Below are 57,069 nucleotides of genomic sequence, written 5' to 3' on the forward strand. Positions count from 1 at the left end.
GGCCCGCGGCCCAGCCGCGCGGTCGGCGTCCCGCGCCGCGCCGGCCGCTCACCTTCGTGGGACAAGCCCAGCTGCTCATCGCTAATAATCAGCGGATGGAGCTTTTGCCGCTGCTGTTGCCCCTGGACTGGCTGCGGCAGCCTGAATCCTTTGACATTTATACCTGGCCCCGTCTGCTGGCCGAATCGGCTCAGGCGCAGCCCGACGCTACGTTTGACGCGGTAATGGAACGGTTCGAGAGCTACCTGAACGACCAGAAATCGCGGGGCACCGCTCTCTATTATTTCATTGCCAAGTGCCTGAGTAAGTTGGTGCAGCTGCCGACCCTTGTCGAGCAGGTGCGGCTGTTCGCCTCAGAACTTATGCGGCAGTACCGGCGGCTTTCCGCGTTGCACAACGCCCTGGCCACGGCCGGATTTTCCCCCATTGAAAACGAGCTGGATACCGGCCTGCCCGTCAAAAAACGTGGCCGGCCCGCCAAAAACGCAGCTCAATGAAAGCAAAAAGAGCGTCTGGTCAGACGCTCTTTTTGCTTTCATTGGAAAACTTCGGAAAAGCTAGAAATTCCGCTCGCCCACTTCGCGTTTGCCCAGCATCACCGACCCCACCATGGCAACCAGTAGCAGGATAGAAGCTAATTCAAACGGCAGTGCGTACTGCTGAAACAGCACCAGACCCAGCTTGTCCACCATGCCAATCTGCGAGTCGAAGCTGGTGGCGTTGTAGCCTTCGGGCTGAATGTCGCGCATGGCGGCCACCAGTATTAGCAGCAGCGAGCCGCCGGCGATGGCGGCCGCAAACTTGGCCAGGGCCGGCTTGTGCGGCTCGGTTTCCTCGTTCAGGTTCAGGAACATAATCACGAACAGAAACAGCACCATGATAGCGCCGGCGTACACGATGATGTTCACCGCGGCCAGGAACTGCGCGTTCAGCAACAGATAGTGGCCCGAGAGCGTGAAGAACGTGAGGATGAGGAACAGGACGCTGTGCACCGGGTTTTTGGCCAGCACCACGCCCAATGCACTCAGCAGGGCCACGAACGAGAGAAAGAGAAAGAGGGAAGACATTGAGTAGTGAGGTAAGCTTTAGCTTGCCGTTTTAAAGGTCGGAGTTGAGTACGGCAAGCTAAAGCTTACCTCACAATTATACCAGTTGCGTGCGCAGCTTGTCGGCCTGCTCGGGCGTGAGCTGGATGCCGCGCTTCGAGCGGTTATCCGGTGTCACGGGCTCCACCAGTCGGTCCTTGCCATAGATGAACTCGTCGCGCTCGAAGCGGGGCGGGGCCATTTTGTCGGCTTGCAGGTACACGGCAGCTTTGGGACAAGCTTCCTCACACAGGCCGCAGAAAATGCAGCGCAGCATGTTGATTTCGTAACTCACGGCGTACTTCTCCTCGCGATAAAGGTTTTCCTCGCCCTTTTTGCGCTCGCCAGCCACCATGGTAATGGCTTCGGCGGGGCAGGCCACGGCGCACAGGCCGCAGGCCGTGCAGCGCTCCCGGCCTTTTTCGTCGCGCTTCAGCACGTGCAGGCCGCGGAAAACAGGGGAGAAAGGGCGCGTCTCTTCGGGGTAGCGAATGGTGACCTGCTTCTTGGTAGCAGCCCGGAAAAAGTGCTGCATCGTAATGCTCAGGCCCTGGAAAATAGCCGGCAGATAGGCCCGCTCAGCCAAAGTCATGGGCTTCTTTTCGAGAACTTTAGCGCGTTTGCTTAAGGATTCCATAGTGGTTTCTGTCATGCCAAGCTTGTGAAGCATCTTATCAGATTCGCAAAGCTCGATGGTAACTATCTCTGACGAATGGAGCAGCGGTGATACGATGCTTCCTTCGTCAGCATGACAGTTTATTTAATAATGCCAAACGTAATCAGGCCGCCCGTGAGCAGGATGTTGAATATGGCCAGGGGGATGAGGATGGTCCAGCCCAGGCGCATCAGCTGGTCGTAGCGGAAGCGTGGCAGCGTCCAGCGCACCCACATAAAGAAGAAGATGAAGCTGAAGATTTTGGCGAACAAGCCAAGCAGTCCGACGATGGTGATAATGTTAGAGGCCGTCACCAATTCCAAGCTCTGCGATGATACGAGCCAGTCACGCAGCTCGGATTGAAACGGGAAGTTGAAGCCGCCAAAGTACAGCACGCTCATCACGGCCGAAGCCACAAACACGTTGATGTACTCCGCAAACAGGTACAGGCCCATTTTCATTGAGCTGTACTCGGTGTGGTAGCCGCCAATCAGTTCCGTTTCGCACTCGGGCAGGTCGAAGGGCGTACGGTTGGTTTCGGCAAAAGCGCACACGATGAAGATAATGAAGCCCAACGGCTGCTTCATCACGTTCCAGTTGAAGATGTCCTGCCACACGAAAGGCGCATCCGAAGCCTGCTGAAAGGTGATTTCGCGTAGCGACAGCGAGCCCGACATCATCAGCACGGCAATCAGGGCGAGGCCCATGGCAATTTCGTAGCTGATGTTCTGGGACGCGGCGCGAATGGCACCGAGCAGCGAAAACTTGTTGTTCGACGCCCAGCCGCCAATCATGATGCCGTACACGCCCAGCGATACCATGCCGAACACGTAAAGCATGCCCACGTTGATTTCAATGCCCTGCAGGTGAATGGCCGTGTCGCCAAACTGCAGCACGTTGCCAAACGGAATCACCGCCGACGACATCAGCGCCGTAATCATGGCCAAACACGGCCCGAATACGAACAGCGCCCGGTTGGCCCCAGCGGGGAAAAACTCTTCCTTCGTGAAAAGCTTCACGGCATCAGCCAGCGGCTGTAATAGGCCGAAAGGCCCGGCACGGTCTGGCCCAACCCGGTCCTGCAGAAACGCGGCAATCACGCGCTCAGCATAAGTAGAGTAGGTGGCAATCAGCAGCGAAACGCCGAAAACAACTAAAACGACGACGCCTTGCCAGGCTAGGGGTGGAAAATCCATAGAGGAATTGTCATGCTGAGCGTGCGAAGCATCTTATCAAATTCGCGCCGCTCGAGTAGGTATAATTTCTGCGAAGGTAGCCGTGATAGAACGCTTTAGTTGTTCAGGCCGCCCAGGCGCAAGGGCGGGTTCTGTTCCAGCTCGCGCACAGTGCTCTCCGGAAGGTCGGCAATGACTTGCGGGTTCACTACCGGCAACTCGTAGTGGTTTTGGGCAATCACCGAGGCGCGGTTGATGTGTGCTGGACCTTCCAGCGTCCAATCGGCCGTTTCCTTTTTGTCGAAGCGGCAGGTGTTACAAATCCACTCCTTCACTTCGCCGTACTCGTCCTTGCGGGCCGTTACACGAAGCACGTCTTTGCCTTTGTACCAGAGCGTCACGTGGCCGTTGCACTTGTCGGTTTCGCAGTCGCGGTGGGCATTCACGGGTTTCGTGAACCACACCCGCTGCTTAAAGCGGAAGGTTTTATCCGTCAGCGCGCCCACCGGGCACACGTCGATAACGTTGCCGCTGAAATCGTTGTCGATGATGTTCTCAATGTAAGTACCAATCTCTGAGGCATCGCCGCGACCCAGCACGCCGTGCACGCGCTCGGGCGTGAGCTGGTCGGCTACGTACACGCAGCGGTAGCACAGAATGCAGCGCGTCATGTGCAGCTGAATGAGCGGGCCGATGTCGATTTTCTCGAAGGTGCGGCGCTCTTCCTCGTAACGGGTGGTGCTCAGACCGTGCTCAAAAGCAAAGTCCTGCAAGCTGCACTCGCCGGCCTGGTCGCACACCGGACAGTCGAGCGGGTGGTTGATGAGCAGCATTTCCACGATGCCCTTGCGCACGTCCATCACCTGCTCGTTGATGGTGTTTTCCACCACCATGCCGTCCTGCACTGTCGTGATGCACGAGGCCACCAGCTTGGGCATGGGCCGCGGGTCTTTGGCCGAACCGGCCGAAACCTTCACCAGGCAGGCGCGGCACTTGCCGCCCGAGCCCTTCAGCGGGGTGTAGTAGCACATGGCGGGCGGCACAATGCCGCCGCCAATCTGGCGGGCCGCATTCAGAATAGTGGTTCCGTCCGGGACCTCTACCTCTATGCCGTCGAAGGTTATTTTAGCCATTGGTTTGTTGCGTATTTAGGTCGTCATGCTGAGCATTCCGCGTATCAAGCGGCGACGCAGCGAAGTCGGAGCATCTCTACCGAGTAAGTAATTCAATCGACTCAACGAAGCGGTAGAGATGCTTCGGCAAGCTCAGCATGACGGGCTGTCTCTGTGCTGGTTTACGCCAGCACCGCCGCGCCGCGGTATACCGCGCCGGGAGCCGTAGCCTCTTTCGGATGGTTCACGTGCCACTCAAACTCGTGGCGGAAGTGGCGCACGGCGGCCGCTACCGGCCATGCGGCGGCTTCGCCCAGCGGGCAAATGGTATTGCCTTCAATCTGCTTGGCTACGCTCACAATCAGGTCGATGTCGTGCATCGAGCCATGGCCGTGTTCGAGGCGATGCAGTACCTTTTCCAGCCAGCCGGTGCCCTCGCGGCAGGGCGAGCACTGCCCGCACGACTCGTGGTGGTAGAAGCGCGAGTAATTCCAGGTATTCTTCACGATGCACGTCGTTTCGTCCATCGCAATGAAGCCGCCCGAACCCAGCATGGTACCGGTTACGAAGCCACCGTCGCTCAGCGACTCGTAGCTCATCAGTCGGTTTTCACCGGCGGCGGTTTTTAGAATTAACTCTTTCGGCAGAATTGGCACGGAGGAACCACCAGCCACTACAGCCTTCAACTCGCGGCCTTTCCAGATGCCACCGCAGTATTCATCAGAGTAGATGAATTCCTCCACCGGCAGGCCCAGCTCAATTTCGTAGATGCCGGGCTTGTTGAGGTGGCCACAGGCCGAAATGAGCTTGGTGCCCGTGCTTTTGCCGATGCCGATTTTGGCGTACTCGTCGCCGCCCTCGTTCACGATAACCGGCACAGCCGCAATGGTTTCCACGTTGTTGACCACTGTAGGGCGGGCATACAACCCCTGCACGGCCGGGAATGGCGGCTTATTGCGCGGGTTGCCGCGCTTGCCTTCCAACGATTCCAGCAGCGCCGTTTCCTCACCGCAGATGTAGGCACCGGCGCCGGGATGCACGTGCAAATCGAGCGAGTAGCCCGAGCCGAGAATGTTCTCGCCCAGGAAACCAGCCGCGTAGGCCTCAGCAATAGCCTTTTCCAGAATGCGCAGCACGTACAATAGCTCGCCGCGAATGTAGATATAGCTGGTGCGCGCGCCCAGGGCGTAACTACCCGTAATCATGCCTTCAATGAGCAGGTGGGGCAGTTTCGTCATCAGCTGCCGGTCCTTGAAGGTGCCGGGTTCCGATTCGTCGGCGTTGCAGACGAGGTAGCGCGGCACTCCTTCCGGCTTGGCCAGAAAGCCCCACTTCATGCCGGCGGGGAAACCCGCGCCGCCACGCCCGCGCAGGCCCGACTTTTTCACTTCCTCCGTTACCTCATCGGGCGTCATAGTCTTGAGCGCCTTTTCCACGGAGCGGTAGCCGCCGTGCTTGCGGTAGACCTCGAAGGTGTTGATGCCTTCGACGTTGATATGTTCGGTTAATAGCTTGCGGCCCATAATGGTAAGCGTTGTGCTGATGGCCAGCCGTTAGTTGTTTCTGAGGGAGTTGGGCAGGTCGTTTTCTTCCCACGACAGGATGGGGCGATGAATCTGCCCGCGCAGGTCGTTGAGCATGGCATCTACTGCTTCGGTCGTGTCGAGCTGCTCGTAGTACTGCTCGCGCACCTGCACCACGGGCGCAAAGCCGCAGGCAGCCAGGCACTCCACTTCTTTGAGCGTGAACAGGCCGTCGGGCGAGGTTTCGCCCACTTTGGCCCCGGTGATGCGCTCCAGATGTTCGGTTAGCTCGTCGGAGCCGCGCAGCATGCAGGGGCCCGTACGGCAGATTTCCAGCACGTGCTTGCCCACCAGCTTGAGGTTGTACATGGTGTAGAACGACGATACCTCGTACACTTCAATTGGCTTGATATTCAGGGTTTCAGCCACCAGGTCCTGCACCTCGGGACTCACCCAGCCGCCGAATTCAGCTTGCGCGATGTGCAGAATCGGCAGCAGAGCCGACTTACTCCGGTCATCCGGATAATGCGTGAGCAGGCGCTTAATTTCCGCCTGAGCAGCGGCAGAGAATTGCGGTTTGGCGGGCGCGGTGGTCGGCTCCATAGCAGTCAATTTCAACAAAAACTAAGCGTCCAGCTCGCCGGCGATGACGTTCATGGACGAGAGAATAACAATGGCGTCCGACAGCGTTGTGCCCACGGCCATTTCGGGATACGCCTGGTAATAAATGAAGCAGGGCCGGCGGAAATGCAGGCGGTAGGGCGTGCGGCCCCCATCCGAAACCAGGTAGAAACCCAGCTCGCCGTTGCCGCCTTCCACCGAGTGATACACCTCGCCAACAGGAGCATCAATCTCACCCATCACGATTTTGAAGTGGTAAATCAGGGCCTCCATGTTCTTGTACACGTCCGGCTTGTCGGGCAGGTAGTAGTGCGGGGCGTCGGCGTGATACGGGCCTTCGGGCAGGTTATCGAGCGCCTGGTTGATAATGCGCAGGCTCTGCCAGATTTCCTCGTTGCGCACGATGAACCGGTCGTAAGTATCGCCGTTGGTGCCCACCGGAATGTCGAACTCGAAGTCCTCGTAGGAGGAATACGGATTCATGGCGCGCACGTCGTAGTCCACGCCGGCGGCCCGCAGGTTGGGGCCAGTGAAACCGTAGTTCAGTGCCTTTTCTGCCGAAATCGGACCCACGTTCACCACGCGGTCCATGAAAATACGGTTGCGGTTGAACATCGATTCGAATTCCTTCATCACCACCGGAAAGCTTTTCAGCCAGGCCCGCAGCTTGGCGATGGCAGCCGGCGAAAGGTCGCGCTCCATGCCACCCACGCGGCCCATGTTGGTGGTAAGGCGGGCACCGCACACCTCCTCATAGATTTCATACACTTTCTCGCGCTCCTGAAACAAGTACAGGAAGCCAGTAAACGCACCCGTATCCACCCCCAGAATGGAGTTGCAGATGAGGTGGTCGGTAATACGGGCCAACTCCATCATAATCACGCGGATGTACTGCGCGCGCTTAGGTACGGTCACCCCGAGCAGCTTTTCCACCGTCATGTGCCAGCCCAGGTTATTGATGGGCGATGAACAGTAGTTCATCCGGTCAGTCAGCGTCGTGATTTGGTAGAAGGGCCGGCGCTCGGCAATCTTCTCAAAGGCCCGGTGAATGTAGCCAATGGTAGGCACGCCGGAGATAATCCGCTCGCCATCCATTTGCAGGATGTTTTGGAAAATGCCGTGCGTGGCTGGGTGCGTGGGGCCCAAGTTCAGCGTCGTCAGCTCCTGGCTGAAATCGTTGAGTAGGGGCATGAGCTGGCCGTCGCGCTGGGCAGCGGCCTCTTTGGTGATTTTGCGGGTGCCTTCCAGCGTGTCGTTTACTGCCATGATAAGGGTATCAGGGGCCTAGCGGCCAAAAAACAGGTCGGTTTTGTCTTCGCGGGTACCATCTTCCAGCGGATATTGCTTCCGCATGGGGTGGTAGTCCATGTCCTCCACGTTGAGGATGCGAATCAGATTGGGGTGGCCGGTGAAGATGACGCCGTAGAAATCGTAGGCCTCGCGCTCCATCCAGTTAGCGGCGGCGTAGAGGTTACTCAGCGTGGGCACCACCGGGTCGGCCACCGGGAAGAAGATTTTCAGGCGCAGCCGGATGTTTTGCGTCAGGCTGTGCAGGTGGTAAATCATGCCCAGCTCCTTGCCCTCGTTCTCGGGGTAGTTGATGCCGCACATGGTGGTCAGAAAGTTCAGCTTGATTTCCTGGTCCTGCTGCAAGCCGGCAATGACACCGTGGATGCGCTCCCGCGTGGTGGTCACCGACAACAGCCCATATTGCTCCTCCACGTCGGTAAACGTATCCTCGCCAAACAATTGGTGCAGCAAAGCCAGCACCCGCGCATTCTGGACCTTGATGGGGTCTTCGGCAACAGCGACTTCGGGAGCGGCGGCAGATTCTGGAGTCATTTCGTAGCTATTAGCTGAAAGCTGCTAACTGTTAGTTTGGTGTTCAGCTTTATACTGTTGGGCTCGAAAGAGGCTAACAGCTACCAGCTAATGGCTAACAGCTTACTTATTTGATGTTGTAAGATTCGAGCAAGGCCTGGTACTCGGGCGCATTGCGGCGGCGGAAGGATTCGTTGCGGGCGAGGTCCTGCACGCGCATCAGGCCGTCAATTACCTGCTCGGGGCGGGGCGGGCAGCCGGGCACGTACACGTCGACCGGGATGATGCGGTCGATGCCCTGCAGCACCGAATACGAGTCGAAAATGCCACCCGAGCAGGCGCAGGCGCCCATGGCCAGCACCCAACGGGGCTCGGCCATTTGCTCGTACACCTGCTTCACGATGGGGGCCATCTTCTTGGCAATGGTGCCCATTACCATGAGCAAGTCGGCTTGGCGGGGCGAGAAGCTGGGCCGCTCGGAGCCGAAACGCGAAATATCGTAGTGCGAGCCCATGGTGGCCATGAACTCAATGCCGCAGCAGGAAGTGGCAAAGGGCAAGGGCCAGAGCGAGTTGGCGCGGGCCATGCCCACCACCTTTTCCAGCGAAGTGGCAAAGAAGCCGGCGCCTTCAACGCCCTCGGGGGCTTCAACCGTTTTGATTTCCGGAACGCGGGTATCCATCATATAGAATTCAGATTTGGAGGCCTATCGGCTTAGTAACCAACACCAGCCTGGCAGCAAAAGTTTGGCCGAATTATGCCTCGTTCCAGCGCAGAATGCCTTTTTTGATGATGTACAGAAAGCCCGCCAGCAGAAAGAACATGAACAATATCATGGCAATGAAACCGTCGTTGCCCAAGGCCCGGAAGTTCACCGCCCACGGATACATGAAAATGACTTCGACGTCGAACAACACAAATACAATGGCCGTGAGGAAGTACTTCACCGAAATGGGGGCGCGGGCGTTGCCCACCGACTCGATGCCGCACTCAAAGGACGCGTCCTTCACGGCACTCTTGCGCTTGGGGCCCACGAGGTGGGAAACAATCATGGCAAAAGCTACGAAAGCCAGCGCCAGCCCAAACTGAATGAGAATGGGCAGGTAATCGGCAGGCTGGTAACCGTTGACGGGCAGGGCTAGATACATAGTGGTCAATTATATAGCAAACAGGCCTCACGGGCGCTGAAGGGCAAAGGTAACGCCCACGGGGTTGGGGCGCAATGTTATAAATGGCGGGCGGGTTTGCTGGCTATCTTTGGGTGTTAAGCAGGAACAAATGGAGCAGGAAAAACCCACCGCCAAGCGCTACTCTGTGGCCGAGTATATGGCCCTCGAAGTGCGGAGTGACGTCCGGCACGAATTCTTTGAGGGCGAAGTGTTTGCAATGGCGGGGGCTTCCATTCGGCACAATCTGCTGATTGGGAATTGCTTTCTGGCGCTGCGGACAGGGCTGCGGGGTTCAAAATGCCGGGTATTCACCGAAAGCGTGCAGTTAGCGGTCGAGCGCGGCCGCTACTACAACTACCCCGACGTAGCAGTTACCTGCACACCTGCCGATTTAGCGGCAGAGCGTACCATAGAATCTCCCGTTCTGCTGATTGAAGTACTGTCAAAATCCACTGCTAACCGCGACCGTAGCTGGAAATTCAACCAATACAAGCAGCTGCCGACATTACGTCATTACCTGCTGGTTTCGCAAACCACCTGCCTAGTGGAGTGGTACCGCCGCGAAGAGAGTGGGGTTTGGTCCTTCACGCCGCTGACGCTATTTACCGACTAGCTGTTCATTCCTGAACTGGGCTTGGCGTTGCGTTTGCAGGATGTCTACGAAGAAACCGGCGTTACGCAGATGTCCAATCATCCGGACCCAGAGGAATAAAAAAAACGGCCCGCATCGAATGATGCGGGCCGTTTTTTTTAGGGTTTACAAACCCTTGTCGCGGTTCAGGTCTTCGGCGGGCTCGGCACCCAGGAAGGGGTACCGGTAGTCGACGACGGGTACGAAGGTTTCCTTGATGGCGCGGGGTGATACCCAGCGAATCAGGTTGAGCGACGAGCCGGCTTTGTCGTTGGTGCCGGAGGCGCGGGCGCCACCGAAGGGCTGCTGGCCCACCACGGCGCCGGTTGGCTTGTCGTTGATGTAGAAGTTGCCGGCCGCGTGCTGCAGGCGCTTGCTGGCCAGGTCAATGGCGTATCGGTCCTGGGCAAACACGGCGCCGGTGAGGGCGTAGGGCGAGGTGCTATCCACTAGGTCCAGCGCTTCTTCAAACTTGTCGGCGTCGTACACGTGCACCGTAAGCACGGGGCCGAACAGCTCCTCGCACATGGTCACGTATTTCGGGTCTTTGGCGAGGATAATCGTGGGCTCAATGAAATAGCCCTTCGACTTGTCGTAGCCACCGCCGGCAATGATTTCAGCGTTCGGGTCGGCCTTGGCGGCGTCGATGTACTTGGCCAGCTTATCGAACGACTTCTCGTCGATTACGGCGTTGATGAAGTTGCCGAAGTCCTCCACGTCGCCCATTTTGAACGAGGCCAGGTCTTCCTTCACGTAGCCGAGGATTTCATCGGCGGTATTGGAAGGCAGGTACACGCGCGAGGCGGCCGAGCACTTCTGGCCCTGGTACTCAAATGCGCCCCGGCTCATGCCCACGGCTACGGCTTTGGGGTGGGCCGAGTGATGGGCCAGGATGAAGTCTTTGCCCCCGGTTTCGCCCACAATGCGCGGGTAAGATTTGTAGCCGGCAATGTTTTGGCCGATGGTTTTCCAGATGTTCTGGAACACGCCGGTAGAGCCGGTGAAGTGGATGCCGGCAAAGTCGCGGTGGGCGAAAATAACGTCGCCGGCCGTGGGGCCGTCCACATACACGAGGTTAATCACGCCGTCGGGCACGCCGGCTTCCTTAAACAGCTCCATCAGCACCTGGGCCGAATAGATTTGGGTGTTAGCAGGCTTCCACACAACGACGTTGCCCATCATGGCCGCCGAAGACGGCAGGTTGCCGGCAATGGACGTGAAGTTGAACGGCGTGAGGGCGAACACAAAACCCTCCAGTGGGCGGTGCTCCACGCGGTTCCACATGCCGGGCAGGCTCTCGGGCTGCTGCTTGTAGATTTCCTGCATGTAGTACACGTTGAAGCGGAAAAAGTCAATCAGCTCGCACGCGGCGTCGATTTCGGCCTGAAACGCATTCTTGCTCTGGCCCAGCATGGTGGCCGCGTTGATGCGGGCCCGGTAGGGGCCGGCCAGCAGGTCGGCGGCTTTGAGGAACACGGCGGCGCGGTGCTCCCAGGGCAACTCGGCCCAGGCGGTGCGGGCGGTCAGGGCGGCCTCAATGGCCTGCTTCACGTGGCTGGCGTCGCCGGCGTGGAAGTGGCCAATGGTGCGCTGGTGGTCGTGCGGCGGGCTGATGCGCTGGGTTTTGCCCGTGCGCACCTCTTTTCCACCGATGTACATCGGAATGTCCAGCTCCAGGTTGCGCAGGCTCTTGAGCTGCTGCTGCAACTCCAGCTTCTCTTTCGAACCGGGCGCGTAGCCTTTCACAGGTTCGTTAATGGGGATGGGGACGTTGAAAAAGGCGTTGGCCATGGGGTTCGGGTTAGGTGGTGTGGGAGTTTTGGTGCGGTAGGTCAAAGGTAAAGCGAATCTTAAAGCAGCGGCAGTAGCGCGCGCACCTGGCGCAGCAAATCGTCGCGGGAGCCGGTGTTGTGCAGGGTAGCGGCGAAGTGGGGGTAGTCGTCCATCGCCGTTTCGCTGGGGTGGTTGTCGTCGCGGGTACCGTCGCCGCGTTGGCGCAGCGGGTCGCCTTCCACGCGCAGCATCAGGCCACCGCGGGCCCGAATGGGGTTGGCCTCGTTGGGGAATCGCACGTCGGGTACCAGCACAAAGGCATCGGGCGGTAGGCCGGCAAAGAAGGCATCCACCCACACCAGCGGCTCCCATACGCGCAACGCCTGGCCCACCTGCTGGAGCATTTCGCCCCGCGTGCGCCCAAAAGTGGGCACCAGTTGGGTCTTGCCTTTTTGGGAATAATAGGGCGCCACGTCCTCGCCCGTCAGGGCTGCGCACACGGATTTAATAGAGTCGCCGAAAGAGCGAACCTGCCAGAGGCGCTCGGGCTGCAACTGTTGCAGCAGGCGGGCCACGGTGTCTTTGCCGCTGCCACGGCGTCCGGAGAGGCCAATGAGGTGTACCATGAATTGAATTTTTTCTAACACTGCATTTGTCAGAACGTCATGCTGAGCGCAGTCGAAGCACCTCTACCGCATTGGTAAATCTGATTACTTGCGCGGTAGAGATGCTTCGGCAAGCTCAGCATGACGTGCTAATCGAATGACCTGCTCCTACAAAATGCCCTTCAACTCGCTCAGACAGCTGATTTCGTGCGTTATCGTATTGAAGTGTCGGCGCTTGTCGGGGTTGAAGTATACTTGGTCGATGCCGGCGTTGTAGGCGCCCAGCACGTCGCATTCCAGGTTGTCGCCAATCATGAGGCTTTCGGCCTTGGTGGCGCCGGTGCGCTCCAGGGCGTGGGCAAACATGCGCGGGTCGGGCTTGAGGTGGCCGCTGTGCTCGGAGGTAATCACTTCCTCGAAGTAGTGCGTGAGGTTCGACGAAGCCAGCTTAATGGCCTGTATGTCGTTGAAGCCGTTGGTTATCAGGTGCAGACGGTAGTTGGGCTTGAGGTAGTCCAATACGTCGTGGGTGAAAGGAAATACCGCCGATTTATGGGGCAGAATGTCCGTGAACTCCGCCGAAATAGTGGCTGGGATTTCCGCTTCGGGCACGCCCAGCTTCGTCAGCGTCCGCACAAAACGCACGTCGCGCAGTTGCTGCTGCGAAATTTTATTGCTCTGGTACAAGCGCCACAGGGCATGGTTGACGTCGCTGTAAACCCGCACAAACTCCTCCACCCGAAAGCTGCGGTAACGCGCAAAATCGTGCCGCTCAAACAGCAGGTGCAGGGTTTCGTTGGCGTTTTTCTCGAAGTCCCACAGCGTGTGGTCGAGGTCAAAGAATATGTGACGGTATTTCACGAAATAGCGGTTAATGGTTAGTTGTTAACGGTGAGTAGTGGTCAACGGTGAGTGGGGATGTTCAATTCTCTCCTAATCATTGACCACTAACCGCTCACCACTAATTAATGCTGCCCGCCAGCGCCATGCTCAGCACCCCGGCCAGCATGATGCCCTTGCACCAGGCGCTGAGGTACTTGAAATGGTGGCGGCGGTCGGCGCGGAACAGCAGGCGCGTGAGTTGGGCCATGGGCAGCAACACCAGCAGCACGAGCCACGCGCCCAGCGGCCAGTGCCCGCTCGCCAACAACCGGCCCGTGGCGCCCAGGGTTAGCAAGGCCAGGCAGGCCAGGAAAAACCCGGCCACCCACTTGGTGCGCGCCACGCCCACCACCAGGGGCAGGGTGCGGCAGCCATGCTGGGCGTCGCCGCGCATGTCTTCCACATCTTTCACTATCTCGCGCACCACCGTGAGCAGGAACGCGGCCAGCGCGTAGGGCCACACCACGCTGTTGCTGTCGTTGCGCTGCAGTTGCAACTGCAGCTCCGGCAGCAGCACCAGCGCCGCCGTGAGCGTGGCAATGCTCACGTTGCCCACCAGCGCCACCCGCTTGAACCGGGCCGAGTAGCCCCACAGCAGCAGGGCCGTGCCCAGCGTGACGGCCCCCAGCACCGGGTGCAGCCACCCCGCCAGCAGCACGCCCACCGTGCTCAGCAGCAAGTGGGCCAGCATGGCCTTGCGCCGCCGCACCACCCGCCCAATCACCAGCCGGTCGGGCCGGTTGATGGCATCAATTTTCACGTCGTAGTAGTCGTTGATGATGTAGCCGGCCGCCGCCACCAGCAAGGCCGCCACCACCAGCAGCCCAAATCGGGGCTGGAGCAAGGCTTCCTGCACCGGCAGCTCGGGCAGGAGCAGGCCAGCCCGCACCAAGGCCAGGCACAGCAGCATGATGAGCAGGTTGGGCCAGCGCACCAGCGTGGGCAAGGCCGTGCCCAACCCTCCCGCCGGGGGCGAGGGCAACGGCGTGGCGTGCTGGGGCGGGAGGGAGGACATGAAGCGGCGGCGAAGCGCAAAGGTCGGCTTAAAGAGCGGGTCAATGGCGGCGGCGCGCGGCAACCAGGCAACAAAAAAGCTCCTCCGGAATGGGAGAAGCTTTTGGTGGGTTGCCCCAGGGGGTGTGGGGTAGCCTTAGATTTTGCGCACGTTCACGGCGTTGATGCCTTTGCGGCCTTCCTGCGTTTCGAACTCCACCTGGTCGTTTTGCTGCACCGTAGTGCCATTCAGGCCGGTTACATGGACGAAAAAGTCTTCCTTCGTCTCGTCGTCTGTTACGAAGCCATAGCCTTTGTCTTCGTTGAAAAATTTAATGATGCCGGTTTTCATGCAAAAAAACAAATGTGGAAAGATGGGAAACTGCCCGGGTAAGGGCTGCAGAAATGCCTGAAATGGGTTGTGGTCCAATTCAGTTGCAGCTTACGCGGGAACTCAGCAGTGGGTTGGCTGCTCGCTCCCATAAAGCCACCGACTATTTGTTATCGCGCCACTCATACACCCACTTAGCCTGGATTTGCTCCAGGTGGCCTTCGGTGGCCTGCTCGCGGGTACCATCAAAATTATTCAGGCTCAACACCCAATCAATTAAATCGGTGAAGCGGATGCGGTAGATTTTGGCTTCGTTGAATTCGCTGCCAAACTTCTCGTAGAGCGCCATGGCAATGTCCTCGTGGTCGGCCCAGTGCATGGGCGGCTCAAAGTGGTTCATTCTGGTTGGGGTATAAGGGTAAGGGGGTAGGAGGGTGGGAGTTGTTAGGGGAAGAGAGTAGATGTTAAAACACATTTTACCCTCCTACACCCATGCCCGCTCACCCTTCTGCCCTAAAAAACTAGTGTCCCAGAAAATGCTGGGGCGGCACGGTCACCACCAGCTGCATATCGGCTTCTACCACGCACTGGCAGGCGAGGCGGGAGTTGATGCGCGGGTTCTCGGCGCGGTCAATGAAGTCCTCTTCCTTGTCGCTGATTTCGGGCAACTCGTCGCCGCCCGCGTTGATGTAGACGTGGCAGGTGCTGCAGCCGCACACGCCGCCGCAGTTGTGCTGCAGCTGGATGCCATTGTTGAGGGCCACGTCGAGGACCGACTCGCCGGGAGCCGCCACGTGGGTCTGGGGCGGCTGGCCGTCGCTGAGCTGGAAGGTGATGGTAGTGGCGGGAACAGACAAAACGAGAAACGAAAAAGCGAAAAAAGACACGGCGTTTGCCGCCGCAAAGGTACTTCGCCCGGCTCGGGCATCAAAGTTGGGCTTGAATGCTGGCGGTGAGCTGCTCATAAAGCGCCTGCCACGCCGGATACCGGGCCAGCGCCGCCTGGTGGGCGGCCAGCGTGGGGGCATCGCGCCGCGCCGCCGGTCCCGTTTGCACCGCAAATGGCGGATTGGCCAAGGCTTTATTTACCGTTTCGCGCACCAGCGGGGCCAGCAGCTCGGCCGGCAGGTTGGCTTCGGCCAGCAGGGCATCAGCAATGCCTAACAGGTGGTTGGTGAAATTGTTGGCAAAAACTGCCGCTACGTGCAGCTTGAGCCGCTGGGCCGAGTCGAGCAGCCGCACGTGCTGGCTAAGGCTGTGGGCTAGGGCCAGCAGCAGGATTTCAGCCGCCGCATCGGCAGCTTCTATACAAAGCGGTACCGCCGGCCAGTCGATGGCACGGCCGGGGCTAAAGGTCTGGAGCGGGTAGAATACGCCGCCGCGCACCGTGGGCTTCACGGCAAATACAGATAGGGGTAGGGCGCCGGCGAGGTGTGCCACCACTGCCTCATCGGGCCAGGTAGTGCGGGCCAGTAACGGGACCACGGCGGCATCGGGCACGGCCAGCAGGTACACATCGGCAGCGGGTAGTGGCGCCGACAAGCGGGCCAGGGCGCGCGCACCGGGCAGCTGCGCGGCCAGGGTTTTGGCCGCCGGTGCGGTGCGGTTCCACACAAAAACTACTTCGTGGCCGGCTGCGGACAACGCCGGGCCGAGTTGGCTGGCCACGCGGCCGGCGCCGAGTATCCCAACGCGAAGTGAACCGGCCGGCTGATGTTGCATGCCGCAAAGCTACGGCAGGCTCTCGCTCAGGCGTCAACCCCATCCCCTAGCCCCTTCCCCTCCGGGAGAAGGGGGACTAATTACTAATTTTCTAGTCTACAAATTCTAAGCTAGAGCTAGAAACTAGTTCCCCTTCTCCCGGAGGGGAAGGGGCTAGGGGATGGGGTCAATGCCTGAACGGCCCTGATATACAACACCCGGTCGCTTTACCTCACGCCACCGGCTGGGGCTTAGCCGCCTGCGCCGGCGCGGCCGGAGCATCGGCTACCGCCGGAGAGCCGCCCTTGCGCCCGCGCTGCCACACGCTCAGCCCGAAGCCGAAGGTCATGAGCAGGGTGCCGCTCCAAAGCAGATTGATGAAGGGCTTTTCCATGGCTTTCAGAATGACGTAGTCCTTCTGGGTGGTGCTCACGGCGAAGGTGAACTTGCCGGCAACCGGGTCGATGTTGGTGAGGCTCAGGCGCACGCCCAGGTCGTCTACTTCGTCGGGCACGCGACCCACCAAGCGGTTACGCACTAAAAACACGGGGTGCACGTGGTACTGGCGCTTTTCGCCGTGCACTATCATGTCGGCCTGCAGGGCAAGGTCGCCTTTCTGCAGGTTGAGGCCGGCGGTTTCGTGGGCCGGCTCAATGGCGCGGAACACGGCAAAATAGTCGTTCAGGAAAATAGTGTCGCCAACGGCCAGCACGTGGTCTTTTTCCTCGCTCCACTGCTTTTCCTTGCGGGGGTCGAGCACGGAGCTCACGTGCGAGTAAATGTCGTGGGTCCAGAACTGCTTCACGGCGGGCGAGGCCAGCAGGCCGCCTTCGCCCATTTCGTCGTTCACCTGCGCCCGGGGGTAGAGGGAAAACTCCTTGCCCGTTTCCCGCTCCTTGTAATTGATGCGGTAGTAGGTGTTTTCGGGCAGGATGGCCACGGTGTCACCGGTCTTGTAGTAGGTTTTGTCCCCGGCTACGATGGGGGCACGGGCCAGTGCCGTGTACTCGTCATCGGTGCGGAACAGGAACTGCTTATCGACGTAGCCGGGCACACCGGGCACGTCAAAGAACTGGCCGGTGTAAGTGAGGTCGTAGTTCTGCATCTTGGTGGTTTCGTTGCGCCACAGCAGCACGTTGTCGCGGTTCAGCGACTCGTCGAACTCGCGCGAGTAGAGCAGGCCCGATACGTTGCGTGAAATAATGTTGGAATACCCTGAGGAGGCCAGAATGCCCAGCAGCATCAGCGCAATGCCCAGGTGGGCCACCGCCCCGCCCGATAAGCGCACCCCGCGCCGCAGCAAAGTGAAGATGGTGCCAAAGTTGGCCAGCACCCCAAACAGGCCCGCCAGCGTGAGTACCACGTAAGCCGGCGTAATGGTGAGGCCGTTGTAGCGCACCAGCAGCACTACGAGCGCCGTGCCCAGCAGCGTGAGCAACGTGGGCGCAGTGAGGGAGTTCACCAGCGTGGTTTTGTCGTTGCGCTGCCACCACATGATTTGGGCCACGCCCGAAAGCAGGGCCACAAATACCCCCATCCAGAGCTGGGCCTTGGAGTAGTGGGCAATCTGGTCGGCGGGCAGGGCCACGTTGGTCTTAATGCCAATCAGGCCCATAAAGGAGTTGTAAACCGGAATGCTGGTAGTGAACAATACCTGGAAAGCGCCCAGGCACAGCACCGTAGCGCCCACAAACACCCACAGCTCGGGGTTGTAAAGCGTCAGCTCTTTCTCGGAAATCGGAATTTCCTTCCACCGGTAAACCAGCAGCCCAATGGCCAGCACCGAGAACACGGCCATGTAGATAAACAGCTGCCCGGACAGGCCCAGGTCCGTAAACGAGTGCACAGAGGCGTTGCCCAGCACCCCGCTCCGGGTGAGGAACGTGGCGTAAAGAATAAGCACGAAGGTGGCAATAACCAGCGCAAACGAGGTACGCAGGCCGGTGCGGCGCTTCTGCCACAGCACCATGCCATGCAGCGAGGCCACCAGCACCAGCCAGGGAATGTACACGGCGTTTTCGACCGGGTCCCAGTTCCAGTAGCCGCCGAAGTTCAGCGTTTCGTAGGCCCAGTAGGCGCCCATTACCACGCCAATGCCCAGCACGCCGCCGCCGATGAGCGTCCAAGGCAAGGCGGGCTTCACCCAGGCGGTCAACTCGCGCTTCCAGAGGCCGGCAATGGCGAAGGCGAAGGGCACCAAGGTGAGCGCAAAGCCCAGGAACAGCGTGGGCGGGTGAATCACCATCCAGTAGTTCTGCAGCAGGGCGTTGAGGCCAGTGCCGTCCTTGGGCACGAAGTCGGGGTTCAGCTTGAACACCGGCAGGTCGGTCAGGAAGTCACGCAGCAGAATAAACGGTGACGAGCCAATCTTGACATCGCCGAGCACGATACCAAGAATCATACTCACCAAAAACAGCTGCACGCCGCTGAAAACGGCCATCACCGGCGCCTCCCACTTGCGGTTGAAGCGCATAATGAAAAGGCCCAGAACCACGTGCCAGAATATCCAGAGCAGGAAGCTACCCTCCTGGCCTTCCCAGAAACAAGAAATCATGTACTCCACCGGCAGGTGGTTGGAGCTGTGGCTCCAGGCATAATAATATTCGTAGCGGTGAGCCTGAATGATGTTGAACAAGCACCCAATGACGCTGAACACGGCCAGGCCGTGCACGAAAAAAGCGCCGCGCGCCACGCGCAGCCAGGAGGCATCGTCGTTGCCCAGCGCCCGGCCCCGCGTGGCCTGGAAGTAGCCGTACGCGGCCACCAAAGCCGCCGCAAACGCTACGATAACGCTCAGGTGGCCAATATTTCCAATTAATAAGTTCATAAGAAGCAGGTAAATCAGGCAGGCAGCGCCACGGCCGAGCCGGGGCGTAATACTTCGTAACGGTTCAAAATTCTGGGGTGGAAGCTGGCGGGCAACAGTGCCCAATCGTGCACATCCACAAAAATAGGCAGGTTGCTGTCCGTCAGGGCTTCACGCAGTTGGCTGAGCACACCGGCCGGAATTTCCTGCAAGTCGGCTCCACGTAGTACCAGGTCCAGGTCGCTGCCCTCGTGCGCGTTGCCGTTCACGCGGCTGCCGTAAGCCCACACGGCCACGGCTGGGGGCAGGTGCCTGGCCAGCACTTCTTGTAGCATTGCTACGTAGCGGGGATTAAGGTCGAGCATGATTTAATACAGCGGTTTACCGTGGAGCAATGCCGCCAAAGCCTTGGCATCTACTACAAACTGTGGCAAAAGCTTGATGGTTTTTTCCGCAAATCCTACACCGTAGTCGTGCGCCGTCGTGTTGCGATTGTCCCGGTACAGGAGCCAGCGCTCCCCAACAGTAGTATCGAGTAGTCCGTGCTGGACCGCCGCTCGAAAAATATCCTTATACATCAGCGCCTCAGCGTGACGGGGGGTGGCATAATAAGGACGGAGTGCCTTTTTAAGCAGCTTGCCAGCTTGTTCTATAATGATTTCAAACTCCTTCACACAGGCCGAACGGTACAACTCGTAAGCAACCGACTCAGGCGCAGTTTCCTGCAATAGCGCCAAGCCCTGTTCAAGGGCCAGGGCACAGCGGGTAAGCAGCGAAGTGTCGAGTGCAGTCATTGAAAATGCAAATTTACCGCAACGACGCTTGGGGTGGCAGTACTAATAACAATTTATCGGTGAAAAAGTGACCACGCAGCGGGTGACAGGTGATTTCGACGGCAATTTTTTCTATTCCGGCCTCCTGCCACTTGCGTACTGGCACGTGGCCCTGGCGCCGGTTGGCGGGCTGGTTTATCAGTTGCCGAGATAACAACACGCGGCCGGTGCTAGGGTTGGTGATGACCACCGATAAATTGGATTTGGTGGGGTACTTATTCAGTGGCAACTCCAGCACGGCAGGTTCGGCGTCGGCTCCCGGCAGGGTAGCGCCCGGGCCGTAGCCGTACCACCACTGGCGCAGCCGCACCGGCGCCGGGCCCGCATCGCCCTTGGCCGTTACCACTTGGTAGTCGTAGCTGCCGGGTCCGGGCAGGGTGTCGGTCACGGTATAGCTCATCACCGGGCGGCCGTAAGTGTCGCGCTGCACGGGCACAAGGCGTACTTCGGTGCTGCGGTACTGGTGCACCTCGCGGCGCATGAGGCGGCTAGCGGGAGCGGTTGCCAGAGAATCAGGCAGGGTCCAGTTGAGCTCTACCACGCGGCTGGCGGTGGGCAGCACGCGGGTGGGGTTGGGCGGAAAGTAGCTCACGGGCATTCCTGCGGCCTGCCCGCTCACTTGCAGCGTAAACTCACAAAAGTCTTTGAGGTAGCCGTCCACGTTCAGCAGGTAAGGCCGGCCGGCGCGCAACGAGTCCAGGGTTACAAACACGTCGTCCTGGGTGCCGAGGGAAGTGCAGCTCAGGATGCGGCAGGTGGCCGGCTGGCAGGGCTGGCCGGTGAGCACCACCAACTGCACCCCGCGCACATCGCGGCACTTTTGCCCGCCGATGTTGATGAAGTACCGGCCGGAAGCAGCAGGCGTAAACTCAAACCATTGGTCGTTGTGGTATTCGATGCATTTGCCCGTGAGGCGTTCGTCCACGCAGCCGCGCTGCACGGTGCAACCGGTGGTGCTGGACGTCACCGCTTCCTCCAGCCTCAGCACGCGTCGGTTCTCGATGTTGTCGTTGGCCACCTGCGCTGAAGCGGCCGAAGTACCAGCAATCAGCAGCAGTAATTGAAAAAGTGCGCCAAGCCAGAAGCGAAAATTCGTTTCTGTACCCCGAGTTCTTATCAGTCGTGTGGCTAGCAATTATTTAACCGAAGCCGTGGCCCCGTCCAGGTCCTTCTTCACGTACTTGCTAGGGCACTTCAGTAGGATTTTATCGGCCATAAAGACCTTGCCGCGCATGTTGCCGGTAATCACCACTTGCTCGGAGGCGTCGAAATCCTGCGGCTTGGGGTTGTTGTACACCACGCGCTGGGCTACCTGCAGCGTATCTACCAGCGTGAAGGCGAAGTAGTTGGGGTCCGTCATGGGGTCGTACTCCAGGTCGATGGGGCGCTGCTGGCCATCGCGCAGGAGCTTGCCCACCACGTGCACTTTGGTGGCGTTGCCCTCGGCGGCCCGCTGCCGGGCCTCACCGAAGCCCACGTACACGCTGGCATCGGCCGTGGTGCTGAGGATGATGGCGGCAGCCACCGCAATAATGGCCATGACGAAAAGGTGCGACTTCTTCATATTGGATAGTGGTCGAGTGGGCGAATAATTCAGCTTAATGCCCGAGCTACTCGCAATTTAACAACAGCTAACAAGGGGCTTTGGGTCCCGGCTATTTCTTTATTTGTTGCTCCAGTTTGCTCACCTTCCGGTCGAGGGTGATGAGGTAGAGCAGCAGGCCCGCTACAATGAGGCCGACCACGGCCGCCACCACGTAGATTTTGCCGTTGGCCCGCAGGGCATCGGCCATCTCGGGTGCCTCGGCCGACTGCGCAAACGCCGTGCTAATGGATAGCATCATCAGCAGGAAAAAGCCAGCCAGACGCTGGAAATAGCTAGTTTTCATCGTGTTTCGATTGCAGGAAAGCATAGCGGCTGCTAACCTGGGTGAGCCAGAAGGCAAATAAAATCCAGCCGATAACGACTGGGTAAAACAGCTTGCGCATGGTGTCGTCGAGGTCGTACTGGCTAAAGCCGGGGTTGCCGGTTTGGCCAGGGTGCAGCGACGGCCCGCTCAGGCGCGGCAGAATGAAGAGCAGCGGCACGACGGCCGCAAACGCGAAGATGTTGTAGATGGCCGACACGCGGGCCCGCTGCTGGTCGTCGCGGAACGAGCCGCGCAGCACCAGGTAAGCGCCGTAGATGAGCATGGCCACAGCCGCGCCGTTCAGGCGCGGGTCGGGCGTCCACCACGCGCCCCAGGTGAACTTGGCCCACAGGCTGCCCGTAGCCAGGCCCAGCAGGCCCAGTACAATGCCGGTCTTGGCCGACTCGTGGGCCAGGGTATCGAGCCGGGGCGAGGGATTGCGCAGGTACTGAATGGAATACCAAACGGACACCAGGAGCACCATAATCATGGAAAACCACATGGGCACGTGGAAAAACAGGTTCCGAATGCTCTCGTTCACAATGGGTAGGGGCGGCACGCTAACCAGAAAGCCCGCCGCCGAGCCGCCCACCAGCAGTAGCACCGTCAGGGCTTTCCAGAACAAGCCGGGGCTGCGCTGCTCTATCAGGCGCTGGCCGCCCCACACGCCCGCCACGGTGAAGACCAACCCCAACACACTGCCAATAATTTTTGCACTCGTCATATCGAAAAGCTATGCACCAGGAGCCACGGGCTACCCGCGCCACAGGTAAGGAAACAACACATAAGACAGCGCGCCCACCAGCATGTTTAGCGCCAGCAGTGTGAGCAGCGATTGGTCGCTCACGCTGCGGTCCAACCCGTCCAGGGCGTTCTTGCTCACCTTAATGAGCAGCAGCAGCATGGGCACCATCACCGGGAAGCCGAGCACGGCCATGAGAGTGGCGCCGTTGCCGCCGGCCTTGGCCGCAATGCCCGATACCAGGGTGAGCGTGGTAGCGAAGCCTACGGCGCCCAGCAGCAGGTTGGCCACAAACAGCGGCGCGTCCTGAATGGGGTTGCCGAGAAAAACGGTGTAGAGAAACAAGCCCAGCAGCGCCACCGCCATCAACAGCAGAGCGTTATAGAGCATTTTGGCCAGAATAATGGCCTGGGGCCGCACCAGCGTATAGTAGTAGAGCCGCTGGCCAGGGCTTTCCTGCATAAACCCTTTTGCCACGGCATTGATGGCCGCAAACAGCAGAATGACCCACAGCAGCGCGTTCCAGGCCGGGGCTGGGGGCTGGCCGCCGCGCAGGCTAAAACTCAGAAAGCACACAAACACCGTGCTGCCCACGTACAGCAGCAACCCGCCCAGCGCCGACTTCTGCCGCCATTCGAGGCGGAAGTCTTTGGCTAACAGAGTAGTGATTTCACGGAGCAGCGGCACGGGCAGGGGTTCGGTTTCGGGCCGCAAATATACGACCGCAGTGAACGAATGAGGGTGAAAGCAGAAGCGTGCCGTATTACCCAAACAAAAGAAGCGCCGCCGGAAAAGCTCCAGCGGCGCAACATAAAAATCCGTAGAATCCAAAAAAGCCGGCTAAATCTGGGGTTAAAAGTCGTAGCCCAAGGTGAGGTAGAGCTTCGGGTCTTTGGTGACGTAGTTTTCCTGCCCCCAAGCCACATCAGCCTTGCCGTAGAAGCCCAGCAGCGTGGAGCGCGCACCCACGCCATAGCCCACCAAAAATGGGTTGCGAAAGTTAATGACAGTGGCCGAGAAGAAGTTGCCGTTGCCGCCAGTGACTTCGGTGTTGGAGGAATTGTCCGTTCCAAAAGGATTGGTGCCGCTATACGCAGTGCCCGCATCGACAAAGCCAGTGAGCTGCAGGTTGCGGAAGAAGCCCGAATAAATAGGCTTGCGGGCAAAGTACTGGATAATGGGAATGCGCAACTCGCTATTGAACAGCACGTAGCGCGGCCCGCTGCGGGCGCTGTAATCGAAGCCGCGCAGGTTGGTCACAAATTCCTGGTTGAATACCTGGTCCGGCGCACTGTAATTCATCGGAAAGCGGGCGTCCTGGTAGTCGGCGTTCAGCCAGTTGTCCATGCCGCCCAGGCGGAAGAGCTGCTCCCGCCGCCCAAAAAACTGCCCGTAGCTGGCCCGGTTGGCCCACACTATGGAGCGGCTGATTTTCTGGTAGTGGCGCAGGTCAATCACGAATTTGCCAAAATTCAGGCTCTTATTGTCCAGGTTGTTCTGTTGCTGAATACTGGCTTTCAGGCGCGTGCCGCTCACCATGTTCACGCCGGTAGCAATGCTGTTATCGAACACCAACTCCCCGCTGTAGCCCAGATAGCTGGAACTCTCGTCGTCTTCGGTCGAGACGTTGCCCAGCCGGGTGCGCGAAATATTCACGAGGCGAGGGCCGCCGCGCACGCTCAGGTTGTGGGTGAGCGGATAAGCAATAGTGGGCGCTACCTCGTGGCGGCCGTAGCGGAAAGGGCCACCAATGTCGAAAAAATACGCTTGCTTCTGATAGGCCACGCCCCAGTCGTAGCGCTTGGTAAGGTTGGTGTAGGAAACCCGGATGTTGCTGGTGCGCAAGTCAAAAAGTCCAAACAAGCTGGCATCGATGCGCTGGTTCTCCAGCACGTCGGTCAGCGCGGCTTTGAACTGCAGGCCCATGCCCAGCAGCTGGTCCACGAAGAGCGCACTCGAAACATTATCGGCCATAAAGCGCGTGTCGTAGCGGAAAGGGCCGGCAAGTGGGAGGTCGGCCTTGGCCTGCGCCGCTGCCGAGGCTGCGGTGGGCGTCAGGCGCCGCCGCTTGGTTTGCGAAGGCTGCGTGGGCTCATCTTCCTCAAACTGGTAGTCACTGGTATTCACGGTGCCGGTGGCCCTGGTAGCCGTACCCGCCGCTGCCGGAACGGCCGCATCCGAAGCTACTGGTGCGGGCGCCGGGGCTGGCTTGGGCGTGGCGGCGCGGGGCGCGGCCGACCGGTCTTCCAGGGTTTGCTGACGGGCAGTTTTGGTGAGGGGCAGGGCCGGGGGCAGCGGATAAGTGGGGTACACGTACAGGATGTCGCGGGCCTGGGCCGGGGCCACAAACACCAGCGCCGAGGTCTGCGAGCTATAGTCGAAGTCCTGCGTGTTGGGCAGCCAATTGGTTAGCAGGGTGCGCTCTTTGGTTTTGAGCGAATAGCGGTACAGCGCCCGCACGCCACTTTCTTCGCCTAGGTACAGCACCTCGTCATCCGAAATGGCGCGGGGCCGAGTTTCATTCGAAATGGTGCTCACCATCGTTTCCACCGGCGTGGCGCGCCCGTCGAGGTGGTAGATGAATAGGTCGTAATTGTTCACCACGTTCTGGAACGTGGCCGGCCGGGCCTGGCCCAACGAGTCGAGGTAGCGGTTGGAGCTGAACACCAAACCCTGCCCGCCGGGCAAAAACACGGGCTGCACGTCGTCAAACAGGTCATTGGTGAGCTGCTCGGGCTTGCGGCTGCCCGCCCGCAACAGGTAAATGTCGTTCTGCCCATCGCGCACGGCGCTAAACACGAGGGCCTTGCCATCGGGCGCGTAGCTCATGCTCAACACCTGGTCGTAGCCATCAAACACCGAGGCGGGCCGCGAAAACCGCACGGCTTCCCGAATGCGGGTGACCAGGCCGAGGCCCTTGGCATCGCGCAGGCGCAGGGCCATTTCGCCGCGCCGCATCTCGGCCATCGCCACCTGGGAGTTACCGCGCCAAGCCACCACGGGCAGGCGGGTTTCCACCTGTTGGTCGGGCGTTTTGTGGCCGCCCCGGCTGATGATGTGGCGGCGCGAGCCGTCGCGGTTCATCACCACCACGCGGTAGCGGCCCTGCTCGTTCTGAGCGTAGGCCACTTGTTGGCCGTTGGGACTCAGCGTGGGCTGCGAAAACACATCGGCGTGGCGGTTGCGGCCGCTTTGCCGGAATTTTTTTTCCGGCTCCACCAGCGTGGCTACCGGCTGGCCGTTCAGGTCGCGGTAGTACGTCAGCCAGTCTTTCATGAAGACCTTGAATGGTACGTTCAGCGAGGAGCTGATGCCCACTTCCACGTCGCGGGTGATGCGCGTGAGGTTGAGAATGTTCTGAATGGTGGTGTAGCCGTAGCGCTCGGCCACGTAGTTCCAGATGCTCTGGCCGGCCAGCGTGGAGCTACGCAGAAAATACGGCGCCGTGCGGTTGCCGGTGGGGTACTGCTTGCTCATGTCGCGCATGAAACCGTCCATGTCCACGCTCCAGCCTTCGGCAGCGTAGGCCGAAGCTCCGCCGATAAACCAGTTGGGCAGCTGCAGCAGGTAGCTGCTTTGCAGCACTTCCTTCAGCGAGCCGCCGTACATCATATCATTGAGCAGCACCTGCGTAATCTGGGTGCTGAGCTCGCGCTTGAACTCGGTTTCCTGCCCGGAAAAGGCAATTTGCACCTTGCTCATGCGGGCTAGCGGGGTTTCGCCGCCATTCACCTGCTGCTGGGTGGCCGTGAGGCCGATATTGCTCTGGCGCAGGTCGCCCACCGAGTTGTAAAACAACATGGTGGTCTTCGAGTAAGGATAATAGCCGATGAGCGCCGTGATGCGCTGGAGCTCCTTCTCGGCGTACTCGGCGGCCCGGCGGGCGCTGGGCTCGCCGCCGTCATAAAACATAATGTTGAAGTTCTGCGTGCTCAGCTGCTGCCACCTAAACGCCTTGTGCTGAATACGAACGCGGCCAAAAGGCTCCTGTGCCGTTTGGGCCCGCGCCGCCGGCGAAAGCAGTAGCGGGCAGAGTAGCGCGAGCACTCCCAGCGTGCGTTTCGCGGATAGTAGAATGTTCATAATACGGGGAACGAGCAAAGGCAGGAATTAATCCGCAGAAACGCTAAAAATATTTTAAGGCACTAGTTGTCGGTTGCTTGTTGTCCGTTGCTGGTAACTTCATTGACTAACAACTAACAACTAACAACTAACAACTAACAGCCTGCTCCTACGGATTGCAGGGTTTGGTAGCGTTGCAGGCTCACGTCGGGCCAAAGTTCGGCGTGGCCCTCCAGCCAGTCGGCCAGCAGCACGGCCAGCCGCGGGGCCAGCATCACGCCTTTCGAGCCGTAGCCGCCGCAGAAGCTCAGCGCCGGTACCGTAGGATGGGGGCCCAACAGTGGGCGCCGGTCGCGCACAGCTGGCCGCACTCCGGCTTGCTGCCCCACAATGCTAAACGGCAGCTCGGTAATAACAGACAGACGGGCCGCCAACTCCTCGCGCGCCACGGCCGTAATGCCGCTGGCAAATGGGGGCCAGCGGTACGTGGCGCCCACCCGGAAGCGGGCCCCGCCCACGGGCACCACGTAAGCGCCCCGGTTCAGGACCTGCGCTGCGCTCAGGCCGGCGCACTCCACGTCCAGCACCTCACCCTGGTTGGGGGTGAGGGGCAGCCACTTAAAATAAGGATTACGCACGGCCGCCGCGCCCTCGCAGCAGATGACGTGCCGGGCCCGGACCTGGCCCGCGTACACGGCGCCGGTTGCGCTGGTCGCCAACTGCGCCCAGTCGAACGCTTCACGGCGCAGCCAGCCGGCGTGGGTGCCTTCGGCGGCCAGGGCCGCCAATAGTTCGCGCACAGCCACGTGCCCGCCGTGCTGCAGCCACGCGCCGCCAAAAGGAGCGTGGATGCCCGGTAAACCGGGGTCGGTAGTGGCAAAGCCAGCCACGAAATCTCCCCACGGATGGTCGGCGCTGCGGGCCAGCACGGCGTTCTGCTCTTCGAGCGAGCTGAAGAGCTTGAAAATAGGCGCTTCGCTAAAAAAAGCCTGGCCGTAGCGGTGTTCCAGCTCGCGGTAAAAAGTGGCCGCGAAGGGCAACAGTTCGGCTCCGCGCCAGGTGAGGGCGAAGCGCTTACCGGCCACGGGGTTCATGAGGCCCGCCGCCACGTTTGAGGCCGAGTTGGTCTGGCCGGGGTCGTACACCAGCACCTGGTGGCCCCGCTGCCGTAGCACGTAGGCCAGGGTAGCGCCCGCGATGCCGTGGCCCACTACCAGAAAGTCGCAGTCTGTCATGGCTGGCAAGGTAAGGAAACGCACGCGTACTCTATTCCCGGCAGCGGAGGAAAATATTGTGGCAGGGTAGCCCGCCCGCCGCCCGATACCGTATCTGAGATTTGCCGGCGCGGGCGGGCCGGCAAATCTCAGATACGGCGCGGCGTCGTACCTTGCCCCATTGCTCAGAAACCCTATTTCGCATGACTGTCGCCGGTTTTACCTTCAACGCTTTTTCCGAAAATACCTACCTGCTGATTGACGACGCCACCCGGCACTGCGCCATCGTGGACCCCGGCTGCTACGCACCGGATGAGCAGCAGGCTCTGCGCGAATACGTGGCAGACAACGACTTACAAGTGACGCTGCTCCTCAATACGCACGCCCACATCGACCACGTGCTCGGCAACCACTTTGTGCTGGCTACCTGGCCGGGCACGCCGTTTTTGCTGCACCGCCTCGATTTGGCCACCTTGCGCGCCGTGCCCACCTACGCGGCCAACTACGGCTTTCCGCAGTACCAGCCCGCCGAGCCCACCGGCGAGCTGGTGGCCGGCCAGCCCGTCCGCATCGGCGAAACGGAGCTGGAAGTGCGCTTTGCGCCGGGCCACGCGCCGGGCCACGTAGTTTTTTACCACGAGCCCACGGCCACTGTTATTGGCGGCGACGTCCTGTTTCAGCGCAGCATTGGCCGCACCGACTTGCCCGGCGGCGACCACGCCACGCTGCTGCACAGCATCGAAACCGAGCTGCTGACTTTGCCTGACGAGACGGTGGTGTACCCCGGCCACGGCCCGGCCACCACCATCGGCGAGGAGCGGCGTGGCAACCCGTTTTTGAATTCACTTAAGGGTTGAGGAACCGGTCGTAAATAAGTGCGCGGTGAAAGCCCATTAAGCTGAATGTGAAGAAGAAAGCCAACGGCTAATGGCAAACAGCTATTGGCTCAATATATTATTTGTTAAATGAAAAGACACCTGCCCAACGCCATTACCTGCCTGAACCTGCTGTGCGGCTGCCTGGCGCTGAAATTTGTTTTTGATGGGCAGTTGGAAATTGGGGCCTGGTTTGTAGCCGCCGCTGCCGTAGCCGACTTTGCCGACGGGCTGGTGGCGCGGGCCCTGCGGGTGTCGTCGGCCATTGGCAAAGACTTGGACTCGCTGGCCGACATGGTGTCGTTTGGCGTCGTACCGGGCGCCATCCTCTTTAAGCTGCTGAGTCTGGATGCTCCGCTGGCTGCCGGCGCGTGGTACTGGTTGCCCTACGCCGGGTTCACGGTGAGTATTTTCTCGGCGCTGCGTCTGGCAAAGTTCAACAATGACACCCGACAGACTACTTCCTTTATCGGCCTGCCCACGCCGGCCTGCACGCTGGTGGTGGCCTCGCTGCCGCTGATTCTGGCCTACGACCAGTTTGGATTGGCGTCGGTCATTCTGCATCCCGGCCTGCTGCTGGGCCTCACGGCGCTGCTTTCGGGCCTGCTGGTGGCCGAGCTGCCGCTCTTCGCTTTGAAATTTAAGAACCTGCGCTGGGGCGACAACCGGCGCCGTTTTATCTTCCTGCTGCTGGCGGCTGGGCTGGTGGTGCTATTGCGTGCGGCGGCGGTGCCGTTGGTGGTGCTGCTCTACGTGCTGCTGTCGGTGCCCAAAATGGCGGAGCGGTAGAATTTTTACCCACTCAATCACAATAAATAGATTATCCGGTTGTTAAGAAGCCACTGCCCGGTGAACCTGCTGAAGCGTGCCGCTGTTGCGGGGCCACTGCGTGGCAGGCCGGAAGGAGGGAAGCAGGAGTTCAATAACCAAATTTGTATGCGTCCATTTTTTTACTTTGTTGCTTTTGCGAGCCTGCTGCTTGGTATTAACGCCCCGGCGCAAGCGCAGTCCGGCGGACCGGCCGTGGCCCACGGCACCGTTAAATGGGGCGGCTACACGCAAGTGCCCACGCTGGGTTCGCGCAAGCAAAAAGTGCCCACGTTCAACGAAGTGCATCAGGCGCTGGACGACCAGGTGGGCTGGTACAGCTTGCGGCTAAAAGGCGCCGTGACCCAGGGCGAGCTGGTGAACATGGTGTACGAGCCATTTCCCGCCGCCGATGCCAAGCTCTTCAACGCCAGCAAGCTGCCCGCCGGCCCCGAGCCCAAGCTGCAATCCGGCACCGAAATGAAGCAGGTGGTGACGCACCTGAATCTGCGCCCGGTGCGCCGCAACCCCCAAACCGGCCAGCCTGAGCGGCTGGTGTCGTTCGACTACCGCTACACGCCCGGCGCGAGTGCTGCCCCCGCCCGCCGCCCTACTGCCTCCCGCCGCTACGCCACCAGCTCGGTGCTGGCCACGGGCGATTGGTACAAGATGGGCGTCAGCGAAAGCGGTATCTATAAACTCGACCGGACGGCGCTGCAAAGCATCATGGGCGTGAGCAGCCTGCAAGGCATCAACCCCAATAACCTGCACGTTTACGGTAATGCCATGGGGATTTTGCCCCAGGCCAACGCCGCGCCGCGCCCCGACGACCTGGTTGAAAACAACGTGCTGTTCGTGGGCAACGGCGACGCTACCTTCGACGAAAATGAGTACGTACTGTTTTACTCGCCGGGGGCGCACACCTGGGAAGCCGAGGGCGCCTCGTTCCGGCATCGCAACAACATTTACACCGACACCACTTTCTACTTCGTGACGGTGAACGGCACGGCCGGCCGCCGGGTGCCCACGGCTGCCGCGCTCACAGCTTCCGGCGCCACGCCCACCACCAACACCTTCGCGTACCGGACTTTTTATGAGCACGACTTAGCCAACCTCATGCACACGTCCGGGCCGGGCGGTTCGGGCCGCAACTGGGTGGGCGAGGGCTTTTCCGTGAATGCGCAAAAAGATTTCCCTTTTCGTGAATCTCCTTTTAATAATATTCCCGACCTGGTGCCCAATACGCCCGTGCGGGTAACGGCTTCGGTGGTGGCGCGGTCCAATACCCCGAGTGCGTTTCAGCTCACGCTCAACGGGGCCGTGATGGGCAGCCAGCTGCTGGAAGCGCGGCCGACCTACGAGTTTGGCGCCATTGCCACCGTAAGCACCGAAACTAAGCAGCTGCCCCTGGCCAGCCCCGGCACGGAGCTGCGGGTGGGCCTGACGTACAATAGCAACGACCCCAGCTCCGCTGGCTACCTGGATTACCTGGAAATTACGGCTCAGCGCCAACTGCGCCTTAGCGGCGACCAGCTGGAATTTCGCTCCCTGGCCAATATTGCCCCGCAGGCCACCAACCAGTTTGAGCTGGCCAATGCCACCGGAGCCGTGGTGTGGGACGTAACCAACCCCCGCCGGCCCGCCGCCATGCCGCTGACCGCCGCTGGCGGAACCGCCCGCTTCGTGGCCTCGTCTGATACCTTGCGCGAGTACGTGGCCTTCCAGCCCGGCGGGGCCTTCACCCGGCCGCGTGCCTTTGGCAAGGTAGCCAACCAGAACCTGCACGCGCTGAACAGCAGCTCCGGGGCTTTGATTGACCTGGTCATTGTGACGTATGCGCCATTTAAGGGCGAAGCGCAGCGGCTGGCCAACCACCGCACCAGCCACGACAACCTGCGCGTGGCGGTGGTGACGACGGCCGAGGTGTACAATGAATACGGCTCGGGCGGGCAGGACGTGAGCGCCATCCGCGACCTGATGAAGCAGCTCTACGACCGCGCCCCGGCCGGCAAGCAAATGCAGCTGCTGCTATTCGGCGATGCGTCTTTCGACTACAAGTCTGACCCGTTCAACAACAAGGATTTTGAACCGACCTGGTGGCGGGACCGGACGCCGTTCAAGAACGACCCGGATTTCGACGCCTTCAACCAGAATTACGTGCCGACTTACGAGTCGCGCGAGTCGCTGGCACCGTTTTACGGCGGGGCATACGGCCAGGCCAGCTATTCGTCGGACGACTTTTATGCCCTGCTCGACGATAACGAAGGCGAGTGGGATGAGATGCGGCCGGGCACCGAGCTGCTCGATATTGGCGTGGGCCGCCTGCCGATTCGCACGCCCAAGGGCGACCGCATGAGCACGGCCCAGGCCCGGCAGGTGGTCGATAAAATCATTAGCTACGATGCCACGACGGCGTATGGCAAGTGGCGCAACCGTGTGACGCTAGTGTCGGATGACGGCAATGGGGACCTGTTTGTGGGCCAGGGCTCGGAGCTGATTAGCCGCGTCATCGAAACCAACCATCCGGAGTATAATGTGCACAAGGTGTACCTCGACTTGTATCCGCAGCTGGCCGTGTCGGCTGGGCAGCGCTCGCCCGAAGCCAACCGGGCCATCGACCAGTCGATTGAGCAGGGCTCGCTGATTGTGAACTACCTGGGCCACGGTGGCCCCAAGGGATGGACCGACGAGCAAGTCGTGACCAACGCCTCAGTGCTGGCCCTGCGCAACGCCAACAACCTGACATTTTTTACCACCGGCACCTGCGATTTCAGCACCTACGACAACCCCGATTTTACTTCGGCCGGAGAAGAGTCGCTGACGGACAACCCGACGGGCGGCGCCGTGGGCCTGTTCACCACCACCCGCGTGGTAGATGCCGGCCAGAACGCCAGCCTGAACCAGGCGTATTTCAACCGGGTGCTTCGGCCGTACAATGGCGCCATGCCCAACATTGGCACGGTCATCATGCTGAGTAAGAATGATTTTCCGGGTGTGGGGCAGCCTGGCGTTATCAACAACCGCAACTATGTGCTGCTGGCCGACCCCAGCATGACGCTGGCCTATCCCAAGCAAACGGTGGTGGTGGACAGTGTGATGCAGGTGACCAAAGACAGCACCGAGCCGGCCGATACTCTCCGCGCACTGGCGCGCGTGCAGGTGCATGGCCGGGTGCTGAACAACGGTGTGGCCAACCAGGCCTTCACCGGCCGGGCCCAGGTTACCATCTACGACAAGCCCACCACGGTAATGACGCTGGGCAACGAAGTGGCAAATAGCCCGGCCGATGCGCCACGGCCCGTTGTGATTCAGGAAAACGTGATATACGCCGGGCAGGCCGAGGTGCGGAACGGCGCGTTTAACCTCACATTTGTGGTACCCAAGGACATTAACTACAACCTGGGTATTGGCAAAATCAGCCTGTATGCCTTTGATGGCACCAACCGTGTGGACGCGCACGGCTACCAGATGAAGCCGGTGGGCGGCTCGGCCTCCAACGTGGAGCCGGACTCCATTCCGCCGGTTATCAGCCTGTTTATGGACAGCGAGTCGTTTGCGTTCGGGGGCCTGACGGGGCAAAATACCACGCTGCTGGCCACGCTCACGGACGATAATGGCATCAATGCTACCGGCGCGGGCATTGGCCACGACATTACGGCCGTGCTCGACAACGACCCCAACAAGCTCGTGGTGCTCAACGACAGCTACGTGTCGAGCGTGGGCGACTTCCGCTCCGGCAAGGTGAACAACCCCTTTAAAGACCTGACACCGGGCCCGCACTCGCTGCGCCTTAAAGCTTGGGACACGTACAATAATTCGGCGGAACGCACGATTGAGTTCATTGTAGCCAACGACGAAAAGCTGGCCCTGACTCACGTATTGAACTACCCCAATCCGTTTGCCAACTCTACTACGTTCTTCTTTGAGCACAACCAGGCCGGCGGCCAGCCCGACAACCTGGAAGTACAGGTCCAGATTTTTACCGTAGCCGGCCATTTGGTACGCACCCTCACAGCCACGGTGCCCAGTACCGAGGCTCAGCAGCGCAGCATTACCTGGAACGGCCGCGATGAATACAATGACCAGCTAGCCCGTGGCGTTTACGTGTACCGGCTGAGCGTGCGCTCACCACAGAACGGCTCCACGGCCTCGAAGTACGAAAAACTCGTCATCCTCAATTAATCCGCTTTAATTTGTGCCCGGGCCGCGTCGGCTGGCCTTCTTCCCCCTTTTCTATGCACCTTCCCCTTTCTCGTTCGCGCGTGGCGCTGCTGGCTGGCTCGTTGTCCTTAGTGGGCACCGCGCAGGCGCAACAAAACCAGAGCACCATCACCACGGCCGTGCCCATTCTCACCCTCAGCCCCGACGCCCGCGGTTCGGCGTTGGGTGAGGCCGGCGTGGCGACATCGCCCGATGCTAATTCGGCCTTCTACAACGCGGGCAAGCTGGGCTTCGTGAAGTACAAGTATGCCGCTTCGCTCAACTATTCGCCGTGGCTGCGCAACATCACCGACGATATGAGCCTGTCTTATTTGTCGGGCTACGGGAAAATTGGCGAGCGTTCGGCCATCGGGGCTTCCCTGATGTACTTCGATTTGGGTACCATTGACTACCGCGACGGCGGCAACCTGCCAGCCGGCTCGTTCAGCCCCAAAGAATACGCCCTCACCGTGTCCTACGGTCAGCAGCTGACGGATAATTTCGGTGTGGGCATCTCGGCGCGCTACGTGCGCTCGAACTTGGTGGGCACCGTGGGCGGCAACAACGCCCAGTCCGGCAACTCTGCTGCCGTAGACCTAGGCGCCTACTACAACACCGACGCTACCATTGGTACTGGCCTTTACAACTTGGCCTTTGGTGCCTCGGTGTCCAACATCGGCAACAAAATGGCCTACAGAGACCCAACTACCCCCAGCTTCCTGCCCACGTCCCTGAAACTGGGTACGGCACTGACCCGGGAAATTGACCAGTACAATAAAATTACGCTTGTATTCGACGCGACCAAGCTGTTGGTGCCCTCGCCTTATTATGAAGATGGCGTGCCGCCTAATGACCCCCGTATTTTGGCCAAAAACCGCGAAATTGCCAATAAAGGCATCGTGAGCGGTATTCTGGGCTCATTTAGCGACGCGCCCGGCGGCTTCAAGGAGGAGCTGCGCGAAATCAACCTTTCGACCGGCCTCGAATACAACTACAACGACCTGCTGTATGCCCGCGGCGGCTACTTTTACGAAGCGCCTGACAAGGGCGACCGCCAGTACGCGAGCCTGGGCCTGGGTGTACGCTACCAGGTGTTCGGCATTGATGGCACGTACCTGATTCCTACGGGCAGCAACTCGCAGAACAACCCCCTGGCCCAAACCATCCGCATCTCGCTGCACTTCAACCTGAATAAGCTGTCGGAGGCTTTCGACGAGAACGGGGCCGGCGGCACCAGCGGCAGCGTGAATTCCAACTAAGCCGAGGTCCTCCGGTGCGCACCAACAACGTCATGCCCAGCTGCTTCGGTAAGCTTGGCATGACGTTCTTTTTACGGCTTATTCGCGCTTGTAGAATAAGTCATTAACAACTGATAACTAAAAACCCCTATGCTCGACCGCACTCTTGCCCCTCCCGTTCAGCCGCTGGCCCGCGTTACGCTACCCGAGGCGGAAGTTTTAGCGCTGCCCAGCGGTGCCCGGCTGCACGTGCTGGCCAACGATGCCCAACCCGTGGTGCGCCTGCAGTTGGTGTTCCGGGCCGGCAAAACGGCTGAAACCAAGCCGGGGCTGGCGTCTCTCACGGCGCGTATGCTGCTGGAAGGTACTGCCACCCGCACGGCCCGGCAAATTGCCGATGAAGTGGCTTTCTACGGCGCCTCGCTGGAATGCGATGCGGGTTTCGACCGCTCCACGCTCACGCTCTACTGCCTCACCCGGCACCTGTCTGCGCTGCTGCCACTAGTGAACGATGTGCTTGCCAACCCCGCCTTCCCCGAGGCCGAGCTGCAGCAGCTAAAAACCCGCACCATTCAAAACGTGCGGGTAGAGCGCCAAAAAACCAGCTTTCTGGCCTCCGAACGGTTCAATGAGCTGCTTTTTGGTTCGCAGACGCCCTACGGCCAGCCTTTCGACGGCGACGCTTATCAGGCCCTGACGGGCGCCGAAGCCCAGCAATTTCATGCAACAGCCTATGCCCTTAGCAACGCGGAAATATTTCTGTGCGGCGACGTGGCGGCCGAGCAAGCCCTAGTCGCGCAGGCTTTCAGCGAAGTCCCCGAAGGTGGGCTCAGCCTTCGGGTACCGGTTTCGGGTGCGCCCGCGGGCTCGGTAGCCGGCGTCGAAATTCCTTCGGCCCGCGTAGTGGTGCCGGGCAGCCTACAGGCATCGGTGCGCATGGGCCGGAGCTGGCCCGCGCCCACGCACCCCGATACCCACCGGCTGAAGCTGCTCGTGAACGTGTTTGGCGGGTACTTTGGCTCGCGCCTGATGCGTAACATCCGCGAAGACAAGGGCCTGACATACGGCATCTACGCCAGCGTGGCGCCGCGCGAATTGGGTACCAATATCATCATCGGCACCGATGTGAAGGGCGAAAGCGCCGATTTCGCGGTGAGCGAAATTGCGATGGAAATGCGCCGCTTGCAGGAAGAGCCAATTCCGGCCGACGAGTTGGAAACGGTCAAAAACTACCTGCTGGGCAAGTTTGCCAACGAGCTATCCACTGTTTTTGAGCAGTGCGACAAGTACAAGGCGCTGGTTTTCATGAACCTGCCCGGCGACTACTACACCGAATTCGTGCGGCAAACCGAAGCGGCCGACGCGGAAACCCTGCAGAAACTGGCGCAGCACTACCTGACTCCTGAAGACATGCAGGTGGTGGTGGCCGGCCCGGTAGAAATTCCAGCGGAATAAGCGTGTTGGGATTTGTCCCGCTGAGCGTCGCTGAAGCATGACCAGCGAAGGGCTTGAATGAAGAACGGAAGGCCCGGCGCTGCACAGCGCCGGGCCTTCCGTTCTTCATTCAGTGCGCGAGGCTTCAGCTTATGCCGGGGTCTGAATGGCGGGCGGAGTAGGGTTGTATTCGGGCGTGGCGGTGCGGTGCTCGGCGCTTTTCTTGCCTTTGTCGTCCTTCACATCGCGGCGGCTGAAAGGGCGGATAATGAGCCGTAGCGCCTGGTCGGAGCTAAAGTAGCTAAAGGCCCAATCCACGAAAGCCACCACTTTGTTGCGGAAGCCCACCAGCGTCATCAAGTGCACAAACAGCCAGGTGGCCCAGCCGAAAATGCCGTTGAAATGCACGTTGCCGGGTAAGTCCACCACGGCTTTGTTGCGGCTCACGATGGCCATCGAGCCCTTGTTGGTGTACACAAAGTCCTTGGGCGCTTCGCCGCGCAGGAGGCGCTGGAGGTTATTGGCCAGCTGGTCGGCCTGCTGCTGGGCCACCGGGGCCAGCATGGGCATGCCGCGGGGCATTTCGTCGGTCACCAGGTTGGCCAGGTCACCGATGGCGAAGATGTTGGCGTGGCCTTCTACCTGATTCCAGCGGTTCACGGTCACGCGTTTGTTGCGGGTTACTACCTCGGCGGGCAGGCCGGGCACTTCGGCGCCGTTCACGCCAGCGGCCCACACCAGGTTTTCAGTAGGAATAAATTCGGTGTCCGAATAATAAGCCCGGCAATCCTCGAAGTTCTTGATGGACGTGTTGAGCAGTACTTTCACGCCGAGCTCGTCGAGGTAGCGTTTGGCATCGGCCTGCGAGGCGGCCGACATGGGCCCCAGCAGCGCCGGCCCGGCCTCCACCAGAAATATCTGCATGGCCCGCAAGTCCAGCTCCGGGTAGTCTTTGGGCAGCACGTGCTTGCGCATTTCGGCCAGCGAGCCGCTTATTTCGACGCCCGTGGGGCCACCGCCCACCACCACAATATTGAGTAGCGCCTGCTTTTCGTCGGGGTTTTCGGTGAGCAGCGCTTTCTCAAAGTTCTGAAAAATGAAGCTCCGGAGATTCAGCGCATTTGGGATGCTCTTAATCTGCATGGCATTGCGCTCGATGCTTTCCAGACCGAAAAAATTGGTGAGCGAACCCGTGGCCAGCACCAGGTAATCGTAGCGAATGTCGCCCACGCTGGTCGTTATCGTGTTGCGGGCGGGGTGCACCTGCTGCACGTCGGCCATGCGGTAAAAGAGGTTTTTCTGACCCGCAAAAATCTTCCGGATGGGGTAGGCAATGCTATCCGCTTCCAGGGCGCCGGTGGCCACCTGATAGAGCAGGGGCTGAAAATTGTGGTAGTTGTTGCGGTCCACTACCACCACTTGCACGGGGGCGTTGCGCAGCGATTTGGCCAGGCGCAGGCCGCCGAAGCCGCAGCCGATGATAACTACACGCGGCTGGGCCGAAACAGGAAGATTGGTATCCATAGGACCACAGATTAAACGGATTTTAGCGAATTGAACGGATTTTTTGGGGTTCCGTGCGGTCGGGCCGTCAGGACAGAACGCGAAAAAACCGGCCTTTGTTTACAAAAGCCGGTTTGCTGTAATGGGTGTAATGTAGCTAAGCAACTTTGGCTGTCAGAATATTAAATGGCTTAAGAACCACAAAAAACCCGTTGAATCTGTTAAAATCCGTTTAATCTGTGGTTAATAGTCGTCGTTGTTTTTCTTCTTGAATTCGCCGTTTTTCACTTGCTGCACCAGTTTTAGCCAGCTGAAAGGGTTGAGTAGCGGGTTGTTGGTGTACTGATTGGGCGCTATGCCCGCGCGCACGTCCTGGGCGTACTGCTGCCGGTCCATCGTCTGGCGGAAGTTGGCTACCGCGCCCATGGGCTGGGTCCGGAAAATGCGGTCCATCAGCTCCGCGTTGAGGTTATCGGCCGCCGCGCTGCCGCGCTCGGTGGGCAGGCGCAGGGCCAGAAAAGCCTTTTTAAAGTCGCGCTCGGTGGTGTAGGGAAACACCCGCACTTCCTCCAGCATGGTGGCATCTTCCCGCATCCGAACGATAACCGAATAGCTCTGGCGCTGGAAATCAGGCGGAATAACAATGAGCTCGTTGGCGTAGCCCAGCGAACGAATGATGATGCTGTCGCCGGCCAGCACGGCCATCGAAAAGTAGCCGTAAGCGTTGGATGCCGTGCCGCGGCCGGCCTTGGGCACGTAGAGCGTGGCGCCAGGAACGCCCAGCAGGCTGTCGCCGCTGGCCACAATGCCGGTGAACTGAATCACTTTGCGCTTGCCCTGGGCCCGGGCCGAAGGCGCGGCCAGCAGCAGCGTGCCCAGCAAAGCCGCAGCAAAAAATAAGGAAAAGCGACGAAGACGCGGGAAGTCAGGCATATTGGAGACGGAGCGGATGACAAATATACGACGCCGGGTTCGGGGCCGATGGTACCTTTGGGCGGTGAGGGAGGTAGCACTTGCGCCCCATTCCCAGACAGCAGATGCGCTTGAAACATTTCACAGTTGCTTTCGGACAGAAACTTTTTAAATCGCTGGGCGACGAAAGCCGGGTGCGCATCCTGCATTTGCTGTGGCGCAACCGCGAAATGGTGGTGGCCGACCTGGAGCAAGTGCTGGATTTCACCCAGACCAAAACCAGTCGGCAATTAGCGTACCTGAAAAATGCGGGCCTAGTGAGCGTGCGTCGGCTCGACAACTGGATGTACTACGCCCTGAAACCAGAGGCGGTAGAATTGCTGCAGGAGCTGCTGGGCTTCATGGAAAAAGACCCGCAGCTGCTTCACGACCAGCAGCTATACCAAACGCTATGGTCGAACCGCGAGCTGGCCGCGTATAAGCTGCAAAACCGGCACTGGAATGGGGGCGGGTTTTTAGGGTAGGATGGATTTTAGGGTAGGAGGGTGTGGGGGTAGGAGGGTAGGAGTTGTTGGGATTTCAAACAATGGCTGTTTTGTTATCTGCAGAATTCAGAAACTCACTTTCCCGTCATAAGCTCTCACGCTCTCCTGCAAACCCACTTACCCTCACACCCTCCTGCCCCAAAAATCCCCCCTACCCCCACACCCTCCTACCCTCTTACCCTATGATGAAGGACCGCCGCCTGTTTGTGTGCGTGAAACAAAAATCCGGAGTGGGGGAGGACGTGGCCCGCGCCCTGAAAAAGGAGCTGAAGCAGCAGGGCCTGAAAAGCCAGGTCATAGACGGCGAAAAATGGCGCACGCAAGTGCAGACCTGCAACTGCCTAGACCTGTGCAAGCAGTGCAAAAAAGGCCCCGGCGCCGCCCTGGTGGTGTATCCCGAAGGCACTGTGTATGGCAACGTGCGCCCCGCCGATGCCGCCGAGCTGGTAGCCGAGCACCTGGGCCGCAGCCACGTAGTAAAGCGCCTGCACCTGGACTGAGGAGCCAGGGCTGCGGCCGGATATGCTGCGGCCAACCGCGAATGCGGAGTGGACTCCAACCGTAGGCGGGCTTAATCCGTTGATAGGAAAACTCAACCTTTTTATCTTAGCGCACTGATGCGATTTTCTCTCGCCGCCCTGTTTCTGACCGGGCTGGCTCTGCCGGCCGCCGCCCAGCCGGCCGCCCCCCTCGATTCCGTTTACGCAGCCCCTGCAACTGCCCCTGGTCTGGCTCCGCTGGCCACGCAGGCCAGTGCTCCAAAGTCGTTTGGGCAGTTGGGTAAGAACAAAACTCTCACGCTGCTCCCCATTCCAGTGCTGTTTTATCAGGCTGAAACCGGTTTTGGCTACGGTCTGGGTGCATTGTTGAGTGGCCGCTTCTCGGCTGATACCCTCACGCGACCTTCCAATGCCCGCGTGCAGTACTGGACCACGACCGAGGGACAATCCTTGCTGCAACTGGTGCATTCGATTTACACGCCTGGCGAGAAATTTTACCTCAACGGGGAAATCAGCGCCTACGACATTCTATTGTATTACTACGGCAAAGGCCCGGATTCCCGGAGTGCCGACGAGTCGGAGACGGCTTACAAGCTGTTTATTATTAACCAGCGACTCCAAAAGCAGATTGCGCCCAAGCTCTTCTTCGGAGCCCAGTACCGCATGACTAACATCTCGAAAGTTGACGCTCCGCTAACTAACGTAGACGAAACCGGTACCAATATCTTCAATACCGAGCTGCGGGTGACCGACCGCGAGCGGCAGAAAACCCGCATCTCCGGCTTGGGCCCGGTTATAACGTACGACACGCGCGATGTGCCCTTGGCGGCATTTCACGGTAGCCTACTCGATTTTGGGGCTACATTCAACGGCACGGGCCTGGGGTCTGATTACCGTTTCGTGCGTTACCAGCTCGATGCGCGTCACTTCCAGCCCATCCGCTCTACTAAGACCATTCTGGCCATGCAGTTTCTGGGGCAGTTCCACACCGGCAACGTGCCGTTCCGGGAATTAGCCGGCATCGGAGCGAACCTGGGCGGCACGCTCTACAACAACGCCAACCTGTTGCGCGGCATCTACGAGCAGCGCTTCCGCGACCGGCAGATGGTGATGTTTCAGGCAGAGCTCCGTCAAAAACTCTTCTGGCGCATCGACGCCGCTGTTTTTGGCGGTGTGGGCAACGTGAACCAGTATATTGACAAGTTTTCCCTCGGCGATACTAAGTACGCTGGAGGAGCGGGCATCCGGTTCAATTTCCTGCAGCGCGACCGGGTGAACCTGCGCCTCGACTACGCGGGCGGCACGGGCAGCAAGCCCGGCATCCTCTTCGCCATCGGCGAAGCGTTCTAGGCTAAATTCACAAGTTGCTATTTCTTACAAAAGGCTCCTCTGTTAGCAGGGGAGCCTTTTGCGTGTAATAAGCTTTGGCGCGGTCGAGTAAGATATTTTGCGGCAAGCCAAATTTTTTAAATAGGTTAGGAGTCAGCGTAAAAGTCGATTGCCACGGTTGAGGATACGCCGGCAAAAGTGCTCTTGGATTGCCTTGGCAACCATCTTTCCAATCGGGCCGGCCGTACACGGCACCGATGAACCACGCTGCGCCTTCCCGCTTTCTCGGCTCTCACGAAGCCACCGCTTCTACCCCGTCTCCATCAGCCAGCGCGCTGCCTGCGGCTCCGCGCCAGGGGCGCGATGCGGCGCGGGTGCACCGGCAGCTGCCGCCGCCCCGCGCCGAACTGCGTGTCTGCGTCATCATTCCCGCCAAAGACGAAGCCCTGAACCTACCGGCCACCCTGGCCGCCCTGGCTGCCCAAACCGACGTCCACGGCCAGCCGCTACCCGCTGGCTGCTTCGAGGTAATCGTATTGGCCAATAACTGCACCGATACCACGGCCGCCGTGGTGCGCCAGCACGCGCGGCTTTTCCCGCAGCTGGTGCTGCACGTAGCCGAACTGTGCCTCCCGCCGGCCCGGGCCCACGTGGGCCGCGCCCGCCGCCTGCTCATGGACGAGGCCTGCGCGCGCCTGGAACAAGTGGGCGCGCCCGACGCCATCATTGCCAGCACCGATGCCGATACCTGCGTGGCACCCACCTGGCTGGCTGCCATCCGGGCCGAAATAGCGGCCGGGGCCGATGCCGTGGGCGGCCGCATCCACAGCGAAATCAGCGGAGACGAACTGCTGCCCCTGCGCCGCCTGCAAACCCGCGATACCGCCTACCGCCTGCTGTGCGCCCGCCTCGAAAGCCTGCTCGACCCCAACTGCGCCGACCCGTGGCCGCGCCATTACCAACACTTTGGCGCCAGCCTAGCCCTCACCACCCGCGCCTACCGCCAAGTGGGCGGCCTGCCCGAAGTCCGGTTTCTGGAAGATGAAGCCCTGTGCCAGGCCCTGCGCCGCCACGACTTACGGGTGCGCCACAGTCCGCACGTGCAGGTGCTCACCTCGGCGCGCCGGGATGGGCGGGTAGAAGTAGGCTTGTCTTGGCAGCTGCGCGAGTGGCTGAATATGAGCCGGCAATACCGCGAGCCGCACGTGGAGTGCCCTCACCAGCTTGCAGCTTTATGGCGGGTGCGGCGCGACCTACGGGCATGCTGGAGCCGCCGGGCCGGGCTGCCCAGCAATGCACTGGCCGCGCGATTAGGCCTGACCCTCGTAGCGTTGCAAGTCCTGGTGCAGCAGGCGGCTACCTTCGGGGAGCTGTGGGAAAGCATAGTAGCTACCGCCCCGGGCGCTACCGTAGCACTGGTGCCGCTGTCGCGGGCGTTACGGGAGTTGCCATTGCTCATAAAGCCGGCGCAGGCTGCCGGTCGGGCAACGTCAGCATCACAGTTGCTGGTGCACTTTTAAGTACTCAGGCAAAAGCAACCTTAGCATGACCGCCTTTTTTTGTTTGGTTACTTCTGAACGAGTACATTAAGCCCTAGCGCACCGGTGCTTACTTTTCCGTTTTCAAACCCGAAGGCGGCGAGCCACCAGGGTTTAGGTTGGCTTCGAACAGCTTGAGAATGCGTTTGTACTCGTCGGTCCAGGAGCTGGGCTCTACAAAGCCGTGGTCTTCGACGGGGTACACGGCCAGCTCCCAATTCTCCTTCTTCAGCTCAATGAGCCGTTGCGTAAGGCGCACGATGTCCTGGAAGTGCACGTTGGTGTCTACCATGCCGTGGCACATGAGCAGCGCGCCTTTCAGCCCGGCCGCGTAGTTGATGGGGGAGGAGCGAGCGTAGGCAATGCTGTCCTGGTAGGGCTCGTTCAGGATGTTGTCGGTGTAGCCGTGGTTGTAGTGCGCCCAGTCGGTTACGGAGCGCAGGGCGGCCCCGGCCTTGAATACTTCCGGCTGCGTGAACATGGCCATGAGCGTGATAAAACCGCCGTAGCTGCCGCCGTAAATGCCGATGCGCTGGGGGCTGACGCCGTATTTCTCGGCTAGCAGCTTGGCGCCGTCCACATGGTCGGAGAGGTCCTTGCCGCCCATGTAGCGGTAGATGCCCGTGCGCACGTCGCGGCCATAGCCGGCCGAACCCCGGTAGTCGATGTCGAGCACCGTGTAGCCCTTGTCCACCAACAGGTTGTGGAACATGTACTCGCGGGAGTAGCTGCTCCACCACTTGTGCGCGTTTTGGAGGTAGCCTGCGCCGTGCACAAAAATCACGGCTGGGCCCTGGGCCTGCGGCGTGGCTGGCCGGTACAGCCGGGCATACACGTCGGCCCCGTCTTGGGCTTTTATGGTAATAATTTCCGGGTCGCGCCAGGGGTAGCTCTCAAACTCGGCGGTGGTGGAGTGGGTGAGCTGGCGCATGGCCGCGCCGGGCTTGTTGGGCATCACATACAGCTCCCAGGGCTTGTTGGCGTAGCTGTAGCGCACGGCCAGGGTCTTCTCATCGGGCGAGAGCGTGACTTCGCTGGCACCGGGCTTGGTCGTGATTTGGGTGAGGGCGCCGCCTTCCACTGGCATCCGGAAAAACTGCTGCTCGCCGGGGTTGGTTTTGTTGGTGATGAGGTACCAGGTTTTCTTGTCCTGGCTGAGCTGGGCCTGCTGCACCTCAAACTTGCCGCTGGTGAGGGCCTTTTTCTGGCCCGTGGTCACGTCCACGGTGTAGAGGTGGGAGTAGCCCGCCTCTTCGCTCTGGAACCACACCCGGCGGTTGTCGGCCAGCCAGCCCACGTTGCCCGCGCCGTTGCCAATGCCGGGCCCGCTTATCCAGGCCTCGTCGCGCTGCCGGTCCAGCAGGGTGATTTTCTGGGTGGCGGGGTCCAGCGACACCAGCCACCGGTCCTTGTTATCAGCGGAGCGCATCACCAGAAAAGCCCGCTGCCCATTGTCCGACCACACCGGGCGGAAGGGTATTACCCGGCGGGTTTCGGTGGGCTTCTTCTCTTTTTTGGCCTTGGTGCTGTCGGCGGGCTGGGGCGCTTTGGCCGTGAGTTGGTACTCCTTGCGGTAGGCCGGCAGCTCGTCCAGCCCTTTCAGCTCCTTGTAGCCCAGCACAAACGTGGTATCGCGCCCAATGTCATAGATGCCCATTTCGTAGGCCGTCTGGGTGGCACCCACTTTGGTGCGAGTCGAAATATCTTCCGTGAAGCCCGACGCCGTGACAAAGCTGGGCACAATGGCCACCTTCTGCTTGTCGGGCGCCGCCTGAATGGAATAGGTCACAAACCGACCGTCGGGGCTGAGCTGCAAGTTCTCCACCGTCTTAACACCCAGGTAAATGGCTTTGGGCCGCAGCTGGGCCAGGGCCTTCTGCTGCTTTTCGCGGGCCTTCACGTCCTGGTCGCGCTGCCGAATCACTTCAAACAACGCCATTTGCCCGGCTTTGAGGTATTTTTCGGCGGGGCTCAGGTCGGTGCCGGCCGGCCGGGGGCCGCGCCGGAAGTCGGTGCGCTGGGTGGTTTCGCCGGTGGCGGGGTCCCAGGTAAAGAGGTTGCCGCCGCGGGCGTAGCTCACCACGCGGTCGAGCAGGGCAAAATCGGCTTCGGTTTCGCGCTCGGCGGTATTGGTCACGCGTCGGGCCTTCTGGGTTTTCAGGTCCAGCAGGTAGATGTCGCCGTCTTTCTCATACACCTTGCGGGTGCGGCGCTGGTCGTACTGCCCGCGGCTGGCCGGCAGGCTACGCTGTTCGCGTAGGCTGATTTTCTGCGGTTTACCGCCGCTGGGCGCCACACTGTAGAGCGAGTCGCGCCGGGCTTTTTCAGGATTCCAGCTGAAATAGATGCGCTTGCCATCTTCGCCCCAATACACATTCGACGGCGAGGCGCCTACCCATTGGGCCGGCTCGCGCATGATTTTTTCAACGGTGAGCGGGGCCAGCGTGGGCTTGCCGGCGGTAAGCGCCTGGGCCTGCACGGCCACCGGCAGGGCCAGGGGCAACGCGGCGAGAAGAAGAAAACGCATAGAAAAGCAGGGGCTAAGTGCGGCTGCCCACGAGTGCGCGAAACCGTGACAACGGCCACGCCCGCAACCCAGGGCTCACCAATGAAGCAAAGCTACCCACCAGTTGTGGTTATTCTACGACCAATTTTACTCCCGCAATTCAATGGTTGCTAGCGCCTTTCCAGCAGGTCGAGGCGGTACGTTTCGTGCCGCTGCCCGGCCAGGTGGTGCATCGGGCCGTCGTCTCCGGCTTTGGCAAGAAAATGCGCGTGTACGTCGTCGCCCGTCAGGGGGTAGTCATGCACCGGGGGCGTCCAATGCACCAGCAGGAGCTGGCCGCCCGGCAGCAGCCGGCCAATGAGGCGGTCGGCGGCCAACGCCAAATCGGCTGCCGACCAGTAGTAGCCCACTTCCGATACCAGAATCAGGTCGAACTGCTGCTCCGGGATTTCTTCGGGCACCTGCATGCGCTGCACTGCCACGTGCGGCAAGCCAGCGCAGCGCTGCCGGGCCTGGGCCAGGGCGGCTTCGCTCACGTCCACGGCCAGCAGGTGGCCGCAGCGCGAGGCCAGCTGGGCCGTGAGCACCCCCAGCGAGCAGCCAATTTCAAACGCCTCCGGATAATGCGCGCGCGGCAGCGCCGCCAGGGTAGCTGCGTACTTTTCCCGCTCGTAAGGACTGCTTTCAAACCCCCACGGGTCGCGGTTGGCTTGGTACACCTGGTCGAAATACTCCGGTGGTAAGGTGTTGGGCTGGCTTTCATTCATGACGGAAGGGATTCAAAAAAAACTTCGTACGGACCACTAAAATGCGCCAGCATTTCCGCCGAAAGCAGAAACCCGGCCGGGTCGTCCTTAAATACCCCCGGCGCCACCTGCGACCGGTGCGCCGCAATGGCCCGCTGCTTCTGCCCCACCACCGCCCCGATATCCAGCCGGAACCCAGCCACCTTATCGGCATCCGTGGGCAAATCGGCCGGGGCGGCACGCTCCCAGGCCCACACCACGTACTCTAGGTAGCGCGGAGCCACCGCCATGCCGGCCAGGGCCGCCTGCACCAGCCGGCTGGTAGCGCGGTGGTCGGGGTGCGGGTCGCGCCGCCACGGCACCAACAAGGTAGCCGCCTGCTGGCGCTCCAGGTACTCGCGCAACTGAGTTACCGCCGCCGCAAAGCCGGGTTCCTCGTTAGACGCGGGAACCTGGCCGTCGGGCAGGCCCAGCAGGAGCGGCGCCGCAGCATCGGCCCCCAAAATAGTCAGGGCATGCCGAAATTCAGTTTCCCGCACCGCCTGCCGTGCCGGGCCGGAAAACAACTCGGACGCGGGGTGCGACATGCTGCCATCGCTCACCAGCACCGCTGCTGCGGGCGTGCCCGCCTGATGCAGCAGGGCCAGCAGCCCCCCACATCCCAGGGCTTCATCATCAGGGTGTGGGGCGATGACCACAGTAGGGCCCAGGCTGGCCACAAAGCCGGCTTCCCGAACGGGATAAGCGGAAAATGGAAGCGTAGTTTCAGAGGACATCGGCTGCTGAATTCTCGGACTTTATGCTTCGAAATTCTTGCCTTCCAGCACAAACCGGCCGACATCCGCCAAAGCGCCATCGGGCGCGGGCTGGCGCAGGTAGTGCGTCAGGTCGCGGTGCAGACGCTCGAAGGGCAGGGGTTGCAGCAGACCGCGCGCCCCCACGCACCGCTCGGCTCGCTGCAGCATGTCGAGGCTGATGGTTTCGATGGCGGTACGCGTCATGTTGGCGTAGGCCACGGTGGCTTCGGCCCCTTCGTCGGTGGCGGCTCCTGGGCGGGCGGCGTGGTCGGCCGCGCCACGCAGCCACTGGCGGCCGCTTTCCAGGGCAATGGCCATTTCGCCCAGCCGCTGGCGCTGGTAGGGGTCGTCGGTGCGGCCCAGGCCGCGCAGGAAGCCGCGGGTTTCCTCAAACACGGCCTCGGCGCCGCCCAGCTGCACGGCGGCAAACCGAATGGCGCCGCCACTGAACGCGGGCTGCCGGTAGTAGGCATTGGGCAGGCCAATCAGGTCCTCTGGCTCCAGTTCCAGCCCGGTCAGGTCGGCCCGGAAGCTGGCCGACGCCCGCATGCCCAGCGGCCGCCAAAACGAAGTGTCCAGCACCGGCGGCTGGGCATCGGCGGGCAGCACAAACAGCTGCCAGCCCTGCCCGTCGGGCAGCGCGCCCGTGATGAGGGGCCGGGCCACGTGGCCCGCACCGGAGGCAAAGGTTTTGGCGCCGCGCAGGCGGTAGCGGCCGTTGGCCAGCGGCTCCAGGTGCACGCCCTCGGCCGGATTCTCGGTGTTCCAAACCCCAAACAGTCGCCCGGCGCGGGCATCGGCCGCGTAGCGCGCTACCTGCGCCGCAGTGCCGAGCTGCTGAATGAGCTGCAGGGCATTGAAATGGCCTTCGAAAATCCGGCCTACGGCCAGGTTCCCGCGTCCAATGTGTTGCAATACTTTAAGGAGTGAATGCGTCGCGGCCGGCGTGTGGAGCGCGGCCCCGCCCAGCTGGGCTGGCAGCCCGGCCGTGAGCAGCCCCGCCGCGTGCAGCCACTCAAACTCCTGGGTCGGAAACGCGCCCACCACGTCGGTAGCACCGGCTTGCGCAAAAAGCCGGGGTGCCAGCCGGGCCGCCGCCGCTTCGGCTTGCGCGGGGCTACTTATGAACTCCGAAACCGGCGCATCGGGAAGCTCAACGGTGGTCTGGGGTTGGACATTGAGAGAAAGAGAAGTAACGGCCGACATACAGCTGGAAAACAAGCGAGAGGGAATAAGCTATACCAAAAAAATGCTCTCAGTGTTCGGATTCGTTGTATTTGGCGCTGAGTCGGGCGCGAAGTCATAATTCCGTTATGGCCGGGCTAGGTACCCGGCGGGGCGGGTCCGTACCTTCGCGGCGGCAATGGTGCCCTGCTTACTCGTCCCCTTTTTATGTCGTCTCGTCCTATTCGCGCTGCGTTGCTTTCCGTGTATCACAAAGACCGGCTGGCGCCCTTGGTGCAGGTGCTGCGGCAGCACGGCGTCACGCTGTACTCTACCGGTGGCACCCAGAAATTTCTGGAAGACGAAGGTGCCGAAGTAACCGCCGTAGAAGACCTGACCGGCTTTCCCGAGGTATTTGGCGGCCGCGTAAAAACGCTGCACCCGAAAGTGTTCGGCGGCATCCTGCACCGCCGGCACGACGAGGCCGACCTCGCTCAGGCCGAGCAGCACGGCATTCCGCCCATCGACCTAGTGGTGGTGGACCTGTACCCCTTTGAGGAAACCGTGGCCAGCGGCGCCGACGAGGCCGACGTCATCGAGAAAATCGACATCGGCGGCATTTCACTGCTGCGTGCCGCTGCCAAAAACTACCGCGACGTGCTGGTTGTCAGCAGCCGCGACCAGTACGAGGCCGTGGCCCAGCTGCTAACCGCCAAAAACGGCGCCACCGACCTCGAAGACCGCCGCCACTACGCCGCCGCCGCCTTTGCCACCACCTCGCACTACGACACCGAAATCTTCGGCTACCTCGCCCAGGACACCGCCGTGGCCGGCACCGCCCTGCGCGTGAGTGCCCAGCCCGCCACGCCCTTGCGCTACGGCGAGAACCCCCACCAGGCCGGCACTTTCTACGGCGACCTCACCGCGCTGTTTGACCAGCTGCATGGCAAGCAGCTCAGCTACAATAATCTGGTGGACGTAGACGCCGCCGTGGCCCTGATGGCCGAATTTGCCGAAGGCCCGCTTGCCTGCGCCATCCTCAAGCACACCAACGCCTGCGGCGTGGCCCAGGCCGCTACCCTGCGCGATGCCTACGTGAATGCCCTGAGCTGCGACCCCACTTCAGCGTTCGGCGGCGTCATCATCGTAAACCAGGAAGTGGATGCTGCCACCGCGGCTGAGCTCAACCAGCTGTTCTTCGAAGTGCTGATTGCGCCCGGCTTCGCGGCTGATGCCCTGCCGGTGCTGCAAAGCAAGAAAAACCGCATTCTGCTGCTGCAAAAGCCAGTAGTATTCGCCCCGAAGCAGGTTAAAACCCTGCTCAACGGCTACATTGAGCAAGATGCCGACCGCCAGAGCGAAGGCCCAGCCGATTTTCGCACCGTCACCCAGTCGGCTCCCACAGACGAGGAAACGACGGCCCTGGAGTTTGCCGGTAAAATCTGCAAGCACACCAAAAGCAACACCATCGTGCTGGCTCGCGCCGGCCAACTGCTGGCCTCAGGCGTGGGCCAGACTTCCCGCGTTGATGCCCTGCGCCAGGCCATTGAAAAGGCCCGCGCGTTCGGCTTCGACCTGCACGGTGCCGTGATGGCTTCCGACGCCTTTTTCCCCTTCCCCGACTGCGTGGAAATTGCCGGCGCCGCCGGCATCCGTGCCGTGGTGCAGCCCGGCGGCTCCATCAAAGACGCCGACACCATCCGGGCCTGCGACGAGCTGGGCATGGCCATGGTGCTCACCGGCGTGCGTCACTTCAAGCACTAGGCAGCTTGACTAACTCCCCTCCTTTTTTAAGGAGGGGATGTTCGAGCCGACAGGCTCGGACGGGGGTGGTAAAGTCGTTGCACGGCGACCGAACAAGTCCGGCGGGTACAATTCAACGACTTCACCACCCCCGCCGTCGCTTCGCGCTGGCGTCCCTTCCTTGAAAAAGGAGGGGAGGGTGGGGCGGCCCGGAAGTTATAATTAGCCTCCGCCCAAAGCTTCCGTACCTTTGCCCATTATTCTGCCCTGGCCAACGCCGGAGCTTCTCCTTTTCGCAGCTAACGCAATGGGTTTCTTTAGTTTTCTTAATTTTTCGAGCGACATAGCCATTGACCTGGGCACGGCTAATACGCTCATCATTCACAACGGCAAAATCGTGGTGGACGAGCCGAGCATTATCGCCAAGGACCGGACTACCAACAAAGTCATCGCCGTGGGCCGCCAGGCCCAGCAGATGCACGAAAAAACGCACGACAACATCCGCACCATCCGCCCGCTCAAGGACGGGGTAATTGCCGATTTCCACGCCGCCGAGGAAATGATTAAAGGCATGATTAAGATGATTGACACGCGGAACCGGCTGTTTCAGCCTTCGCACCGCATGGTCATCTGCATCCCGTCGGGCATTACCGAGGTAGAAAAACGCGCCGTCCGTGACTCCGCCGAGCACGCCGGCGCCAAGGTGGTCTGGATGATTCAGGAGCCGATGGCCGCCGCCATCGGCATTGGCATCGACGTGCAGCAGCCGGTGGGCTCCATGATTATTGACATCGGGGGCGGTACTACCGAAATTGCGGTTATCGCGCTGTCGGGCATCGTGTGCGACCAAAGCATCAAGACAGCCGGCGACGTATTCAACCAGGACATTCTGGACTACATGCGCCGGCAGCACAACCTGCTTATCGGCGAACGCTCGGCCGAGCGCATCAAAATTGAAGTGGGCGCGGCCCTTACCGAACTCGACATGCCGCCACCCGACCACGAAGTACGCGGCCGCGACCTGATGACGGGCATTCCGAAAGTAATTAAAGTAACCTTCTCGGAAATTGCCATTGCCCTCGATAAATCGGTGGCCAAAATTGAAGAGGCCGTGCTGAAAGCCCTCGAAATTTCGCCGCCCGAGCTGTCGGCTGATATTTACGAAAATGGCATTCACCTCACCGGTGGCGGCGCGCTGCTGCGCGGTCTGGACAAGCGTTTGGCCGCCAAAACCAAGCTGCCTATTCACATTGCCGAGGACCCGCTGCGCGCCGTAGTGCGCGGTACTGGCAAGGCTCTCAATGACATAGAAGCCTTTAAAGGCGTGCTTCTCACCTAAGAATTAGTAATTGGTAATTAAGAACTGAATGGTTGGGTCTCGGCGAATATTCCACACGTTTCCCAAGTTGGTTAATTCTTAATTACTAATTCTTAATTACCAATTAAGAATTAAACCTCCTCGTGCGGAATTTATTTCTTTTCCTGTTTCGCTTTCGTGGGGTACTGATTTTTGTCTTGCTGGAAGTAATTAGCTTGTACTTATTTGTTACAAGTAATTCGTACCAACGGGCGGCTTTTTTCAATTCGGCTAATAAATACGCCGGCGTGGTATTGGAGCGCCGCATGCAGGTAACGGACTACTTCCAGTTGGCGGAAATGAACCGGCAGTTGGCAGTTGAGAATGCCAGCTTGCGGCAGCAGCTTTTTCCGCCAGATAATGCGGGCCGCGAAGCCGATTCGGTAGCCCTACCCCCGGCCCGCACCGATTCGTTGCGGCGTATTCGCTACCAGCGTCCCGCCGCGCGGCCCGATACGCTGCTATTGGGGCAGCAGGCAATTGCGGCCCGCGACCCGGGTTATCCACTAATGCCGGCCCGAGTTATCAACAATATGCTTCGAAATGTGGATAACTACCTCACGTTGAACGTGGGCAGTGCCAATGGCGTGCGCCCCGGCTTGGGGGTGATTGCGGCGAATGGGGTAGTGGGCCGGGTGAAAGTGGTGACCGAGCACTACGCCACAGTCACGAGTTTGCTGAATTCCAAAACCAGTATTTCTTCAAAAATTAAGCGCGATGGCACCTTCGGGACCATCCGCTGGCTAGGCGACGACCCCATCCACGCCGTGCTCGACAACGTGTTGCGCGAAACCCGGCTGGTGAAGGGCGACACGGTGGTAACGTCGGGCTACAACACGGTATTTCCCGAAGGCGTTTTTATCGGCACCGTCGATTCATTTGTAAAAGAACCCGACAAAAATTTCTGGACGGTGCGTGTGAAGCTGGGGGTCAATTTTGCTAATCTAACCTACGTGTACGTGGTGACCAGCCGGCCCAAAGCCGAGCGCGACACCGTAGAGGCCCGCTCGGGCATGCCACGGGAAGGAGCCCCGCGTCCATGAGCGGCCTCCGGTTTCTACTCGTTCAGCTGTTGCGCTTCGCCCTCTATGTGGGCGTGCACGTGCTGCTGATTAGCCGGCTGGTGCTATTTGACCTGGGCTGGTGTTTTCTCTACCTGGGTTTTCTGCTGTTCTTGCCCATCGGCACGCCCATTGTGGTGCAGCTGCTGCTGTCGTTTGGCCTGGGCCTGACTATCGATGTTTTCTACGACACGGGCGGGCTGCACGCGGCGGCAGCGGTACTACTGGGCTTTTTGCGGCCTTGGGTACTGCGGCTGCTCACGCCACGCGACGGCTACGACAGTGCCGACACGGTGAACGTGCACCAAATGGGCTGGCAGTGGTTCAGTGTGTACATGGCGCTGCTGGTGATGCTGCATCACGCGGCATTTTTCCTGCTGGAGCTCGGCAGCTTCCGCAACCTGGGACTCACGATGGGAAAGATGCTTGTCAGTGCACTCTTTACCAGCCTGGCGCTGTTGATTGTGCAGCTACTGTTCTTTCCCGTGCGTCGCGGACGGAGTTAGTGGTTAATGATTTCAGCGTAAGAAGTGGTTGTTATTCTTGAATTCTACAATCGCGCCCAGACGCCAACCTCACCCCCTAGCCCCCTCTCCAAAAGAGAGGGGGAACTAGTTCTTAGTCTTAGCTCCTAGAAACTAGGTTTTTAGAACTGATTCTAGTCCCCCCCCTCTCCTGGGGCTTCGCGCATAAAGCGAACCGGGGGCTAGGGGGTGAGGTTGGCGCCTGGGTTGCACAAAAGCAGCTACAAATACCGTTATAAATGCAATATCTGGAAGGCCGCAAGTATATAGTGAAGGGCATCTTTTTGGTGGTGGCCCTCATCTTCCTTACCCGGCTGTTTTTCATGCAGGTGCTGGACGGTACCTATAAACTGGCCGCCGACCGCAATACCCTGCAACGCCTGGTGCAGACGCCGTATCGGGGTCTGATTTACGACCGCAACAACGAACTGCTGGTGCAGAACACGCCCGTGTACGACCTGATGGTGGTGCCCCGCGAAGTGAAGGGCCTCGACTCGCTGCGGTTCTGCGAGCTGCTGCAAATCCCCTTGGAAGACCTGCGCGAAAGCCTGCTGGCTGCCAAAAAATACTCCCGCAACAAGCCCTCGCCGGTGGTGCAGAACCTGACCACGCCGGACCTGGCTGCTATTTCCGACCGGCTGGGCGATTTCCCAGGCTTCCGGATTCAGGCGCGGATGGCGCGGGCGTATCGCACCCCCAACCTGGCGCACGCCCTGGGCTACGTGGGCGCCATCACGCCGGCGTTTCTCGAAAAACCGAAGTATGCCAAGTACCGCCCCGGCGAAAACGTGGGCATTTCGGGCCTGGAGTCTTACTACGAAGAAACGCTGATGGGCCGGCGCGGCGTGCAGTACAAGATGGTGAACGTGCGCGGTATCGAGAAAGGCAAGTTTCGGGACGGCGAGTTTGATACGCTCTCGGTGGCGGGGCAGGACTTGCACCTGAGCATCGACGCCGAGCTGCAGGCCTACGGCGAGCAGCTGCTGGCCGGCCGCCGCGGCTCCATTGTGGCCATTGACCCCAAAACGGGCGAGATTCTGGCCTTTGTGTCGGCCCCGCACTACGACCCCAAACTGCTGTCGGGCAAGGGCTCCGGCAACCGCTACATGGCCCTGCTCAACGACCCCAACCGGCCGCTGTTCGACCGGCCCCTGATGGCCACTTACCCGCCGGGCTCGGTGTTTAAGCTGGTGAACGAGCTGGTGGCGCTGCAACTGGGGGTGGTCACGCCCAATACCGCGTTTGAGTGCAACCAGCGGCTGGTGCGCTGCACCCACCGCCACGAGCGGCCCAGCAACGTGAGCATTGCCATCAAGCAGAGCTGCAACCCCTATTTCTACCAGGTGATGCAGGCGGCCGTGGTGCGCGGCCAGGCGCCCAACAAGTACGACGACGCCCGCATCGGCCTGGGGCAGTGGCAGAAAATGGTGAAGTCATTCGGCCTCGGCGAAAAGCTGGGGGTGGACATGAGCCAGGAAAAACGCGGCCTCATTCCTTCGCCGGAGTTCTACGACAAGAAGTTCTTCAACAAAAAAGAGAATCGCCAGCACCGCTGGAGCTACCGTAACGTGTATTCGCTGAGCATCGGACAGGGCGAAATCGGCATTACGGGCCTGCAAATGGCCAACGTGCTGGCCACCATTGCCAACAGAGGCTATTACTACACGCCGCATTTCGTGCGCGGCATCGGCAACGGCGGGCCGCTGCCCCAGTACCGCGAGCGGCACTACACGGCCATCGACACCACGCTGTTTAAGCACATCATCCCCGGCATGATGCAGGTAGTTGACGGCAACGGCGGCACCGGTAACCTGGCGTCGTTGGCGCAGTTTGGCATTTCGGTGGCCGGCAAAACCGGCACCGTGCAAAACCCCCACGGCTTCGACCACGCCACGTTTGCTGGCTTTGCGCCCGTCAATAACCCCCGGATTGCCATTTCCGTGTTTATTGAGAACAGCGGCTTTGGGGGTACCAGCGCCGCCCCGGCCGCCGGCCTCATGATTGAGAAGTACCTGCGCGGCAAAGTGGCCCCGCACCGCAAAAATTGGGAAGACTGGGTGATGTACGGCGACTTTACCAAGAAGCTGAAGTACTAACTACCGTTCGATGGGCCGCCGAAACGCGGCGCTGCGCCCCTGGTCGTATTATTCGCCTCCGCTAACATTTCCTGCGTATTGAAGTTACAGAGCCTCTTTCGTTCTCTTTAACTTTCGTATTTATGGAATCTCTGCAAGGAAAAGTTGCTCTGGTAACCGGTGCCGGCAAAGGAATTGGCCGGGCCGTAGCCCTGGCCCTCGCCGCCGAAGGCGTACACGTGGGCCTGCTGGCCCGCACCGATAGCGACTTGCAAGCCCTGGCCGCCGAAATTGCTGCCGCTGGGGGCACCGCCGCCACCGCCGTGGCTGATGTGGCCGACCGCACTGCCGTGAACTTGGCCGTGGTCAAAATTCACCAGGAGCTCGGCCCGATTGACATCCTTATCAACAACGCCGGCATCGGCAGCTTCGCCAAGTTTCTAGAGATGGAGCCCGAACAGTGGGAGCACATCATTCAGGTAAACCTGATGGGTACCTATTATGTGACCCGCGCCGTGCTGCCGGACATGATTTCGCGTCAAACCGGCGATATCATCAATATTTCCTCCACTTCCGGGCTGCGGGCGGCGGCGGGCAGCAGCGCCTACAGTGCCTCGAAATTTGCCGTGCTCGGCCTCACCGAGGCGCTGATGCAGGAGGTGCGCAAGCACAACATTCGCGTGTCGGCACTCACGCCCAGCACCGTGGCCACGCCGCTGGCGCTGGAAAACAAGCTCACCGACGGCAACCCCGAAAAGGTGATGCAGCCCGAGGACCTGGCCGAATTCATTGTGTCGCAGCTGAAGCTGAACCGCCGGATTTTTATCAAAGAAGCGGGCATGTGGTCGACCAATCCGTAGTTTCTGCGAGTTAGCCCGCTGTTTTGAACGCCCCTGCGACACTCGTTGCGGGGGCGTTTTTTATCTTATTAGAGCTTCTCGAACGGAATATTCTGGATGCGGTATGACCTCCAGTCCTGGTAGTCAAAGTGCCACCATTCGTCTGGGATTACCTTAAAGCCATGCTGCTCCATTTTGCTGCGCAGCAAATCCCGCTTGGCGCGCTGCTCGGCGGTGCCGCCGGCGTACGCTACGTAGGAGCGGGGACTCATTTCGTCGTAGGCGCCGGTCATGGCAACTTCCTTGCCCGTGGCGATGTCCCACAAGCTTAAATCGACGGCGCACCCCCGGTTATGACGGGAGCCTTTTTTGGGGTTGGCTACGAATTTTCGTTTCTCCCTGGGTGTGATGTCCCAGAAAAGCTTGGTCACGCTCCAGGGGCGGTAACCGTCGAAAACCAGCAGTCGGTAGCCGAGCGTTTCCAACTCCTTATTCACCCGCACAAGTGCTTCTGCGGCGGGACGCTGCAAAAAAGCTCGGGCTTCGGAATAGACCGCCCGGCCTGCAAAGTTCTTGGTGGTGGCGTAGCGAATATCCAGCCGAATACTCGGGTCGAGCCGTCGCAACTCAACTAATTCGGATGGTTTGAAAGCGCCGGTTTCGTGCGGCGGCCTGGCCGCGCAACTACTTACCATGAGCACTGCGCTAAAGGCCCATAACCGCTGAAACGAAGACAGTTGATTGTCAGGATTACGCATGGGGCAGCACATTTAGGAATAAAAAAGGCCTCCGAAGAGGCCTTTTAAAGAAGTTGTTGTGCAACTTACAAAATGCCGCTCAGGAAGCCGGGGACAATGCCAAGAGCGATGCTCAGCAGCGCCAGCAGCGCGAGGGTCACGGTCTGGACGCCATCGACGGGCACAGGCGTGGCGCCTTCCTCGGCGGGGCGCAGGTACATGGCAATGAGGGGCCGCAGGTAGTAGTACAGGCCCACCATGCTCATTACGAGGGCAAACACCACAAGGCCGATGTAGCCCTGGCCCACGGCGGCAGCCAGCAGGAAAAACTTGCCGAAGAAGCCGCCCGTGAGCGGAATGCCGGCCAGCGAGAGCATGGCCACCGTCATGCTGAACGCCAGTAGCGGGTTGGTTTTGCCCAGGCCGTTGAGGGCGGCGTAGTCGTCGCGCTGGCGGTGGTCGGCCACCAGTTTCAGCACGCCAAAAGCGGCGATGGTGGCAAGTGAATAGGCCAGGGAGTAAAAGAAAATGCCGCTGGCGGCTTCGCCGGTGAGGTTGCCCCGGCTGGCCACGAGGCCGATGAGCAGGTAGCCGGCGTGGCTCACACTGGAGTAGGCCAGCATGCGCTTGGTGCTGGTTTGCACGGCGGCGCCCACGTTGCCCAGCAGCAGCGTGAGGGCGCACATGGCCTGAATGGTGGGCAGCCAAAAGCCCTGGGCAGCGGGCAGAGCCACGGCCAGCAGCTTGAGGAAGGCGGCGAAACCGGCCGTTTTCACCACGGTGCTCATGAAGGCAGTGAAGAAAGTGGGCGTGCCTTCGTACACGTCGGGCGTCCAGAAGTGAAACGGCGCCGCCGACACCTTGAAGCCAATGCCGATAATCATCATCAGAATGCCGATGTAGAGCATGGGCTGCAGGCTGGCATTGGCGGGTGCCGCCACGGCCGTGCTCAACTCCGATAACACGAAGGTGCCGGTGGCCCCGTAGAGCAGCGC

53 protein-coding genes (1 of these 53 only partly in view) are annotated in these 57,069 nt (G+C 60.3%); 17 read left to right on the plus strand and 36 right to left on the minus strand.

Annotation, left to right across the window (positions count from 1 at the left end; all coding sequences use genetic code 11):
* On the plus strand, positions 1 to 497 hold a 497-nt coding region (locus GM79_RS25325), incomplete at its 5' end, for a hypothetical protein (protein ID WP_035559190.1).
* Positions 498 to 557: 60 nt separating this feature from the next.
* Here the strand turns inward: GM79_RS25325 and GM79_RS03260 are convergent.
* The 10 genes from GM79_RS03260 to GM79_RS03305 form a co-directional block, all read right to left on the minus strand.
* Complete coding sequence (locus tag GM79_RS03260; RefSeq protein WP_035559193.1) at positions 558 to 1,067, minus strand: NADH-quinone oxidoreductase subunit J; 510 nt, start codon at positions 1,065 to 1,067, stop codon at positions 558 to 560.
* A gap of 76 nt (positions 1,068 to 1,143) precedes the next feature.
* Complete coding sequence (locus GM79_RS03265; protein WP_200875573.1) at positions 1,144 to 1,677, minus strand: NuoI/complex I 23 kDa subunit family protein; 534 nt, start codon at positions 1,675 to 1,677, stop codon at positions 1,144 to 1,146.
* A 164-nt stretch (positions 1,678 to 1,841) separates the two neighbouring features.
* On the minus strand, positions 1,842 to 2,936 hold the full coding sequence (gene nuoH, locus GM79_RS03270; protein ID WP_035559200.1) for an NADH-quinone oxidoreductase subunit NuoH: 1,095 nt from the start codon (positions 2,934 to 2,936) through the stop codon (positions 1,842 to 1,844).
* Positions 2,937 to 3,031: 95 nt separating this feature from the next.
* Entirely contained in the window at positions 3,032 to 4,048 is a 1,017-nt protein-coding gene (locus GM79_RS03275; RefSeq protein WP_035559202.1) for a 2Fe-2S iron-sulfur cluster-binding protein, read from the minus strand.
* Positions 4,049 to 4,209: 161 nt separating this feature from the next.
* Complete coding sequence (nuoF, locus tag GM79_RS03280; RefSeq protein ID WP_035559205.1) at positions 4,210 to 5,550, minus strand: NADH-quinone oxidoreductase subunit NuoF; 1,341 nt, start codon at positions 5,548 to 5,550, stop codon at positions 4,210 to 4,212.
* A 30-nt stretch (positions 5,551 to 5,580) separates the two neighbouring features.
* Positions 5,581 to 6,153, minus strand: coding sequence for a complex I 24 kDa subunit family protein (gene nuoE / locus GM79_RS03285; RefSeq protein WP_035559208.1), 573 nt, complete (start codon positions 6,151 to 6,153; stop codon positions 5,581 to 5,583).
* A gap of 21 nt (positions 6,154 to 6,174) precedes the next feature.
* Positions 6,175 to 7,362, minus strand: a complete 1,188-nt coding sequence (gene nuoD / locus GM79_RS03290) for an NADH dehydrogenase (quinone) subunit D (RefSeq protein WP_051718462.1) — start codon at positions 7,360 to 7,362, stop codon at positions 6,175 to 6,177.
* Between the two features lie 93 nt (positions 7,363 to 7,455).
* Entirely contained in the window at positions 7,456 to 8,013 is a 558-nt protein-coding gene (locus GM79_RS03295) for an NADH-quinone oxidoreductase subunit C (protein ID WP_081867531.1), read from the minus strand.
* Between the two features lie 106 nt (positions 8,014 to 8,119).
* A complete protein-coding gene (locus GM79_RS03300; RefSeq protein WP_035559328.1) occupies positions 8,120 to 8,674 on the minus strand; it encodes an NADH-quinone oxidoreductase subunit B in 555 nt (184 codons plus the stop codon).
* A gap of 73 nt (positions 8,675 to 8,747) precedes the next feature.
* On the minus strand, positions 8,748 to 9,140 hold the full coding sequence (locus GM79_RS03305) for an NADH-quinone oxidoreductase subunit A (RefSeq protein WP_035559213.1): 393 nt from the start codon (positions 9,138 to 9,140) through the stop codon (positions 8,748 to 8,750).
* Between the two features lie 64 nt (positions 9,141 to 9,204).
* On the opposite strand from GM79_RS03305, the gene GM79_RS03310 reads away from it, so the two are divergent.
* Positions 9,205 to 9,774 carry a Uma2 family endonuclease gene (locus GM79_RS03310; protein ID WP_235183903.1) on the plus strand — a complete coding sequence of 190 codons (570 nt, stop codon included), beginning with the start codon at positions 9,205 to 9,207 and terminating at the stop codon, positions 9,772 to 9,774.
* A 144-nt stretch (positions 9,775 to 9,918) separates the two neighbouring features.
* On the opposite strand, the gene pruA is transcribed toward GM79_RS03310, so the two are convergent.
* The 18 genes from pruA to GM79_RS03400 form a co-directional block, all read right to left on the minus strand.
* The gene (gene pruA, locus GM79_RS03315) at positions 9,919 to 11,583 is read right to left on the minus strand and encodes an L-glutamate gamma-semialdehyde dehydrogenase (protein WP_035559333.1); all 1,665 of its coding nucleotides are present in this window, start codon (positions 11,581 to 11,583) and stop codon (positions 9,919 to 9,921) included.
* 59 nt (positions 11,584 to 11,642) lie between these two features.
* Entirely contained in the window at positions 11,643 to 12,191 is a 549-nt protein-coding gene (locus GM79_RS22690; protein WP_051718450.1) for a hypothetical protein, read from the minus strand.
* 147 nt (positions 12,192 to 12,338) lie between these two features.
* Entirely contained in the window at positions 12,339 to 13,031 is a 693-nt protein-coding gene (locus GM79_RS03325) for a YjjG family noncanonical pyrimidine nucleotidase (protein WP_035559215.1), read from the minus strand.
* A 100-nt stretch (positions 13,032 to 13,131) separates the two neighbouring features.
* Complete coding sequence (locus GM79_RS03330) at positions 13,132 to 14,067, minus strand: geranylgeranylglycerol-phosphate geranylgeranyltransferase (RefSeq protein WP_152559803.1); 936 nt, start codon at positions 14,065 to 14,067, stop codon at positions 13,132 to 13,134.
* Between the two features lie 135 nt (positions 14,068 to 14,202).
* Complete coding sequence (locus GM79_RS03335; RefSeq protein ID WP_035559342.1) at positions 14,203 to 14,397, minus strand: cold-shock protein; 195 nt, start codon at positions 14,395 to 14,397, stop codon at positions 14,203 to 14,205.
* 142 nt (positions 14,398 to 14,539) lie between these two features.
* Entirely contained in the window at positions 14,540 to 14,776 is a 237-nt protein-coding gene (iscX, locus tag GM79_RS03340) for a Fe-S cluster assembly protein IscX (protein ID WP_035559218.1), read from the minus strand.
* Positions 14,777 to 14,897: 121 nt separating this feature from the next.
* Positions 14,898 to 15,233, minus strand: coding sequence for a 2Fe-2S iron-sulfur cluster-binding protein (locus tag GM79_RS03345; protein ID WP_035559345.1), 336 nt, complete (start codon positions 15,231 to 15,233; stop codon positions 14,898 to 14,900).
* A gap of 70 nt (positions 15,234 to 15,303) precedes the next feature.
* A complete protein-coding gene (locus GM79_RS03350) occupies positions 15,304 to 16,098 on the minus strand; it encodes a Rossmann-like and DUF2520 domain-containing protein (RefSeq protein WP_035559220.1) in 795 nt (264 codons plus the stop codon).
* A gap of 211 nt (positions 16,099 to 16,309) precedes the next feature.
* The gene (gene ccsA, locus GM79_RS03355; protein WP_035559223.1) at positions 16,310 to 18,904 is read right to left on the minus strand and encodes a cytochrome c biogenesis protein CcsA; all 2,595 of its coding nucleotides are present in this window, start codon (positions 18,902 to 18,904) and stop codon (positions 16,310 to 16,312) included.
* A gap of 14 nt (positions 18,905 to 18,918) precedes the next feature.
* Entirely contained in the window at positions 18,919 to 19,248 is a 330-nt protein-coding gene (locus GM79_RS03360; protein WP_035559226.1) for a nucleotidyltransferase domain-containing protein, read from the minus strand.
* 3 nt (positions 19,249 to 19,251) lie between these two features.
* Positions 19,252 to 19,677: a nucleotidyltransferase substrate binding protein gene (locus GM79_RS03365; RefSeq protein ID WP_035559228.1), complete on the minus strand. Its 426-nt coding sequence runs from the start codon at positions 19,675 to 19,677 to the stop codon at positions 19,252 to 19,254.
* A 13-nt stretch (positions 19,678 to 19,690) separates the two neighbouring features.
* On the minus strand, positions 19,691 to 20,734 hold the full coding sequence (locus tag GM79_RS03370) for a hypothetical protein (protein ID WP_035559231.1): 1,044 nt from the start codon (positions 20,732 to 20,734) through the stop codon (positions 19,691 to 19,693).
* A gap of 117 nt (positions 20,735 to 20,851) precedes the next feature.
* The gene (locus tag GM79_RS03375) at positions 20,852 to 21,280 is read right to left on the minus strand and encodes a cytochrome c maturation protein CcmE (protein WP_035559234.1); all 429 of its coding nucleotides are present in this window, start codon (positions 21,278 to 21,280) and stop codon (positions 20,852 to 20,854) included.
* A 91-nt stretch (positions 21,281 to 21,371) separates the two neighbouring features.
* On the minus strand, positions 21,372 to 21,605 hold the full coding sequence (locus GM79_RS03380) for a CcmD family protein (RefSeq protein ID WP_035559237.1): 234 nt from the start codon (positions 21,603 to 21,605) through the stop codon (positions 21,372 to 21,374).
* On the minus strand, positions 21,595 to 22,350 hold the full coding sequence (ccsA, locus tag GM79_RS03385) for a cytochrome c biogenesis protein CcsA (protein WP_081867533.1): 756 nt from the start codon (positions 22,348 to 22,350) through the stop codon (positions 21,595 to 21,597). The genes GM79_RS03380 and ccsA (GM79_RS03385) overlap by 11 nt, the downstream gene beginning before the upstream one ends.
* A gap of 30 nt (positions 22,351 to 22,380) precedes the next feature.
* A complete protein-coding gene (locus GM79_RS03390) occupies positions 22,381 to 23,082 on the minus strand; it encodes a heme exporter protein CcmB (protein ID WP_235183904.1) in 702 nt (233 codons plus the stop codon).
* A 138-nt stretch (positions 23,083 to 23,220) separates the two neighbouring features.
* Positions 23,221 to 26,451 (minus strand): PD40 domain-containing protein, encoded by a 3,231-nt coding sequence (locus tag GM79_RS03395; protein WP_051718453.1) that lies wholly within the window; start codon positions 26,449 to 26,451, stop codon positions 23,221 to 23,223.
* Positions 26,452 to 26,585: 134 nt separating this feature from the next.
* Positions 26,586 to 27,665, minus strand: coding sequence for an NAD(P)/FAD-dependent oxidoreductase (locus GM79_RS03400; protein ID WP_035559241.1), 1,080 nt, complete (start codon positions 27,663 to 27,665; stop codon positions 26,586 to 26,588).
* 182 nt (positions 27,666 to 27,847) lie between these two features.
* On the opposite strand from GM79_RS03400, the gene GM79_RS03405 reads away from it, so the two are divergent.
* The 5 genes from GM79_RS03405 to GM79_RS03425 all read left to right on the plus strand — a co-directional run bounded on the left by GM79_RS03405 (position 27,848) and on the right by GM79_RS03425 (position 36,219).
* Positions 27,848 to 28,501 carry an MBL fold metallo-hydrolase gene (locus GM79_RS03405; RefSeq protein WP_035559244.1) on the plus strand — a complete coding sequence of 218 codons (654 nt, stop codon included), beginning with the start codon at positions 27,848 to 27,850 and terminating at the stop codon, positions 28,499 to 28,501.
* 108 nt (positions 28,502 to 28,609) lie between these two features.
* Positions 28,610 to 29,308 carry a CDP-alcohol phosphatidyltransferase family protein gene (locus tag GM79_RS03410; protein WP_035559247.1) on the plus strand — a complete coding sequence of 233 codons (699 nt, stop codon included), beginning with the start codon at positions 28,610 to 28,612 and terminating at the stop codon, positions 29,306 to 29,308.
* Between the two features lie 147 nt (positions 29,309 to 29,455).
* Complete coding sequence (gene porU / locus GM79_RS03415; RefSeq protein WP_035559251.1) at positions 29,456 to 33,508, plus strand: type IX secretion system sortase PorU; 4,053 nt, start codon at positions 29,456 to 29,458, stop codon at positions 33,506 to 33,508.
* Positions 33,509 to 33,561: 53 nt separating this feature from the next.
* Positions 33,562 to 34,785: a type IX secretion system outer membrane channel protein PorV gene (porV, locus tag GM79_RS03420; protein ID WP_051718454.1), complete on the plus strand. Its 1,224-nt coding sequence runs from the start codon at positions 33,562 to 33,564 to the stop codon at positions 34,783 to 34,785.
* Between the two features lie 129 nt (positions 34,786 to 34,914).
* Positions 34,915 to 36,219, plus strand: a complete 1,305-nt coding sequence (locus GM79_RS03425) for a M16 family metallopeptidase (RefSeq protein ID WP_035559254.1) — start codon at positions 34,915 to 34,917, stop codon at positions 36,217 to 36,219.
* A 129-nt stretch (positions 36,220 to 36,348) separates the two neighbouring features.
* Here GM79_RS03425 and GM79_RS03430 read toward each other — a convergent pair whose 3' ends face one another.
* Together GM79_RS03430 and GM79_RS03435 are read right to left on the minus strand one after the other, a co-directional pair.
* On the minus strand, positions 36,349 to 37,722 hold the full coding sequence (locus GM79_RS03430) for an NAD(P)/FAD-dependent oxidoreductase (protein ID WP_035559257.1): 1,374 nt from the start codon (positions 37,720 to 37,722) through the stop codon (positions 36,349 to 36,351).
* Positions 37,723 to 37,944: 222 nt separating this feature from the next.
* On the minus strand, positions 37,945 to 38,634 hold the full coding sequence (locus tag GM79_RS03435) for a carboxypeptidase-like regulatory domain-containing protein (RefSeq protein WP_072008520.1): 690 nt from the start codon (positions 38,632 to 38,634) through the stop codon (positions 37,945 to 37,947).
* 104 nt (positions 38,635 to 38,738) lie between these two features.
* Between GM79_RS03435 and GM79_RS03440 the strand changes: the two genes are divergently transcribed.
* The 4 genes from GM79_RS03440 (at position 38,739) to GM79_RS03455 (ending at position 42,507) form a co-directional block, all read left to right on the plus strand.
* The gene (locus tag GM79_RS03440) at positions 38,739 to 39,137 is read left to right on the plus strand and encodes an ArsR/SmtB family transcription factor (RefSeq protein ID WP_035559363.1); all 399 of its coding nucleotides are present in this window, start codon (positions 38,739 to 38,741) and stop codon (positions 39,135 to 39,137) included.
* 203 nt (positions 39,138 to 39,340) lie between these two features.
* A complete protein-coding gene (locus tag GM79_RS03445; protein WP_035559259.1) occupies positions 39,341 to 39,658 on the plus strand; it encodes a (2Fe-2S) ferredoxin domain-containing protein in 318 nt (105 codons plus the stop codon).
* Positions 39,659 to 39,775: 117 nt separating this feature from the next.
* Positions 39,776 to 41,008: a BamA/TamA family outer membrane protein gene (locus GM79_RS03450; RefSeq protein WP_035559262.1), complete on the plus strand. Its 1,233-nt coding sequence runs from the start codon at positions 39,776 to 39,778 to the stop codon at positions 41,006 to 41,008.
* A gap of 236 nt (positions 41,009 to 41,244) precedes the next feature.
* Positions 41,245 to 42,507, plus strand: a complete 1,263-nt coding sequence (locus GM79_RS03455) for a glycosyltransferase (RefSeq protein WP_051718456.1) — start codon at positions 41,245 to 41,247, stop codon at positions 42,505 to 42,507.
* A gap of 88 nt (positions 42,508 to 42,595) precedes the next feature.
* Here the strand turns inward: GM79_RS03455 and GM79_RS03460 are convergent, their stop codons facing one another.
* The 4 genes from GM79_RS03460 to GM79_RS03475 form a co-directional block, all read right to left on the minus strand.
* Positions 42,596 to 45,052, minus strand: a complete 2,457-nt coding sequence (locus GM79_RS03460) for a prolyl oligopeptidase family serine peptidase (protein ID WP_051718457.1) — start codon at positions 45,050 to 45,052, stop codon at positions 42,596 to 42,598.
* A gap of 149 nt (positions 45,053 to 45,201) precedes the next feature.
* Positions 45,202 to 45,798 (minus strand): class I SAM-dependent DNA methyltransferase, encoded by a 597-nt coding sequence (locus GM79_RS03465; RefSeq protein WP_035559265.1) that lies wholly within the window; start codon positions 45,796 to 45,798, stop codon positions 45,202 to 45,204.
* On the minus strand, positions 45,795 to 46,553 hold the full coding sequence (locus tag GM79_RS03470) for a PIG-L deacetylase family protein (RefSeq protein WP_035559268.1): 759 nt from the start codon (positions 46,551 to 46,553) through the stop codon (positions 45,795 to 45,797). The genes GM79_RS03465 and GM79_RS03470 overlap by 4 nt, the downstream gene beginning before the upstream one ends.
* Before the next feature lie 21 nt (positions 46,554 to 46,574).
* Positions 46,575 to 47,795 (minus strand): acyl-CoA dehydrogenase family protein, encoded by a 1,221-nt coding sequence (locus GM79_RS03475; protein WP_235183905.1) that lies wholly within the window; start codon positions 47,793 to 47,795, stop codon positions 46,575 to 46,577.
* A 171-nt stretch (positions 47,796 to 47,966) separates the two neighbouring features.
* On the opposite strand from GM79_RS03475, the gene purH reads away from it, so the two are divergent.
* The 6 genes from purH to GM79_RS03505 all read left to right on the plus strand — a co-directional run bounded on the left by purH (position 47,967) and on the right by GM79_RS03505 (position 55,358).
* The gene (purH, locus tag GM79_RS03480) at positions 47,967 to 49,502 is read left to right on the plus strand and encodes a bifunctional phosphoribosylaminoimidazolecarboxamide formyltransferase/IMP cyclohydrolase (RefSeq protein WP_035559273.1); all 1,536 of its coding nucleotides are present in this window, start codon (positions 47,967 to 47,969) and stop codon (positions 49,500 to 49,502) included.
* 286 nt (positions 49,503 to 49,788) lie between these two features.
* Entirely contained in the window at positions 49,789 to 50,820 is a 1,032-nt protein-coding gene (locus GM79_RS03485) for a rod shape-determining protein (protein WP_035559276.1), read from the plus strand.
* Positions 50,821 to 50,942: 122 nt separating this feature from the next.
* Positions 50,943 to 51,881 (plus strand): rod shape-determining protein MreC, encoded by a 939-nt coding sequence (gene mreC, locus GM79_RS03490; RefSeq protein ID WP_035559279.1) that lies wholly within the window; start codon positions 50,943 to 50,945, stop codon positions 51,879 to 51,881.
* 29 nt (positions 51,882 to 51,910) lie between these two features.
* Positions 51,911 to 52,405, plus strand: a complete 495-nt coding sequence (locus tag GM79_RS03495) for a hypothetical protein (protein ID WP_235183906.1) — start codon at positions 51,911 to 51,913, stop codon at positions 52,403 to 52,405.
* A gap of 257 nt (positions 52,406 to 52,662) precedes the next feature.
* Positions 52,663 to 54,519 carry a penicillin-binding protein 2 gene (gene mrdA, locus GM79_RS03500; RefSeq protein ID WP_035559284.1) on the plus strand — a complete coding sequence of 619 codons (1,857 nt, stop codon included), beginning with the start codon at positions 52,663 to 52,665 and terminating at the stop codon, positions 54,517 to 54,519.
* A gap of 122 nt (positions 54,520 to 54,641) precedes the next feature.
* On the plus strand, positions 54,642 to 55,358 hold the full coding sequence (locus tag GM79_RS03505; protein ID WP_035559287.1) for a 3-ketoacyl-ACP reductase: 717 nt from the start codon (positions 54,642 to 54,644) through the stop codon (positions 55,356 to 55,358).
* 68 nt (positions 55,359 to 55,426) lie between these two features.
* Here the strand turns inward: GM79_RS03505 and GM79_RS03510 are convergent, their stop codons facing one another.
* Together GM79_RS03510 and GM79_RS03515 are read right to left on the minus strand one after the other, a co-directional pair.
* Positions 55,427 to 56,095: a M15 family metallopeptidase gene (locus GM79_RS03510; protein WP_051718459.1), complete on the minus strand. Its 669-nt coding sequence runs from the start codon at positions 56,093 to 56,095 to the stop codon at positions 55,427 to 55,429.
* Between the two features lie 65 nt (positions 56,096 to 56,160).
* A protein-coding gene (locus tag GM79_RS03515) for an NADH-quinone oxidoreductase subunit N (protein WP_035559293.1) crosses the window boundary here: on the minus strand, positions 56,161 to 57,069 show its 3' portion. 492 nt of this gene lie beyond the right edge of the window; only the last 909 of its 1,401 coding nucleotides appear in the window; its start codon lies off the right edge, out of view — the gene reads right to left on this strand; it ends in the stop codon at positions 56,161 to 56,163.

This window comes from Hymenobacter sp. IS2118, from assembly GCF_000715495.1.
Classification (GTDB): Bacteria; Bacteroidota; Bacteroidia; order Cytophagales; family Hymenobacteraceae; genus Hymenobacter.

Bases quoted from the DNA above. Each gene is read 5' to 3' on its own strand.
- GM79_RS03260 (WP_035559193.1), bottom strand. From the start codon at position 1,067: ATGTCTTCCCTCTTTCTCTTTCTCTCGTTCGTGGCCCTGCTGAGTGCA.
- GM79_RS03265 (WP_200875573.1), bottom strand. From the start codon at position 1,677: ATGACTTTGGCTGAGCGGGCCTATCTGCCGGCTATTTTCCAGGGCCTG.
- nuoH (WP_035559200.1), bottom strand. From the start codon at position 2,936: ATGGATTTTCCACCCCTAGCCTGGCAAGGCGTCGTCGTTTTAGTTGTT.
- GM79_RS03275 (WP_035559202.1), bottom strand. From the start codon at position 4,048: ATGGCTAAAATAACCTTCGACGGCATAGAGGTAGAGGTCCCGGACGGA.
- nuoF (WP_035559205.1), bottom strand. From the start codon at position 5,550: ATGGGCCGCAAGCTATTAACCGAACATATCAACGTCGAAGGCATCAAC.
- nuoE (WP_035559208.1), bottom strand. From the start codon at position 6,153: ATGGAGCCGACCACCGCGCCCGCCAAACCGCAATTCTCTGCCGCTGCT.
- nuoD (WP_051718462.1), bottom strand. From the start codon at position 7,362: ATGCCCCTACTCAACGATTTCAGCCAGGAGCTGACGACGCTGAACTTG.
- GM79_RS03295 (WP_081867531.1), bottom strand. From the start codon at position 8,013: ATGACTCCAGAATCTGCCGCCGCTCCCGAAGTCGCTGTTGCCGAAGAC.
- GM79_RS03300 (WP_035559328.1), bottom strand. From the start codon at position 8,674: ATGGATACCCGCGTTCCGGAAATCAAAACGGTTGAAGCCCCCGAGGGC.
- GM79_RS03305 (WP_035559213.1), bottom strand. From the start codon at position 9,140: ATGTATCTAGCCCTGCCCGTCAACGGTTACCAGCCTGCCGATTACCTG.
- pruA (WP_035559333.1), bottom strand. From the start codon at position 11,583: ATGGCCAACGCCTTTTTCAACGTCCCCATCCCCATTAACGAACCTGTG.
- GM79_RS22690 (WP_051718450.1), bottom strand. From the start codon at position 12,191: ATGGTACACCTCATTGGCCTCTCCGGACGCCGTGGCAGCGGCAAAGAC.
- GM79_RS03330 (WP_152559803.1), bottom strand. From the start codon at position 14,067: ATGTCCTCCCTCCCGCCCCAGCACGCCACGCCGTTGCCCTCGCCCCCG.
- GM79_RS03335 (WP_035559342.1), bottom strand. From the start codon at position 14,397: ATGAAAACCGGCATCATTAAATTTTTCAACGAAGACAAAGGCTATGGC.
- iscX (WP_035559218.1), bottom strand. From the start codon at position 14,776: ATGAACCACTTTGAGCCGCCCATGCACTGGGCCGACCACGAGGACATT.
- GM79_RS03350 (WP_035559220.1), bottom strand. From the start codon at position 16,098: ATGCAACATCAGCCGGCCGGTTCACTTCGCGTTGGGATACTCGGCGCC.
- ccsA (WP_035559223.1), bottom strand. From the start codon at position 18,904: ATGAACTTATTAATTGGAAATATTGGCCACCTGAGCGTTATCGTAGCG.
- GM79_RS03360 (WP_035559226.1), bottom strand. From the start codon at position 19,248: ATGCTCGACCTTAATCCCCGCTACGTAGCAATGCTACAAGAAGTGCTG.
- GM79_RS03365 (WP_035559228.1), bottom strand. From the start codon at position 19,677: ATGACTGCACTCGACACTTCGCTGCTTACCCGCTGTGCCCTGGCCCTT.
- GM79_RS03375 (WP_035559234.1), bottom strand. From the start codon at position 21,280: ATGAAGAAGTCGCACCTTTTCGTCATGGCCATTATTGCGGTGGCTGCC.
- GM79_RS03380 (WP_035559237.1), bottom strand. From the start codon at position 21,605: ATGAAAACTAGCTATTTCCAGCGTCTGGCTGGCTTTTTCCTGCTGATG.
- ccsA (WP_081867533.1), bottom strand. From the start codon at position 22,350: ATGACGAGTGCAAAAATTATTGGCAGTGTGTTGGGGTTGGTCTTCACC.
- GM79_RS03395 (WP_051718453.1), bottom strand. From the start codon at position 26,451: ATGAACATTCTACTATCCGCGAAACGCACGCTGGGAGTGCTCGCGCTA.
- GM79_RS03400 (WP_035559241.1), bottom strand. From the start codon at position 27,665: ATGACAGACTGCGACTTTCTGGTAGTGGGCCACGGCATCGCGGGCGCT.
- GM79_RS03405 (WP_035559244.1), top strand. From the start codon at position 27,848: ATGACTGTCGCCGGTTTTACCTTCAACGCTTTTTCCGAAAATACCTAC.
- GM79_RS03410 (WP_035559247.1), top strand. From the start codon at position 28,610: ATGAAAAGACACCTGCCCAACGCCATTACCTGCCTGAACCTGCTGTGC.
- porU (WP_035559251.1), top strand. From the start codon at position 29,456: ATGCGTCCATTTTTTTACTTTGTTGCTTTTGCGAGCCTGCTGCTTGGT.
- porV (WP_051718454.1), top strand. From the start codon at position 33,562: ATGCACCTTCCCCTTTCTCGTTCGCGCGTGGCGCTGCTGGCTGGCTCG.
- GM79_RS03425 (WP_035559254.1), top strand. From the start codon at position 34,915: ATGCTCGACCGCACTCTTGCCCCTCCCGTTCAGCCGCTGGCCCGCGTT.
- GM79_RS03430 (WP_035559257.1), bottom strand. From the start codon at position 37,722: ATGGATACCAATCTTCCTGTTTCGGCCCAGCCGCGTGTAGTTATCATC.
- GM79_RS03435 (WP_072008520.1), bottom strand. From the start codon at position 38,634: ATGCCTGACTTCCCGCGTCTTCGTCGCTTTTCCTTATTTTTTGCTGCG.
- GM79_RS03440 (WP_035559363.1), top strand. From the start codon at position 38,739: ATGCGCTTGAAACATTTCACAGTTGCTTTCGGACAGAAACTTTTTAAA.
- GM79_RS03445 (WP_035559259.1), top strand. From the start codon at position 39,341: ATGATGAAGGACCGCCGCCTGTTTGTGTGCGTGAAACAAAAATCCGGA.
- GM79_RS03450 (WP_035559262.1), top strand. From the start codon at position 39,776: ATGCGATTTTCTCTCGCCGCCCTGTTTCTGACCGGGCTGGCTCTGCCG.
- GM79_RS03455 (WP_051718456.1), top strand. From the start codon at position 41,245: ATGAACCACGCTGCGCCTTCCCGCTTTCTCGGCTCTCACGAAGCCACC.
- GM79_RS03460 (WP_051718457.1), bottom strand. From the start codon at position 45,052: ATGCGTTTTCTTCTTCTCGCCGCGTTGCCCCTGGCCCTGCCGGTGGCC.
- GM79_RS03465 (WP_035559265.1), bottom strand. From the start codon at position 45,798: ATGAATGAAAGCCAGCCCAACACCTTACCACCGGAGTATTTCGACCAG.
- GM79_RS03470 (WP_035559268.1), bottom strand. From the start codon at position 46,553: ATGTCCTCTGAAACTACGCTTCCATTTTCCGCTTATCCCGTTCGGGAA.
- purH (WP_035559273.1), top strand. From the start codon at position 47,967: ATGTCGTCTCGTCCTATTCGCGCTGCGTTGCTTTCCGTGTATCACAAA.
- GM79_RS03485 (WP_035559276.1), top strand. From the start codon at position 49,789: ATGGGTTTCTTTAGTTTTCTTAATTTTTCGAGCGACATAGCCATTGAC.
- mrdA (WP_035559284.1), top strand. From the start codon at position 52,663: ATGCAATATCTGGAAGGCCGCAAGTATATAGTGAAGGGCATCTTTTTG.
- GM79_RS03505 (WP_035559287.1), top strand. From the start codon at position 54,642: ATGGAATCTCTGCAAGGAAAAGTTGCTCTGGTAACCGGTGCCGGCAAA.
- GM79_RS03510 (WP_051718459.1), bottom strand. From the start codon at position 56,095: ATGCGTAATCCTGACAATCAACTGTCTTCGTTTCAGCGGTTATGGGCC.